37 protein-coding genes, 5 tRNA genes and 4 pseudogenes (2 of these 46 cut by a window edge) are annotated in these 57,671 nt (G+C 42.2%); 37 read left to right on the top strand and 9 right to left on the bottom strand.

What is annotated here, in order from left to right; translation table 11 throughout:
* From IPJ86_00810 to IPJ86_00795, 4 genes and pseudogenes are all read right to left on the bottom strand, one after another.
* A pseudogene (locus tag IPJ86_00810) lies at positions 1–45 on the bottom strand (acetyl-CoA C-acyltransferase); it reaches 1,135 nt to the left of the window's first position.
* 133 nt (positions 46–178) lie between these two features.
* Entirely contained in the window at positions 179–856 is a 678-nt protein-coding gene (locus IPJ86_00805; GenBank protein MBK7885876.1) for a toxin-antitoxin system YwqK family antitoxin, read from the bottom strand.
* 36 nt (positions 857–892) lie between these two features.
* A complete protein-coding gene (locus IPJ86_00800) occupies positions 893–3,295 on the bottom strand; it encodes a 3-hydroxyacyl-CoA dehydrogenase/enoyl-CoA hydratase family protein (GenBank protein MBK7885875.1) in 2,403 nt (800 codons plus the stop codon).
* A 198-nt stretch (positions 3,296–3,493) separates the two neighbouring features.
* Positions 3,494–5,419, bottom strand: coding sequence for a S9 family peptidase (locus IPJ86_00795; protein MBK7885874.1), 1,926 nt, complete (start codon positions 5,417–5,419; stop codon positions 3,494–3,496).
* A 169-nt stretch (positions 5,420–5,588) separates the two neighbouring features.
* On the opposite strand from IPJ86_00795, the gene IPJ86_00790 reads away from it, so the two are divergent.
* From IPJ86_00790 to IPJ86_00650, 29 genes and pseudogenes are all read left to right on the top strand, one after another.
* Positions 5,589–6,170, top strand: coding sequence for a DUF5606 domain-containing protein (locus IPJ86_00790; GenBank protein MBK7885873.1), 582 nt, complete (start codon positions 5,589–5,591; stop codon positions 6,168–6,170).
* A 365-nt stretch (positions 6,171–6,535) separates the two neighbouring features.
* Positions 6,536–8,247 (top strand): annotated as a pseudogene (locus IPJ86_00785) (M3 family oligoendopeptidase).
* 155 nt (positions 8,248–8,402) lie between these two features.
* Positions 8,403–11,339 (top strand): PAS domain S-box protein, encoded by a 2,937-nt coding sequence (locus tag IPJ86_00780; protein MBK7885872.1) that lies wholly within the window; start codon positions 8,403–8,405, stop codon positions 11,337–11,339.
* Positions 11,340–11,475: 136 nt separating this feature from the next.
* Positions 11,476–11,670 carry a 30S ribosomal protein S21 gene (locus IPJ86_00775; GenBank protein MBK7885871.1) on the top strand — a complete coding sequence of 65 codons (195 nt, stop codon included), beginning with the start codon at positions 11,476–11,478 and terminating at the stop codon, positions 11,668–11,670.
* A gap of 157 nt (positions 11,671–11,827) precedes the next feature.
* Positions 11,828–12,724, top strand: a complete 897-nt coding sequence (locus IPJ86_00770; GenBank protein ID MBK7885870.1) for a tyrosine-type recombinase/integrase — start codon at positions 11,828–11,830, stop codon at positions 12,722–12,724.
* A gap of 20 nt (positions 12,725–12,744) precedes the next feature.
* Positions 12,745–13,044: a ribosome-associated translation inhibitor RaiA gene (gene raiA / locus IPJ86_00765; GenBank protein ID MBK7885869.1), complete on the top strand. Its 300-nt coding sequence runs from the start codon at positions 12,745–12,747 to the stop codon at positions 13,042–13,044.
* A gap of 251 nt (positions 13,045–13,295) precedes the next feature.
* Positions 13,296–13,369 (top strand) — tRNA-Thr (locus IPJ86_00760).
* A gap of 83 nt (positions 13,370–13,452) precedes the next feature.
* Positions 13,453–13,535: transfer RNA gene (locus IPJ86_00755), tRNA-Tyr, on the top strand.
* Between the two features lie 104 nt (positions 13,536–13,639).
* Positions 13,640–13,712: transfer RNA gene (locus IPJ86_00750), tRNA-Gly, on the top strand.
* A 241-nt stretch (positions 13,713–13,953) separates the two neighbouring features.
* A tRNA-Thr gene (locus IPJ86_00745) sits at positions 13,954–14,026 on the top strand.
* Between the two features lie 43 nt (positions 14,027–14,069).
* Positions 14,070–15,258 (top strand): annotated as a pseudogene (gene tuf, locus IPJ86_00740) (elongation factor Tu).
* A 471-nt stretch (positions 15,259–15,729) separates the two neighbouring features.
* Positions 15,730–15,802, top strand: a tRNA-Trp gene (locus tag IPJ86_00735).
* Positions 15,803–15,841: 39 nt separating this feature from the next.
* Positions 15,842–16,036 (top strand): annotated as a pseudogene (secE, locus tag IPJ86_00730) (preprotein translocase subunit SecE).
* A gap of 11 nt (positions 16,037–16,047) precedes the next feature.
* Positions 16,048–16,605: a transcription termination/antitermination factor NusG gene (gene nusG / locus IPJ86_00725; protein MBK7885868.1), complete on the top strand. Its 558-nt coding sequence runs from the start codon at positions 16,048–16,050 to the stop codon at positions 16,603–16,605.
* Between the two features lie 96 nt (positions 16,606–16,701).
* Positions 16,702–17,142 carry a 50S ribosomal protein L11 gene (gene rplK, locus IPJ86_00720; protein MBK7885867.1) on the top strand — a complete coding sequence of 147 codons (441 nt, stop codon included), beginning with the start codon at positions 16,702–16,704 and terminating at the stop codon, positions 17,140–17,142.
* Positions 17,143–17,224: 82 nt separating this feature from the next.
* Entirely contained in the window at positions 17,225–17,920 is a 696-nt protein-coding gene (locus IPJ86_00715) for a 50S ribosomal protein L1 (protein MBK7885866.1), read from the top strand.
* 23 nt (positions 17,921–17,943) lie between these two features.
* Positions 17,944–18,477: a 50S ribosomal protein L10 gene (locus IPJ86_00710; protein MBK7885865.1), complete on the top strand. Its 534-nt coding sequence runs from the start codon at positions 17,944–17,946 to the stop codon at positions 18,475–18,477.
* Between the two features lie 87 nt (positions 18,478–18,564).
* Entirely contained in the window at positions 18,565–18,942 is a 378-nt protein-coding gene (rplL, locus tag IPJ86_00705; GenBank protein ID MBK7885864.1) for a 50S ribosomal protein L7/L12, read from the top strand.
* 123 nt (positions 18,943–19,065) lie between these two features.
* The gene (gene rpoB / locus IPJ86_00700) at positions 19,066–22,899 is read left to right on the top strand and encodes a DNA-directed RNA polymerase subunit beta (protein MBK7885863.1); all 3,834 of its coding nucleotides are present in this window, start codon (positions 19,066–19,068) and stop codon (positions 22,897–22,899) included.
* A 66-nt stretch (positions 22,900–22,965) separates the two neighbouring features.
* Complete coding sequence (gene rpoC, locus IPJ86_00695) at positions 22,966–27,249, top strand: DNA-directed RNA polymerase subunit beta' (protein ID MBK7885862.1); 4,284 nt, start codon at positions 22,966–22,968, stop codon at positions 27,247–27,249.
* 283 nt (positions 27,250–27,532) lie between these two features.
* Positions 27,533–27,847, top strand: coding sequence for a DUF3467 domain-containing protein (locus tag IPJ86_00690; GenBank protein ID MBK7885861.1), 315 nt, complete (start codon positions 27,533–27,535; stop codon positions 27,845–27,847).
* 207 nt (positions 27,848–28,054) lie between these two features.
* The gene (locus IPJ86_00685) at positions 28,055–29,035 is read left to right on the top strand and encodes a flippase-like domain-containing protein (GenBank protein MBK7885860.1); all 981 of its coding nucleotides are present in this window, start codon (positions 28,055–28,057) and stop codon (positions 29,033–29,035) included.
* 10 nt (positions 29,036–29,045) lie between these two features.
* Positions 29,046–30,023 (top strand): glycosyltransferase, encoded by a 978-nt coding sequence (locus tag IPJ86_00680; protein ID MBK7885859.1) that lies wholly within the window; start codon positions 29,046–29,048, stop codon positions 30,021–30,023.
* 201 nt (positions 30,024–30,224) lie between these two features.
* On the top strand, positions 30,225–31,808 hold the full coding sequence (locus tag IPJ86_00675; GenBank protein ID MBK7885858.1) for a tetratricopeptide repeat protein: 1,584 nt from the start codon (positions 30,225–30,227) through the stop codon (positions 31,806–31,808).
* Between the two features lie 24 nt (positions 31,809–31,832).
* Entirely contained in the window at positions 31,833–32,600 is a 768-nt protein-coding gene (locus IPJ86_00670; protein ID MBK7885857.1) for a 3'-5' exonuclease, read from the top strand.
* Positions 32,601–32,824: 224 nt separating this feature from the next.
* A complete protein-coding gene (locus IPJ86_00665; protein MBK7885856.1) occupies positions 32,825–33,949 on the top strand; it encodes an ATP-binding protein in 1,125 nt (374 codons plus the stop codon).
* Between the two features lie 246 nt (positions 33,950–34,195).
* On the top strand, positions 34,196–35,782 hold the full coding sequence (locus IPJ86_00660) for a hypothetical protein (GenBank protein MBK7885855.1): 1,587 nt from the start codon (positions 34,196–34,198) through the stop codon (positions 35,780–35,782).
* Entirely contained in the window at positions 35,743–36,750 is a 1,008-nt protein-coding gene (locus IPJ86_00655; protein MBK7885854.1) for a T9SS type A sorting domain-containing protein, read from the top strand. Before IPJ86_00660 ends, IPJ86_00655 begins: the two co-directional genes overlap by 40 nt.
* Before the next feature lie 130 nt (positions 36,751–36,880).
* Positions 36,881–39,445, top strand: coding sequence for a T9SS type A sorting domain-containing protein (locus tag IPJ86_00650; protein ID MBK7885853.1), 2,565 nt, complete (start codon positions 36,881–36,883; stop codon positions 39,443–39,445).
* A 96-nt stretch (positions 39,446–39,541) separates the two neighbouring features.
* Here the strand turns inward: IPJ86_00650 and IPJ86_00645 are convergent, their stop codons facing one another.
* Both IPJ86_00645 and recR read right to left on the bottom strand, forming a co-directional pair.
* On the bottom strand, positions 39,542–41,506 hold the full coding sequence (locus tag IPJ86_00645; protein MBK7885852.1) for a glycosyltransferase: 1,965 nt from the start codon (positions 41,504–41,506) through the stop codon (positions 39,542–39,544).
* Positions 41,507–41,530: 24 nt separating this feature from the next.
* The gene (gene recR, locus IPJ86_00640) at positions 41,531–42,148 is read right to left on the bottom strand and encodes a recombination protein RecR (GenBank protein ID MBK7885851.1); all 618 of its coding nucleotides are present in this window, start codon (positions 42,146–42,148) and stop codon (positions 41,531–41,533) included.
* Between the two features lie 108 nt (positions 42,149–42,256).
* Here recR and IPJ86_00635 point away from each other — a divergent pair, with 108 nt between their 5' ends.
* Both IPJ86_00635 and IPJ86_00630 read left to right on the top strand, forming a co-directional pair.
* Entirely contained in the window at positions 42,257–43,708 is a 1,452-nt protein-coding gene (locus IPJ86_00635) for a sodium:solute symporter (protein MBK7885850.1), read from the top strand.
* A gap of 193 nt (positions 43,709–43,901) precedes the next feature.
* Positions 43,902–44,165: a helix-turn-helix transcriptional regulator gene (locus IPJ86_00630; protein MBK7885849.1), complete on the top strand. Its 264-nt coding sequence runs from the start codon at positions 43,902–43,904 to the stop codon at positions 44,163–44,165.
* Here the strand turns inward: IPJ86_00630 and IPJ86_00625 are convergent.
* Positions 44,066–45,418 (bottom strand): nodulation protein NfeD, encoded by a 1,353-nt coding sequence (locus tag IPJ86_00625; GenBank protein ID MBK7885848.1) that lies wholly within the window; start codon positions 45,416–45,418, stop codon positions 44,066–44,068. The genes IPJ86_00630 and IPJ86_00625 overlap by 100 nt on opposite strands.
* 80 nt (positions 45,419–45,498) lie before the next feature.
* On the opposite strand from IPJ86_00625, the gene IPJ86_00620 reads away from it, so the two are divergent.
* From IPJ86_00620 to IPJ86_00595, 6 genes are all read left to right on the top strand, one after another.
* Complete coding sequence (locus tag IPJ86_00620) at positions 45,499–46,653, top strand: LysM peptidoglycan-binding domain-containing protein (GenBank protein MBK7885847.1); 1,155 nt, start codon at positions 45,499–45,501, stop codon at positions 46,651–46,653.
* A 198-nt stretch (positions 46,654–46,851) separates the two neighbouring features.
* Entirely contained in the window at positions 46,852–47,484 is a 633-nt protein-coding gene (locus IPJ86_00615) for a hypothetical protein (GenBank protein ID MBK7885846.1), read from the top strand.
* A 336-nt stretch (positions 47,485–47,820) separates the two neighbouring features.
* Complete coding sequence (locus IPJ86_00610) at positions 47,821–49,308, top strand: MHS family MFS transporter (GenBank protein MBK7885845.1); 1,488 nt, start codon at positions 47,821–47,823, stop codon at positions 49,306–49,308.
* 376 nt (positions 49,309–49,684) lie between these two features.
* On the top strand, positions 49,685–50,401 hold the full coding sequence (locus tag IPJ86_00605; GenBank protein ID MBK7885844.1) for an acetolactate decarboxylase: 717 nt from the start codon (positions 49,685–49,687) through the stop codon (positions 50,399–50,401).
* A 46-nt stretch (positions 50,402–50,447) separates the two neighbouring features.
* Positions 50,448–50,918, top strand: a complete 471-nt coding sequence (locus IPJ86_00600; protein MBK7885843.1) for a cobalamin-dependent protein — start codon at positions 50,448–50,450, stop codon at positions 50,916–50,918.
* On the top strand, positions 50,915–52,135 hold the full coding sequence (locus IPJ86_00595; GenBank protein MBK7885842.1) for a DUF4080 domain-containing protein: 1,221 nt from the start codon (positions 50,915–50,917) through the stop codon (positions 52,133–52,135). The genes IPJ86_00600 and IPJ86_00595 overlap by 4 nt, the downstream gene beginning before the upstream one ends.
* A gap of 875 nt (positions 52,136–53,010) precedes the next feature.
* On the opposite strand, the gene IPJ86_00590 is transcribed toward IPJ86_00595, so the two are convergent.
* Positions 53,011–56,529, bottom strand: coding sequence for a T9SS type A sorting domain-containing protein (locus IPJ86_00590; protein ID MBK7885841.1), 3,519 nt, complete (start codon positions 56,527–56,529; stop codon positions 53,011–53,013).
* A 450-nt stretch (positions 56,530–56,979) separates the two neighbouring features.
* Positions 56,980–57,671, bottom strand: the 3' portion of a protein-coding gene (locus IPJ86_00585) for a proline dehydrogenase family protein (GenBank protein ID MBK7885840.1). 487 nt of this gene lie beyond the right edge of the window; 692 of the gene's 1,179 nt are visible here — the last part of the coding sequence; the start codon falls outside the window, past its right edge — the gene reads right to left on this strand; its stop codon occupies positions 56,980–56,982.

The raw sequence follows: 57,671 nt of genomic DNA, 5'->3' as shown, positions 1-57,671 counted from the left end.
GCCCACTGCAGTTCGAAATCCGGTGATGATATAAGCCTCAGACATACTTGATGATTTTAAAGCGAAATTATGGAAAGAATTTCATCAAATTATCCTCTGGTTTTTTTCGGAAAAGGAATTTATAAACAGGGCAAAAAAAAATCCCGTAGAGACGGGATTTTTTTTCAAGTAGTAGTATTTATTTTTTGGTCGTATCCACCGGAGTAGGTGGAGGGGTTGGTGTCGGAACCGGTGCATTTGCTTTCATGGTGGAATCTCCCGGAGCAACACCCGGCTTACCTCCCTTTTCAGCAGCTTTTTTTGCTTCCAACGCCTTCTTCGCGGCTTCTGCTTTTTTGGCTTCTTCCGCCGCTGCTTTCAAGTCAACACCATCTTTATAGGAAGAGGCGTTGATCAGTTGACCTTTGCGGTTGAAAGTTCTCCAATCGCCATCGCGTTTGTTGTTTTTATAACGTCCCTCGGAGGCTACTTCACCATCTTCATAGTACTTCGTCCATTTTCCATCCTTCTTATTGGCGATGTATTCTCCTTCCTGTTTAATCTGACCGGAATAGAAGTATCTCTTGTAAACACCTTCTTTAATACCATTTTGATATTCGATTTCTTCCATTATCTTTCCGTAAGGATAAAAGCGGCGACTAATGCCATGTCTTCTGTCATTGACATATTCCACTTCATTGATCAAATCTCCTAAAGAATTATAAGTACGCCATAGCCCCTGCTTTTGACCAAGCTCATCAGTCTTATTACGATGCTTTTCCCGTCCGGGAGCATATTTGGGCTTATCTTCTGTTTGCGCTGAAAGAAGTACAGGCATTGCAAACAGAAACATCAACAGGATACACCAACGTTTCATACGTGTCAGGATTACTTGGCTAAAGTAATAACTAATTTAATTCCTCAAAGGTTTTCCTGTGGTCAAAATAGATTGAATTCTTTCAAGTGTCTTCTTTTCCCCACATAATGAGAGAAATGCTTCCCTTTCCAGATCCAGTAAATACTGTTCAGAGACTAAAGTAGGGCTGCTTAAATCCCCTCCACAAAGTATAAATCCGAGTTTTTGACTGATTTTCTGGTCGTGTTCACTGATATAATGACCTGAATACATGGTATCTGCACCTACCCAAACAATACCTAAGCCACTCTTTCCTAATACTTTAATATCTTTTCTGGGTGACTTTTGGGTGTAGCCGGCTGACGCTAATTCAATAACAGCACTCTTGGCATCAGAAAGGAGCCTGCTTTTATTCATGCTAACTTCATCTAATCCGGGCCTCAGAATCCCCAAATCGAAGGCTTCGGCGGCGGAAGTAGAAACTTTTGCCTGTCCAATGGTCAGAAAACGGTCGCGCAAAGCATTAATTTCAATATCGCCTTCCTTGAAGCTATCAGATAATCTTAATGCGAATTCTTTAGAACCACCGCCTCCGGGAATTAAACCCACCCCAAATTCAACCATACCTGTATAGAGTTCTGCATGTGCTTGAACTTTGTCGGCATGTAAAGTCATCTCGCATCCGCCACCCAGACTTAAACCAAAAGGTGCAACCACTACCGGAATTGAAGAATACCGTACCCGCATGTTCATTTTTTGAAACATCCGAATGGCCATATCGATTTCATCCCATTCCTGTTCAATGGCCATCATGAAAACCATCGCCAGATTTGCACCGGCACTGAAATTGGGTCCTTCATTTCCAATCACTAATCCCTGAAAATTTTCTTCTGCCAGTTCTATCGCTTTATTTACACCTTGTACTACTTCACCGCCAATTGTATTCATTTTAGTACGGAACTCACAGCAAAGCACATCATCACCGATGTCGATAACGCTGCAACCGCTATTGCTCCAAACAGTTTTAGTTCCACGTAAGGGTTGTAAGTAGAGATAGGCTTCCTGGCCGGGGATAATTTTGTAGCCTTTCGATGGAATATCGTAATACCATTTCTTTCCATCTTGCACTTTATAAAATGTAGCACAGCCGGCGGCGATCATATCATATACCCAGGGAGCGCCTTTCATATCAGCTTTTTCCATGGCTTTAAGTGTGCCTTCCACTCCGAGGACATCCCAACTCTCAAAAGGACCAATCTCCCAGCCGAATCCTGATTCCATCGCGGCATCAATACGAAACACTTCATCGGCAATTTCAGGGATTCTCTCAGAGACATATCTGAATAAACCATAGAAGGATGCTCTGTAAAATTCACCGGCCTGATCTTTACCGGCTACAAGAATTTTCATTCTTTCGCGTAAATCATCTACCGTCTTTGTCAACTCCAGTGTTGCAAATTTCGTTTTCTTTTGCGCCCTGTAATCAAGACTGCTGAGATCCAGCGCTAAAATTTCTGACTTGCCATCAGCGCCTTTTACTTTTTTATAAAATCCCTGCTTTGTTTTATCGCCCAGCCATTTATTCTCTGTCATTTTAGAGATGTAACCGGGAAGTTTGAAATATTCTTTCAGACTATCGTCTTTCAACCCTGCGCTTAAACCATTCGCAACATGTACCAGTGTGTCAAGCCCAACCACGTCACAGGTTCTGAAGGTGGCTGACTTTGGTCTTCCCAGAACCGGCCCGGTAAGTTTATCAACATCTTCAATGGCCAATTGCATTTTTTCGACGAGATGGAAGAGATACATGATGCCAAACACACCGATGCGGTTAGCGATAAAAGCAGGAGTGTCCTTACAGAGTACAGTGGTTTTACCGAGATAAAGGTCACCGTATTCCATGAGGAAGGAAATAATTTCCTTGTCGGTATTGGTTCCCGGAATAATTTCAAGGAGGCGTAAATAGCGGGGCGGATTAAAGAAATGCGTTCCGCAGAAATGTTTTTTAAAATCATCACTTCTTCCGTCCTCCATCAACGCTATCGGAATGCCGGAAGTGTTGGTAGTAATTAAGGTGCCGGGTTTACGGTATTTTTCGACACTTGTAAAAATGCTTTTCTTGATTTCTAATTTTTCTACAACAGCCTCAATGATCCAATCGCAGCTTTCTATTTCCGGAAGATTATCCTCAAAGTTTCCTGTTTTTATCCGACTAGCGTATGATTTTTTATATAGGGAAGCCGGATTGGATTTCAATGTGGCATCAAGGGCTGCATTCACGATTCGGTTTCGTACCGCCGGATGTTGAAGTGTTAAACCTTTGGCTTCCTCTTCTTTTAAAAGTTCATTGGGGACGATATCCAGCAGGAGTACACTCAGTCCAATATTTGCAAAATGACAAGCAATTCTTGAGCCCATGATTCCGGATCCCAATACAGCCACTTTTTTTATCTTACGCATAGTTCTATGATTCGCAATTTACAAAGCCAAACTTAGCAGTAAATCCGTTGGGCTTTGACGATGGTTTCATCCTTTTATTAACAGAAAAAACATGTCGGTTGATGACATGCTTTTTCTATAATAGAGATGTGGTTATGAATGTGATTATTCTACCTGATGCATTCAGTCAATTGTATTTGCAGAACCTGAAACCCTTAACTATTTGCCATAGGGTGTGCTTTTGAAGAGCGGTTCATCGCTTTTTTTTGCCAGATGTTTCCCTAAAAAGGTCTCCATTGCACCATAAAATTCAAATTTATTTTCTTCGTTTCTGAATCCATGGCCTTCATTGTCTTTAACCAGGTATTGCACTTCAATATTGTTTTTCTTCAATGCTTCAACCACCTGATCACTCTCATCTTTATTTACACGTGGATCTTTAGCTCCTTGCGCAATAAAGAGCGGACATTTTATTTTGTCCACATGAAAAACCGGGGAGTATTGATGCATCATCACTGAATCTTCCGGATTTTGTGGATTGCCGACCATGGTATACATCATCTCCAAATAGGGTTTCCAGTAGGGAGGAATGGTTTTCATGAAGGTGAAGAGATTGGATACCCCTACATAGTCCACCGCACAAGCATATAGGTCAGGTGTAGTGGTGATGCCTGCCAGCGTTGCATATCCCCCGTAGGAAGCACCGTAAATTGCCACTCTTTTCGGGTCAGCAATGCCATTAGCCACCAGCCATTTTACGCCATCTGATATATCATTCTGCATAGCTTGTCCCCATTGTTTGAATGAGGATTCCCAAAACTTACGGCCATATCCTGTACTTCCTCTGAAGTTCATCTGAAAAACGGCATAGCCACGGTTGGCCAGAAACTGAACCTCCGGATTGTAACCCCAGCTATCACGCGCCCATGGTCCACCATGAGGATTGATCACTACAGGAAGTTTCGTTTGATCTTTTACGGTTTTAGGGATAGTCAGATAGCCATGGATAATTTTTCCATCACGGGCTTCATAACTTACCGGACGCATTTCGCACATGTCATCCTCATTGATCCACGGACTTACTTCATGCAATTTCGTGAGTTTGTCGGTCGCCTTATCATACATATAATAGGCGCCGAGGCTTCGATCACTGTATGTTCGAACCAGAAATTTATCTTCGTTTTTGTTCTTTGATGTCACTGCAATATGGTAACCTTTCAATTCTTCCTGAAATTTGGTGTACATAGTTTCAGTTTCAACATCCAGAAATTTATATTCGTATTTATCAGTCTCAAATCCTATGCTTGTAAGTACTTTTCTTTTTCTCGAAAAACTGAGTTCTGAAACATCCACTTCGGGGTGCTCAAAAAGTAATTCTTCTTCTTTACCGGTACTGGTGTTTATTCGAACTATTGCTTGCTTATCCCTTCCTACATTACTGGCGGCATAGAGTTGCTTATTATCAAATGTATAAAAAAGAGGGGAAACAGATTCCCGGAAATCAGTTGTCATTAATACCTTGAATTCATCCGTTTCTTTTTCACGTACCAATAAACTGGACTCAACACCATCAGTCGTTACAGCCGCACGAATGGCACCGGTATGATCTGTTACCCATCCTGAAATATTTCCCGGATTTTTTGCTACTTGTTTCATATCACCCGTGGTAATGTTGAGACGATACACATCAAAAACTTCGGGATTATCCTTGTTCATTTGGATGAGTACTTCATTCGGGAAATCTTCGAGATCATCAACAATTGATACCCGCACCTCTTTAAATGGAGTAAGATCTTTTTCTGTTTTTCCATCTGTAGACGCCACAAATAAGTGGAAGTTTTCATCTCCCCCAAAGTCACGTACATAGATCAGGCTACTGTTGTTTTTCCAGAAATATCCGCTGATATCACGATCGGTAAGGCTGGTAATACGGGTGGCAGTCTTTTCTCCTGGTTTTTGAATGTGAATATTCATTCTGTTGTTCCATGGTGCCAAATAAGACAAAAGGTCTCCTTCCGGTGAAATCTGGAATCGGGTTTTTTCAGCGTTTTTAAAGAAGTCCCGAAGTTCATAGGTCTTTACCTGTGCTGAAAGCGAATGCGATACAACAAGAGCAAACGCGAGCATTAGAAGTTTTTTTGTCATAGTTTTTAGTTCAATAGAGAGGGCTAATTTAATAGAATCAATACTATAAAACCTTCTTTTTAGACAAACTGTATTTTTCTACTGTTAAAACGTACTAATTCACTTACAAAATAAAATATAATGACGAAAATCAATTAAACATGTTATTTTTGCAGTTGAATATAAAGATATGAGTTTCGATAAAATAATCTCAGTTCCCGGATTAAGCGGGTTGTTTAAGATGGTCGCTCAAATGCGGAATAGCGGCTTTGTAGTAGAGTCATTGGCCGATGGTCGCCGTATTCCCGTTTCTTCTATGCAGCGGATAATCATGTTAAAGGATATTGCTGTTTATACCATGGAAGATGATATTCCGCTGTATGACGTTTTTAAGAAAATGAAGGAGCAGGATGCGCTGGCGCTTTCTATTTCACCTAAAGCCGAACCGGCTGATTTAAAAGCAACTCTGAAGAAAATTCTTCCTGAGTTTGACGACGAACGGGTGCACGCTTCTGATATTCGCAAAATGTTTATCTGGTATAAACTGGTTAAAGATATCGTTGGTTCTCCGGAAGCGGAAGAAGCAATGAAACTGGAAGCCGGTGAAATGCCGGTGAAAGAAGCTGATGCTGAAGTGCCTGCCGCAGAGGTGGTTGCCGAGAAAGTGGTGAAGAAGAAGGCCGTCAAGAAGAAGGAAGAGGTGGTTGCAGAGGCCGCTACAGAAGAAGCTCCAAAGAAGAAAGCCAGAAAATCTTCTAAAACGGCAGAGTGATTTTTGCTTAAAAGATACCTCTCCGATTTGGCAGTGAAAAGGTGATATCGGATCTGTTTCATTTTTGCATCGTACATCTCTTGGCTTTGATGCAATCATATGTTGAATTTGGCGGACTGCTTCAACCATCATTTGGTAAGGGGAAAGAGTGGATGTTAAGCAATGGTAAGTACGGGAATTAAGACAGGAGTTCACCTTAGGAGGAGTTATCTTTTTCATTAAACCCATATTCTTATTTATCTTTTGTTTGCTCTAAAGCTTATAGAGCTGAGAGTATAAATGCCCATAAGGTATTTCATTGATGTTTTCTAAGGAATACAATTATCTTCGCATTGATTTATAAAACAGCCACAATGAATTCCACTATGAATACTATGTCCGTTGAACGAAGTTTTCTTCCCGCTAAAATAGAGGTGAGCAATTGGGATCAGATTCAGTCTTATTTTGATCAACTTTTACAGAGGAATATTGATCAGCCGGATGATTTGAGAACCTGGTTGCAGAACCGCAGTGAATTGGAAGCATTTCTGCAGGAAGATATGGGATGGAGATATATCCGGATGAGTTGTGATACAGTCAATGAAGAATATGCCAGGGCTTTTAATTTTTTTGTCGGGGAGATACAACCCCGTATTGCTCCTCTGAGCCAGCAACTGACCTGAAATTACTTCAAAGTCCGGCTTTGCCACTGTTGAAAGGAAGGTCTTATGAGATCATGCTGCGTCAAATTAGAAAAAGAGTAGAGATTTTTAGAGAAGAGAATGTGCCCTTGCTGGCAGATTTGCAACAACAGGAGCAGGAATTTTCTGCCATCACCGGAGCAATGACCATCATGGTGGATGATAAGGAAATTACCCTTCAGCAAGCAGCTAATTTTCTTGAAAGAGATGATCGCGTAAAGCGGGAGGAAATTTATAAGAAAATTTATACACGCCGGCTTCAGGATAAAGATAAACTGGACGGGTTGATGAATGATTTGATTGCTAAGAGAAATGCGATTGCTAAGAATGCAGGCTTCTCTGATTACCGCGATTATATGTTTGCCAACCTGGGTCGTTTTGACTACACCAGCGATGACTGTTTGAAGTTTCATCAGGCAGTAGCCACTTGCCTCGTGCCGTTGAATGAAGCAATAGAAGACCTGCACAGAAAGGACTTAAAACTGGAGGTATTGAAACCCTGGGATACTGCCGCCGCACCTCCCGGACAATCTCCCCTTGTGCCTTCTTCTTCTGCAGCGGAACTAATGGATAAAGCGATTGCCTGCTTCGAGGAAATTGATCCGTATCTCGGTCAGTGTATGAGAGAAATGAAGGAGGCAAAACGTCTCGATCTCGATTCAAGGAAAGGGAAGGCTCCGGGTGGTTATAATTATCCGCTTTATGAAACCGGACTGCCTTTTATCTTCATGAATTCAACCAATACGCTTCGTGATCTGGTGACTATTGTTCATGAAGGTGGTCATGCCGTGCAATCCATTCTCGATAAACCCCTCGAACTGGTCGATTTTAAAAATATTCCCAGTGAAGTGGCTGAGCTGGCGTCGATGTCGATGGAGTTAATTTCAATGGAACACTGGCATCACTTTTTTGAAAATCCGGAAGACCTCAAAAAAGCAAAAAGAAAACACCTCGAAGATGTACTGAAAGGTTTACCCTGGATCGCTTGTGTGGATGCCTTTCAGCATTGGATATACACACATCAGCAACATAACGCTGAGCAGAGAAGTGAAGCATGGGTAAATACTTTCCGTCGATTTTCAGGAGAGGTGGTCGATTGGAAAGGCCAGGAGCATATCCGTGCAATTTTATGGCAGAAACAATTGCATATTTTCGAAGTACCCTTCTATTATATTGAGTATGGATTTGCACAATTAGGTGCAATCGCCATGTGGAGAAATTATCGGGCAAACCCATCAGAAACGATAAAGAATTATCTGGAAGCTTTGAAGATGGGTTATACCTCTTCGATTGGTGAAATTTATGACCGGGCAGGAGTGAAGTTCGATTTTTCAGAGACGTATATTCATGAACTGAGTGAATTCGTCAAAGAAGAATGGAGAAAATTGGCAGATTGAACGAAAGAGGATTTAGATCTTTATAATGTGACTAAATAGTGATTAATGTTTTAGTGTTTAAATTAGGAGATTGATATTCAAAGAATTATACTTTTCCAAAAGTGAAACTTTTTTGAATGATTTTCGAATAAGAAATGATATAGAAGTGTGAATACATGAGCCCCGATTATTTTTTAGCCATAGTTTTGATTGCCGGTAGCACTTTGTTGCTGTTAGTGATCGTGCTCTGGTTTAAATTGGGCAGATCCAACAAAAAGGAAAAGGAAGAAATTTCATTCAATACACTTTTTGATCAGCAACCTGAAGCCTGGTTAATTATTGATGGGATAACGCTTCGAACGATCAAGGCCAATCAAAAGGCGATGAATCTTTTTGGCATTTTCCGGGAGCAGTTTCTGAATAAGCTCAGTTTCGATAAGCTTTTTGAAGAAGAGCTTTCAGAGGATGAGGTTTCATTGCTACTGAATGCAATTGACAATAATACTTTCGTGAATAAAACCCTTGTTTGCAGAAGTCTGAGTGGTAGAAATTTCAAAATGTCTGTCAGTATCAACAGGGTGAGCGAAGGGAATTTATTTTGCAGATTTATGGAACCGCTGGTGATGGCCATACCCATGCAACATCAGGTGGAAACAGCTGCGATTGAAACTACCCAAAAGTTGCAGATGAATGTTCCGGAAATCATTACAGCACCGGAGTCTGCTTCGTTGACAGAGAATAATAAACGTGAGTTTTCGGATTTGCCGGAGATGGGCTTATCTGTTCAACATCTTTCTTCTGCTACTGAGGCGATTGCTTTTGTTCATGCTGATCAAAGCATAATGGAATCGAATGAGGCGTTTTCCCTTCTTACCGGTTACAGCATTGAGGAATTAAAAACGCTGGGTTTCGATCAGCTTATCCATCCATCTCAGTCGATGTTGCATGAAGATTGGTTTGCAGGCCTTGCCGATGGAAGGAATAATGTTTCACGTACGGAGAGGATTATCATTCGCAAGGATGGTAAGCCTGCATCACTGGAATTATTGGCTGCAGGAATGCCTTCTCGTCAGTCAGTGATTATTACGGCTATTGATAACAGCAGCGCACGTGAAGCCCAACAGGTATTGATGCGAAACCGCGAAAACCTGCGGGCATTGGTAGAAAATACCGGAGAGACTGTTTTTTCACTCGATGCATTGGGCAAGATAACGGTGCTGAATAGCCGCTATAAGGATTTGTTTTTCCTGAACCGGGCTGTTCATCTCACAGAGGGTATGCTGTTTGAGGAACAACTTCCACAGGAAGAAAGAAAGGTTTTCCGGGAGCGGTTCAGGTCTGTTTTACAAGGGAAAACCTTAAATTACAGAGAAGATTTTAAGAATGAATCCGGACTCACTCAGGTGTATGAAGCCTTGCTCTATCCGGTGCGGGATGAGGAAGGGTTGATAACGGGTATCACCTATGCCGGAAGGGATATCACCGAACGGCTGAAGCAGGAAGAAGCTTTGCGGGAGGCGAGGGATAATGCCGAACAGGCTACGCTGGCGAAGTCGGAGTTTTTAGCTGTGATGAGCCATGAAATCCGGACACCATTGAATGGTCTGATCGGTATTTCTGAGTTGCTTAACAATACGCATCTGGATCATCAGCAAAAGGAGTTTGTGGATATTATTCGGCTCAGTGGTGAAGCATTGTTGCAGGTGATTTCTGATATTCTTGATTTTTCAAAGATCGAAGCCAATAAGATGCAGTTGGAAATCGCTCCTTTTCATGTGGAGGATGTGGCAAAAGAAACGATGACGATTTTATCCGGTAAGGCGAAGGAGAAGGGGATAGACTTGAAGATAGAATTGGCGGAAGGTTTGCCTGCCGTCATTTATGGGGATAAAGCCCGACTCCGGCAGGTCTTGATGAATCTTGTCGGGAATTCTTTAAAATTTACAGAGAAGGGTAGTGTAAGCATTTTGATTAAGAAATCAGAGGAAACAGAAGACCGGCAAGTGATTGAATTTGCAGTGAAAGATACCGGTGTGGGCATTGAAGCAGATCAGGCGGAGAATCTTTTCACTGCATTTACGCAGGCCGATCCATCTACTTATAGAAAGTATGGGGGTACAGGTCTTGGCTTAACCATATGTAAAACCCTTGTTAATTTAATGGGTGGTGAAATATGGGTGGAGAGCCGTCCGGGAGAAGGAAGCACGTTTTATTTTAATATCAGTTCAGCGATCGCCACAAAGCCTGTTGAAATTGAAACGGCGAAAGCGCAGGCATTACCAATGCCGAAATCGGCTTTCAGTGAATCAACTGCAGATTTCGCTTTGAAATACCCTGCCCGAATTCTATTGGTAGATGATAACGATATCAACCGGCTTCTTGCCCGAAAATTATTTGAGCGATTGGGATATTCCATAGAGTCAGTAGCAGATGGAAAGAAGGCTTATGATTTGATTAAGGAGAAAGATTTTGATCTGGTATTTATGGATGTACAAATGCCAGAATGGGATGGCCTCTACGCCACCCGGATGATCAGAGCGGATATTTCTCCTGTACGTCAACCCGTCATCATTGCCATGACCGCTTTTGCGGGTAAGGATGATAAGGATGCCTGTAAAGAAGCAGGGATGGATGATTATGTATCCAAACCAATCATTTTGGACGATATGGAACAAATGTTATTAAAGTGGACCCCGGATAAAATTCAGGAAATGAAACAGAAAACAGAACAAGTTAAAACATCAGTAAAAAGTACTGAAAAGGAATTGCTGGATACAACATCCATTCAACGTCTTTTAAAAATCGGTGAACAAACAGATCCCGGCTTTCTGCAGCAAGTACTGGAGATGTTTATGAAGCAGGCACCCGAGAATATTGGTGAGATTTGTAATTTCCTTGACAGAGGGGATTTTACCGGAATGTGGAAAACTGCACATAAACTGAAAGGAACGAGTTTGAATATCGGTGCCGCACGTATGGCCGAAGTGTGTAAAGAGATCGAGAAAAAGGGGAGAAATCTTGAAACGAATGGTTTACAAGGGCTATGCATGCAACTGGAAAGTGATTATGAGTTAACTTTAGTTGAACTGAAAAAGATGTTTCAATATAATTAGTTTATAAATCTATTTGTCTTATAATCAAATCATTAATTCCGTTATTGTCTTTTTTTGAAAAGAGACGAAAAATTCGAAAAATCTATTGTTTTAACCAAAACCATATGTATCTTTGCAACCCACTTATAAAATTATCATGATCATCGTTCCAATCAAAGAAAACGAAACAATCGACAAGGCGCTTAAAAAGTACAAGAAGAAGTTTGAGAAAACCGGTACTGTAAAGCAATTGCGTGCACGTCAGGCATTTGAGAAGCCTTCTATTACACGTCGTACGGAAATTAAAAAGGCGATTTACAAGAATCATCTGCAAGCTGCGGTAGAGGTTTAATACCCCTTCTTACCATCCTTATATTAGTTGATCCGGGTTTCAAACGAGCCCGGATTTTTATTTTTTCAATTTTCAGATTTTTGAATCCGTTTAGATGTATCTTTAGCATACAATAAATTTGATTTTTCGAGTTTAAATAGAAAGTAACCTCGTTAATGTGACCGACCACGAACGTTTTATTAATTATTTGCGCTTTGAAAAGCGTTCTTCAGAGCATACTGTCATTGCTTATGAAAACGATTTAAAGCAATATGCTGATTATCTCGGTATCCAATATCAGCTCATCGACCTCACTCAATCCAGTCATTTTATTATTCGATCCTGGATCGTTTCACTCATGGAAGCTGGTCTGGATCCGCGGTCTGTGAATAGAAAAATTACCACTCTGCGGACATTCTATCGGTTTATGGTGAAGACCGGTCGTCTGGAGCGAAGTCCGATGATTAAAGTAATGGCTCCTAAAACAAAGAAGAAATTACCGGAATATGTAGATGAGCCACGCATGGCAAAGCTTTTCGACTTAGATGCTCAACTGGAAGCTGGTTTCGAGAATCTGCGAAATCTGCTCATCATGGATTTTTTTTACAGAACCGGCGTGCGTCTCTCTGAATTGATCGGGTTAAAAGTAAGTGATGTGAATCTCTATAATTTGACTATAACGGTGCTGGGTAAGAGAAATAAGATCCGACAAATTCCCATCACAAATAATTTCAGGCAAATCCTTACTGAATATCTGGAAGAGCGACAGAAATTTATGCTCGAACACCATACAGATCACCCTTATTTCTTCGTCGAAAATAAAGGTAACCAAATGTATCCCGGATTCGTTTACCGACTGGTGAAAAGCAGCATCAGCCGAGTTTCTACAGGTGAAAAAAGAAGTCCGCATGTTTTAAGGCATAGTTTTGCTACAGCCATGCTCAATCACGGTGCCGATATCAATGCCATTAAAGAACTTCTTGGTCATAGTAGTCTCGCCGCCACACAGGTGTACACCCATAATTCCATAGAAAAACTGAAGGAAATTTATAAACAAGCCTTCCCCAAAGCATAACTCATTAAAAACTAAAAATTATGAAAGTGAAAGTTCAATCCATCCATTTTACTGCCGATCGGAAACTCCTGCAATTCGTAGAAGAAAAAGTGGACAAGCTGACGCAGTTTTATGAAGCGATTATTGAAAGCGAAGTCTACTTGCGACTGGATAAATCGGACGATAAAGGCAATAAGATTGCAGAAATTAAAATATCAGCCCCGGGAAAAACGATGTTTGCCCGTGAACAATGTAAAACATTTGAAGAAGCTACGGATAATGCTGTGGAAGCACTTCGAAAGCAAATTACAAAGCATAAAGAAAAGCAAAGAGGAAGTTGATTCCTTTTCCATATAGAAACGAAAAGCCTGCTTATTTAAGCGGGCTTTTAAATTTTCATTAAGAGGTCTGAAATAGGGCATGTTTAACTTTTATCCCCGCTATCTTTTACCGGAAAGGCAGGGGAAGAGTAAAAAAGCATTTTTTTTCAATTCTTTTCAATAATTTAAGTGCTTCCGCTTGTTTGAAATAAAGAATTTACTAAATTTGCAGTCCCATTTTGGGGATTGTCTTGTAGTGAATTGATATTCAAGCCGATGTAGCTCAGCTGGTCAGAGCTACTGATTTGTAATCAGTAGGTCGGGGGTTCGAATCCCTCCATCGGCTCAAGTTTGAATCGTCTGGGTGGAGTTGAAAAATCTCCTTCCGGTGAAAAGGACACCTCAGGGTCCGGGGTGTTTGTGATGATCGGGGAGATAGCCAAGTGGCCAACGGCAACAGACTGTAAATCTGTCCTCTTCGGAGTTCGAAGGTTCGAATCCTTCTCTCCCCACAAGGTTCTTTGAAGTAGAAAATTCGTCTTCCGTCCCCACATCTGCGGAAGAGACACTCCCTGAAAAGCCGGATTATTGGCTTTGAAAAGAGGATCAGAAATAAGCGGAAGTAGCTCATTTGGTAGAGCATCAGCCTTCCAAGCTGAGGGTAGCGAGTTCGAGCCTCGTCTTCCGCTCAATTAAGAGAAAAAGTGCAGCGAAAGCTAAACGAGTAGGGATAAAAGCTGAAATAACCGGTTTGCCGGAGAAAATCAGCAGAAGTTAAAAGAATTTAAATGTGATGCCTGAGGCATTGTATTAATTTGTAACTTCACGCCCCGTAAAAATCAGATTGCCGGCGGGTCGGAAAGGCGGATAAAACCCTGAACAGAGGAAATTAACCCCGAGGAAAGGAATCAACAACGTTCTTTAATACCCGCCAATGTAGCTCAGTCGGTAGAGCACATCCATGGTAAGGATGAGGTCACCAGTTCGATTCTGGTCATTGGCTCAATTAAAATTAACATTAACACAATAAATAACACCTTCATAAAATGGCTAAAGAGAAATTTGATCGTTCCAAGCCACACGTAAACATTGGAACCATTGGTCACGTTGACCACGGTAAGACCACTCTTACTGCTGCAATTACAAACGTGCTGTCACAGCAAGGTTTGGCCGAGAAGAGGGATTTCTCCTCTATCGATAACGCTCCAGAAGAAAAAGAGCGTGGTATCACCATTAATACTGCACACGTCGAATATCAGACCATGAACCGTCACTATGCGCACGTCGACTGTCCAGGTCACGCCGACTACGTGAAGAACATGGTTACAGGTGCTGCCCAGATGGATGGAGCCATTCTTGTGGTTGCTGCAACTGACGGTCCTATGCCTCAGACTCGCGAGCATATCCTGCTGGCGCGCCAGGTAGGTGTTCCTAAAATTGTGGTGTTCATGAACAAAGTAGATGCGGTTGACGATCCTGAATTGTTAGACCTCGTTGAAATGGAAATCCGTGAACTGCTTTCGTTCTATGATTATGATGGTGATAATACACCTATCATTCGTGGTTCGGCTTTGGGTGGATTGAATCTGGATGCGAATTGGGTACCAAAAATTATGGAACTCATGGAAGCAGTAGATACTTTCATTCCGCTGCCTCCGCGTGAAGTTGACAAACCATTCCTGATGCCGATCGAGGACGTGTTCTCTATCACAGGTCGTGGTACTGTTGCTACAGGTCGTATCGAGCGTGGTGTTATCAACTCTAATGATTCCGTTGAAATCATCGGTATGCAATCTGGAGAAATTGACTTCTACTGTTACAGGTGTGGAGATGTTCCGTAAGATTCTTGACCGTGGTGAAGCCGGTGATAACGTGGGTTTGCTCCTGCGTGGTATCGAGAAAACCGATATCCGTCGCGGAATGGTAATCGCTAAACCCGGTTCTATTAAGCCTCATGCTAAATTCAAAGCGGAAATCTATGTATTGAAGAAGGAAGAAGGTGGTCGTCACACTCCTTTCCACAATAAATACCGCCCTCAATTCTACTTCCGTACAACTGACGTAACCGGTGAAATCACACTTCCTGAAGGACGTGAGATGGTAATGCCGGGCGATAACGTAACGATCACTGTTGAATTGATTCAACCGATCGCTATGGATAAAGGTCTCCGTTTCGCTATCCGCGAAGGTGGACGTACCGTTGGTGCCGGTCAGGTAACTGAAATTCTCGAATAGTAGAGTATAAAATTGACAGGTGTTCGTCCCGGCCATACGGTTGGGACGCACCTGTTTATAAAGTTTAAGGTTTAAAGTTCAAGGTTCAAGGTTTAAAGTTCAAGGTTCAAGGTTTAAAGTTCAAGGTTTAAGGTTTAAAGTTTGAGGTTTAAGGTTTAAAGTTTGAGGTTTAAAGTTCGAGGTTTGAGGTTTAAAGTTCAGGGTTTAAAGTCCAAGGTTTAAGGTTTAAGGTTCTAAGTTTATAGGAATAGTTGAATGAATGAATTTTGGTGTAAAACCCAATGCATAAACTTCGAAAGCCAATTCTCAAAACCGGAATCCTAAAAGCCGAAAACCAATTGCCAAAGCAAACTGCCGGTAGCCGGTAGCTGGAAGCTGGTAGCCCCAAAGCAAGCAGCGAGAAGCAAGAAGCAAGTAGCCAGCAGCAAGCAGCCGGAAGGCGGATAAAAATAAATAAACACCATATCAATTACGGGTGTAGCTCAATTGGTAGAGTAGTGGTCTCCAAAACCATTGGCTGGGAGTTCGAGTCTCTCCACCCGTGCACATTAAAACAGTAAAGATTACTTATCACATTGTCATCATGGAAAAGATCAAATTATATATTCAGGATTCTTACAACGAACTGATGAATAAGGTTTCATGGCCTACCTAGAATGAATTGCAGAGTAGTGCCATAGTGGTGCTTGTCGCCACGCTGATATTTGGCTTTGTGATTTTCTTTATTGATTTTCTGTTCCAGGGAGCATTGAATGTTGTTTATAATCTCTTCGCTTAACTCATTAAGTCATGACAGAGACGACAACCGGCAATAAGAAATGGTATGTCATCCGTGCCATCAGCGGAAAGGAGAAAAAGGTAAAACAATATATCGAAAGTGAAATTGTTCGTACCGGCCTTCAGGACTATGTATCACAGGTGCTCATACCCATGGAGAAGTTTTACCAGATAAAAGATGGTAAAAAAGTAAGTAAGGAAAGAGCCCATCTTCCGGGTTATGTATTGATAGAAGCAGATCTGATAGGTGAAATTCCACATATCATTCAAAATACTACCGGTGTAATCGGATTCCTTGGCCCAAAAGGCGAAGCTCCAACACCACTCCGGCAAACGGAAGTGAACAGAATTCTCGGAAAAGTGGATGAACTCCACGATAGTGAAGAGGTAATCAACATACCTTTTGTAGTGGGTGAAACGGTGAAAGTGACCGACGGACCCTTTAACAGTTTCTCAGGAGTGATTGAAGAAGTGAACGAAGAGAAAAAGAAACTGAAAGTGATGGTGAAAATCTTCGGGCGTAAAACACCGCTTGAATTAAGTTACATGCAAGTAGAAAAAGAATCGTAAACTGATTGTCTGAAGTCATTGCCGGTTAGCTTCCACTCCGGCGCTGATGAATCTTCTCCTCTAAGACATAGGTACCGAGTAATAAAAACAGAACTAATGGCAAAAGAAATAGGCGCACTGATCAAATTACAGGTGAAAGGCGGCGCTGCAAATCCTGCACCACCAATCGGACCGGCTCTCGGTGCGAAAGGGGTTAATATCATGGAGTTCTGCAAGCAGTTCAACGGACGCACGCAGGACAAAGCAGGGCAGATACTGCCGGTAATTATCACTGTATACACGGATAAGTCATTTGACTTTATCATCAAAACCCCTCCAGCATTCATACAGCTGATGGAGGTGGCTAAAATTCAAAAAGGTTCAGCTGAATCTAACCGTAAAAAAGTTGGAACTGTAACCTGGGATCAGGTCCGTACCATTGCCGAAGGGAAAATGGTTGACATGAACTGCTTCACTATCGAATCTGCTATGAAAATGATTGCAGGATCGGCACGTAGTGCAGGTATTAATGTAGAAGGAACCGCTCCCTGGGAGTAGTAAGTCTGATCGCGGTACCGGGAATCGCTAGCTGCTTCCCGTGATCCGGTACCAAAACAATTAATAAACTCAGAATCACCAAATGGCTAAGTTAACGAAGAACCAAAAGGTAGCTTATGCGAAAGTAGACGCTGACAAAGCCTACAACCTGCAAGATGCCACCAAACTTGTGAAGCAAGTATCCTTCACCAAGTTTGATGAATCAGTTGACCTGAGTGTACGACTGGGAGTAGATCCGCGTAAAGCCAATCAAATGGTACGTGGTATCGTTACCCTGCCACACGGAACCGGTAAAACCGTTCGCGTGTTGGTATTGTGCACTCCTGACAAAGAGCAGGAAGCTCGTGATGCCGGCGCTGACCATGTGGGTCTTGATGATTACATCCAGAAAATCGAAGGCGGTTGGACAGATGTGGATATCGTGATCACCATGCCAGGCGTAATGGCAAAAGTGGGTAAACTGGGTAAAATCCTGGGCCCCCGAAATCTCATGCCTAACCCTAAAACCGGTACCGTTACAAACGATGTCGGCAAAGCGGTTAAGGAAGTGAAAGCGGGTAAAATCGACTTCAAAGTAGATAAAACCGGAATCATCCATGCCTCTATCGGCAAGGTGTCTTTCGATGCTGCTAAGTTGTACGATAACGCTCATGAATTGCTTCAGACCATCGTAAAGCTCAAACCATCTGCCGCAAAAGGAACTTACCTCAGAAGTATTTCCTTAAGCAGTACGATGAGCCCGGGCATTCGCATTGATGCGAAAAATGTTGCCGGGTAAAACATCTAACACGAATTCGTCACATGACAAGAGAAGAAAAAAACAAGATCATCGATGAATTGGTGGGAACACTGAGTCAATACAGTAATTTTTATATCACCGATATAGAAACCCTGAACTCAGAAAAAACCTCCAAGCTGCGTCGTCATTGCTTTAATAAGCAAGTGCAGCTGAAGGTGGCAAAAAATTCTCTGATTAAAAAAGCATTGGAAAAGATCGAAGGCGATTTCAGCCAGTTGATCCCTACACTGAAAGGTTCATCCGCTATCATGGCATCTGAATCAGCCAGTCTTCCTGCTAAAATGATCAAGGATTTCCGCAAAGAAAGCGGTAAAGATGCCACTAAACCTGCATTGAAGAGCGCTTATATCGACGGTGGAATTTACGTTGGCGACAATCAGCTCGATGCACTCGCATCACTGAAGTCCAAAAACGAACTCATCGGCGATGTTATCGGACTCCTTCAGTCACCTGCAAAATCTGTTATCTCCGGCCTCAAAGGTCAGGGTGCAAAGATTGCCGGTATCCTCAAAACCCTGGAAGAGCGTGCCGCTTAAGCCGAAGGGCATAACAGCTACGTGGGAAAAATTCCAAAAGTATTCATCAAAAAAAATCATCAAGTAACTCCTTAAAAAATCAATAAAATGGCAGATTTGAAAGCATTCGCTGAACAACTCGTAAATCTTACAGTGAAAGAAGTTCAGGAACTTGCAACTATCCTGAAAGACGAATATGGTATTGAACCCGCTGCTGCAGCTGTTGCAGTTGCTGCTCCCGGAGCAGGTGGTGGTGCCGAAGTCGCTGAAGAAAAAACATCTTTTGATGTGATTCTGAAAGCTGCAGGTGCAAATAAACTTGCAATCGTGAAATTGGTAAAAGACCTTACCGGTCTTGGACTGAAAGAAGCAAAAGACCTCGTTGATGGCGCACCAAAACCAGTAAAAGAAGGTGTATCTAAAGACGAAGCCAATGCATTGAAGCAACAGCTTTCAGATGCAGGAGCGGAAGTTGAAGTCAAATAATTGACTCTCAGTCTTCTAATAGACCTGTTCCACCCGTTCGGTGGAACAGGTCTTTCCCATTTTCTAAACACCTCGCAAGAGGGTTCCGAACGGTTGTTAATTAACAATTAAAACTCCTTCGCCTTGACTACGAAAACAAGTCTCTCTTCAGAGAAGTCAGTAACCAACCGAGTTAATTTCAGTAAAAACAAACACAGGATTGAATACCCTGATTTTCTTGAAATCCAATTGAAATCATTCAAGGATTTCTTCCAGCTGGAAACAACAGCTGATAACCGCACCGAAGAAGGGCTTTATAAGGTGTTCAGCGAGAATTTCCCGATCACCGACTCCCGAAATAATTTCGTGCTGGAGTTCCTCGATTATTTCGTGGATCCTCCCCGTTATGCCCTCGATGAATGTATCGAACGTGGCTTGACTTACAGCGTTCCGCTGAAAGCGAAACTGAAACTCTATTGTACAGATCCTGAACATGAGGATTTTGAAACAATTGTGCAGGACGTTTACCTCGGTACTATTCCCTACATGACACCGAAAGGTACATTCGTGATCAATGGTGCAGAGCGTGTAGTGGTTTCCCAGCTTCACCGTTCACCCGGTGTGTTCTTCGGACAAAGCCGTCATGCCAATGGTACTAAATTGTACTCCGCACGTGTGATTCCTTTCAAAGGTTCATGGATCGAATTTGCGACAGACATCAACAATGTGATGTATGCGTATATCGACAGAAAAAAGAAATTCCCCGTTACCACCTTGCTGCGTGCAATCGGTTATCAAACGGATAAAGATATCCTCGAGCTTTTTGGTCTCGCGGATGAAGTGAAAGTAAGTAAGGCCGGTCTCAAAAAAGTAGTGGGTCGTAAACTGGCCGCTCGTGTTTTGAAGAGCTGGCTGGAAGACTTCGTAGATGAAGATACCGGTGAAGTAGTTTCCATCGAAAGGAATGAAGTGATCCTCGAAAGAGAAACCATTCTGGAAGATGATCATATCGATATGATCGTTGATGCGAGTGTAAAATCGGTTATCCTGCACAAGGAAGATGCGAACACCAACGATTATGCGATCATCTACAACACCCTTCAGAAAGATACTTCAAACTCTGAGAAGGAAGCCGTAGAACATATCTATCGTCAGCTGAGAAATGCCGAGCCACCCGATGAAGAAACAGCGCGTGGTATCATCGACAAGCTCTTTTTCTCCGATAAGCGGTATGACCTCGGACAAGTAGGTCGTTTCCGACTGAACCGTAAATTGAATTTAAATACAGCGATTGATACGAAGGTGTTGACGAAAGAAGACATCATCGCGATCATTAAATATCTCATTGAACTGATCAATGCGAAAACAATTGTAGATGATATCGATCACTTGAGTAATCGTCGTGTTCGTACTGTCGGTGAGCAATTGTATTCTCAGTTTGGTGTTGGTCTTGCCCGTATGGCACGTACCATTCGTGAGCGGATGAACGTTCGTGACAATGAAGTGTTCACGCCTGCTGATCTGATCAATGCGAAAACATTAAGTAGTGTTATTAACTCCTTCTTCGGTACGAATCAGCTGAGCCAGTTCATGGATCAGACGAATCCGCTCGCAGAAATCACCCACAAGCGCCGTCTTTCGGCCCTGGGACCCGGTGGTCTTTCCCGTGAGCGTGCAGGTTTTGAAGTACGTGACGTTCACTATACCCACTACGGCAGATTGTGTACCATCGAAACACCGGAAGGACCGAATATCGGTTTGATTTCTTCCCTCTGTGTGTATGCGAAAATTAATAACCTCGGATTTATCTCCACACCGTATCGCCCTGTGAACACAGGTAAAGTGGATACAAGTGGTGACAATATCATTTACCTGACTGCTGAAGAAGAAGATTCGAAAGTAATTGCTCAGGCGAATGCTCCTGTTGATGAAGCCGGAAACTTTACCGGAGGGCGTATCAAAGCGCGTTTCGAAGGAGATTTCCCGATCGTTGAACCGGAAGAATTACACCTGATTGACGTTGCTCCAAATCAGATTGCCTCTATCGCCGCTTCACTCATTCCGTTCCTTGAACATGATGATGCGAACCGTGCCCTGATGGGATCAAACATGCAACGCCAGGCAGTTCCATTGCTTCGTCCACAAGCTCCGATTGTAGGAACCGGTCTGGAAGGACATGTGGTACGCGATAGCCGTGTATTGATCAACTCTGATTACGCCGGAGTAGTGGAGTATGTGGATGCGAATGAAATTCATGTGCGTAATTTCAGAAACGAAGACGAGAAACTCATCAGTTTTGATGACGATGTACGTATTTATAAACTCACCAAGTTTCAGAAAACCAATCAGAATACCTGTATCAACTTAAAGCCGATTGTAAGGAAAGGCGATAAGGTGAAACAACATCAGGTACTCTGTGAAGGATATGCAACACAAGGCGGAGAACTGGCGCTCGGACGTAACCTCAAGGTGGCATTCATGCCGTGGAAAGGGTACAACTTCGAGGATGCTATCGTGATTTCTGAGCGTGTGGTGCGTGAAGATATCTTCACCTCCATTCACGTGGATGAATACAGTCTGGAAGTACGTGATACCAAACGCGGACTGGAAGAGTTAACTGCGGATATCCCTAACGTGAGTGAAGAAGCGACACGTGAACTCGATGAACATGGACTTATCCGTGTAGGTGCTGAAGTAGGTGAAGGAGATATCCTCATCGGAAAAATCACTCCGAAAGGCGAAACAGATCCTTCTCCTGAAGAGAAACTGCTTCGTGCCATCTTCGGTGATAAAGCCGGTGATGTGAAGGATGCTTCGCTGAAAGTACCACCATCAGTAAAAGGTGTCGTTATTGATAAAAAATTATTCTCACGTGCGATTAAAGATAAGCGCAGCCGTGATGAAGAGAAAAATATCGTTGCCCGTTTTGATGCAGAACAGGACAAAGACCTGGCTGAATTGAAAGTGCAGTTGGTAGATAAGTTGTTTGTTCTTGTTAGCGGAAAAACATCGCAAGGTGTCATCAACGCCTACAAAGAAGTGGTGATTCCAAAAGGATCGAAGTTTACGCAGAAGATGTTGGTGGATATTGATTACAATAACATCAATCCGACCAAGTGGACAACGGATAAAGAGAAGAATGAGCAAATCACTCGTCTGCTGACGAACTATAACGTGAAGGCGAATGAAGTCATTGCTTCGTACAAGCGGAAGAAATTCCAGGTACAGATTGGTGATGAATTACCAACCGGTATCATGCAACTTGCAAAAGTTTACATCGCTAAAAAGCGTAAGCTGAAAGTAGGTGATAAGATGGCAGGACGTCACGGAAATAAAGGGATTGTTGCACGTATTGTTCGTGATGAAGATATGCCTTATCTCGATGACGGTACTCCTGTTGATATCGTGTTGAATCCATTGGGTGTACCATCAAGGATGAACCTCGGACAGATTTATGAAACTGTATTGGCCTGGGCAGGTGAAAAGCTGGGTGTGAAGTTCGCTACTCCGATTTTTGACGGAGCAACCCTCGCTGAAATCGATCATTATGTGACGAAGGCGGGCTTGCCGAAATTCGGATCATCGTATTTATGGGATGGTGGAACAGGAGATCGCTTCCATCAGCCGGCAACCGTAGGTATCATCTATATGCTGAAACTCGGACATATGGTGGATGATAAGATGCATGCCCGTTCTATAGGACCTTATTCATTAATTACGCAACAACCGCTCGGTGGTAAAGCACAGTTCGGAGGTCAGCGTTTTGGTGAGATGGAGGTTTGGGCCATTGAAGCCTTTGGTGCAGCCAATATCCTGCAGGAATTACTGACAGTGAAATCGGATGATGTAATGGGTCGTGCGAAAGCATACGAAGCGATTGTTAAAGGTGACAATATGCCGACTCCCGGAATTCCGGAATCCTTCAATGTATTACTGCACGAATTACAAGGTCTCTGTCTCAAAGTTACCTTAGACTAACAGCAGGGAATTATTCACTTATTAATTATCACCGACTAACGTTTACGTTATACCGATAAAAAAAACATGGCGGCTAAAAAAGATCAAAAGCTGAAAAGCAATTTCACAAAAATAACCATCAGCCTTGCGAGTCCTGAGAATATCCTGGAACATAGCAGTGGCGAGGTGCTCAAGCCGGAAACCATCAACTACCGTACTTATAAGCCGGAACGCGATGGTCTCTTCTGCGAGCGCATTTTCGGTCCTGTGAAGGATTGGGAGTGTCATTGTGGTAAGTATAAAAGAATTCGTTACAAAGGCATCGTATGTGACCGTTGTGGCGTGGAAGTTACCGAGAAGAAAGTGCGTCGCGAGCGTATGGGTCATATTACCCTTACTGTTCCTGTAGCACATATCTGGTACTTCCGTTCATTGCCAAATAAGATCGGTTACCTGTTGGGATTACCCACCAAGAAACTTGATCTGATTATTTACTACGAGCGTTACGTAGTTATTCAGGCCGGTATCAAATCAGAAGATGGTGTGAACTATCTCGACTTCCTCACCGAAGAAGAGTACCTCGCCATCATGGAGACGCTGCCGAAGGAAAATCATCACCTTGATGATAAAGACCCGAATAAGTTTATCGCGAAGATGGGTGCCGATGCGCTCTTCGATTTATTGTCGAGACTGGAACTGGATCTGTTGAGTTTCAAACTTCGTCACCAGGCGAATACAGAGACCAGTCAGCAACGTAAAAATGAAGCGTTGAAGCGTCTGCAAGTAGTGGAGGCTTTCCGTCAGGCAAATACACATATTGAAAACCGTCCAGAGTGGATGATCGTGAAAGTTGTTCCGGTTATTCCACCTGAATTGCGTCCGTTGGTGCCACTAGATGGTGGACGTTTCGCAACGTCGGATTTAAATGATTTATACCGTCGTGTGATCATCCGTAACAACCGTTTGAAGCGCCTTATCGAGATCAAAGCTCCTGAGGTAATTCTACGGAATGAAAAGCGAATGCTGCAGGAAGCGGTAGATTCCCTTTTTGACAATAGCCGTAAAGTAAATGCGGTGAAGACAGAAAGTAACCGTGCCTTGAAATCACTTTCGGATTCATTGAAAGGAAAGCAAGGTCGTTTCCGTCAGAACCTGCTCGGTAAACGTGTGGATTACTCTGCCCGTTCTGTCATCGTCGTAGGTCCTGAAATGAAATTGCACGAATGCGGTCTGCCGAAAGATATGGCTGCCGAACTTTTCAAACCATTCATCATTCGTAAAATGATTGAAAGGGGAGTCGTGAAGACAGTGAAGAGCGCGAAGAAAATTGTTGATAGAAAGGATGCTATCGTTTGGGATATTCTGGAGAATGTTCTGAAAGGACATCCTGTGATGCTCAACCGTGCTCCAACACTGCATAGATTAGGTATCCAGGCTTTTCAGCCGAAGCTGATCGAAGGAAAAGCAATTCAGTTGCATCCGCTCGTGTGTACAGCCTTCAACGCTGACTTTGACGGTGACCAGATGGCGGTGCATCTTCCATTGGGAAATGCCGCGATCCTGGAAGCCCAGATGTTGATGCTGGCTTCTCATAATATCCTGAACCCTGCCAATGGTGCTCCTATTACCGTTCCTTCTCAGGACATGGTACTGGGTCTTTACTACATCACTAAAGGACGTAAGTCTACGGATGAGGTGAAGGTAAAAGGAGAAGGACTTTCCTTCTATTCTTCGGAAGAAGTGGTGATCGCTTACAATGAAGATCGCATTGATCTGCATGCATGGATTAAAGTGAAAGCCAACGTTAAAGAGGACGGTGAGCTAAAAAACAGATTGATTGAAACAACGGTAGGTCGTGTACTCTTCAATGAAGTGGTACCACCACGTGCCGGATATATCAATGAATTACTGACGAAGAAATCTCTTCGTGAAATCATCGGAAATGTACTCAAGGAAACAGGTATTGCAATAGCAGCACGATTCCTTGATGATATTAAAGATCTTGGTTTCCGCATGGCTTTCAGAGGAGGACTTTCTTTCAACCTGAATGATGTAATTATTCCGGTGGAGAAAGTGAAACTGGTAGAAAAAGCCAATCAGGAAGTAGAAGAGGTGATGAGTAACTACAATATGGGTTTCATCACCAACAACGAACGATACAATCAGGTGATTGATATCTGGAGCCGTACCAACTCACGTCTTACAGATACTTTGATGAATCAGATGAAGAATGATAAGCAGGGCTTCAACTCTGTTTACATGATGCTTGATTCCGGTGCCCGTGGATCCAAAGAGCAGATTCGTCAGTTAGGTGGAATGAGGGGACTGATGGCGAAACCGCAAAAATCAGGATCAACAGGAGGGGAGATCATCGAGAATCCGATTCTTTCTAATTTTAAAGAAGGTCTTTCTATCCTTGAGTATTTCATCTCCACCCACGGAGCGCGTAAAGGTCTTGCCGATACCGCTCTTAAGACGGCAGATGCGGGTTACCTGACACGTCGTCTTGTTGACGTTGCACAGGATGTAATTATCACTGATCCGGATTGCGGAACATTGCGCGGATTAGCGATGACAGCATTGAAGAATCAGGAAGATGTGGTAGAATCATTGTATGACCGGATTCTTGGTCGTGTATCTGTTCACCATGTTTATCATCCGCAAACCGGTGAGCTGCTGGTTAAATCAGGAGAAGAAATCAATGAAGATGTTGCATCTAAAATTGAGAATTCACCGATCATGATTGTGGAGATTCGTTCTGTACTTACCTGTGAATCCAAGAAGGGTGTTTGCGGACGTTGTTATGGACGAAACCTCGCTTCCGGACGCATGGTGCAGAAGGGAGAGGCTGTAGGAGTTATTGCAGCGCAGTCCATCGGTGAGCCCGGTACACAGCTTACACTCCGTACGTTCCACGTCGGTGGTGTGGCCGTGAAAGGTGCAACAGAAACTTCGTTTGTTGCCAGGTTTAACGGTATCATAGAATTTGAAGAAGTACGTACAATCAAGAGTGGTAAAAAGGGTGAAGAGACAGATATCGTTATCGGTCGTTCAGGTGAGGTTCGGATTATTGATTCGAATACACGTGCTGTGCTTTATTCCGGTATCGTTCCTTATGGTTCGCATATTTTTGTGAAAGAAGGACAAACCGTAAAGACCGGAGATATGATCTGCGAATGGGATCCATTTAATGCAGTGATCATTTCTGAGTTTGGAGGTAAAGTGGCTTTTGAACATATTGAAGAAGGCATTACTTTCAAAGAAGAGTCCGATGAACAAACCGGCTTTAAGGAGAAAGTAGTAATTGATAGCAGAGATAAAACGAAGATTCCGGTTATTAAAATTGTAAGCGGTAAGGAAACGATCAAAGCATACAATATTCCGGTAGGTGCGCATATCACAGTTAGTGAAGGAGATAAAATCGAGCCGGGAGAAATCCTTGTTAAGATTCCTCGTCAGATGGGTCGTACTGGTGATATCACCGGTGGTCTGCCACGTGTTACGGAATTGTTCGAAGCACGTAACCCAAGTAATCCTGCTGTCGTTTCTGAAATTGACGGTGTGGTGAGCTACGGTGGTGTGAAGCGCGGTAATCGTGAAACCATTATCACTGCGCGTGATGGTGAAGTGAAAAAATATCTTGTACCATTGAGTAAGCATATTCTTGTTCAGGATGGAGACTTTATCCGTGCAGGACAAGCGCTTTCTGATGGAGCAATTACACCGAGCGATATCCTTGCGATCAAAGGACCAACAGCAGTTCAGGAATACCTGGTGAATGAAATTCAGGAGGTATATCGTCTGCAGGGTGTGAAGATCAATGATAAGCATTTTGAAACCATCGTGCGTCAGATGATGCGTAAAGTCATCATCGAAGATCCGGGTGATACCCGCTTCCTCGAAAGAGAGTCAGTGAATAAAATCGATTTCAGTACGGAGAATGATTCGATCATTGATAAGAAGGTTGTTGTAGAGCCGGGAGATTCACCAAGGTTCAAAGCCGGACAGATTGTTACACTTCGTCAGTTGCGTGATGAAAACTCGCATCTCAAGCGTAAAGATCTTCGCATCGTGGAAGCCCGCGACGCTACTCCTGCCACTTCGTCACCGTTATTACAAGGAATTACACAGGCATCGTTGCATACCAAGAGCTGGATCTCTGCAGCGTCCTTCCAGGAAACCACCAAAGTACTCAATGAAGCTGCCATTCGCGGAAGCATTGATTACCTCAACGGACTCAAGGAAAACGTTATCGTGGGACATCTTATCCCCGCAGGTACCGGATTACGCGAGTACGAAAAACTCATCGTTGGATCTCAGGAAGAATATGACTTACTTATGGCTTCCAAAAAAGAAGCAGAAGAAGTTTAAAATTATCAAAATTGTACTCAGAAACGCCCCAATATGGGGCGTTTCTGCTTTAACAACTATTACGAAACCTGCCTGCAGGCAGGCAGGTTTCGTACATTCGTAAATTAGCGGATTCGCCCATTCGTACATTCGTAAATTAGCGGATTCGTCCATTCGTATTTCGTAATTTCGTATCCCGGAAGCAGAGAAAAGAAGGATGAAGGCGTTCATCCTTATTTTCACGCTTCCGGGAATATTCGTAATTTCGTAACCCCAATAAGTTTCATTCTAACCCAAAATCAATATGGAAAACCAGAATAATAACCCCAACCAACTCAATATAGAACTCTCCGAAGAAATCGCTGAAGGAATATATTCCAATCTCGCCATCATTACACACTCCAATGCAGAGTTCGTGGTTGATTTTGTGAAAGTGATGCCCGGTGTACCGAAAGCCAGAGTGAAGTCAAGAATTGTATTGACACCTCAACATGCAAAGCGTTTATTAAGTGCGTTAGCAGACAATGTACAGAAGTATGAAGCGGTACACGGTACGATTAAGCAAACGGATAGTGTGGGCTTGCCAATGAATTTTGGGGGTCCTACCGCCCAGGCCTGATCTTGCCCTGTAGCATTTTTTGTTGCTGTGTGTTAGCGAATCGATTCTATTCCGTCAATTGCTATTGAGCTGCTAGAAGTGTGTATGAGCCTCAGCATTAGAATTGAACAAAATACCCTGTTGGAGGTGGAAATGCTTGCTTGTTAACCTGCTGTTTACTTCACACGGAAAATAAACTATTGCAGGATTTTCACGTAAAACTACTGAATGATTCAAGGACCATGGTATGTTAAGTTCTGGTGGCTGATAAAAGTTCTGGCTTTTTTAGTGTCCTGCTGGTTTATTTATTTTCATTTCAACCGGCAATGGGTCGGGCTCGGTGATACATGGACAAGTCTCGAATTATTTTTTAAACCGGAGCATAGCATCTGGTTGATCACGGTCTTTATGCTGGCTGTTTTGAACTGGAGCACGGAAGCAATAAAATGGAAATATCTGATCAAGAAAATAGAGGTGGTTTCTTTTTTCAGAGCTATGCGTGCAGTCTTTAACGGAATCACGGTGAGTTTTTTTACACCGAATCGCTCCGGTGAGTTTGCCGGAAGGATTATCTATCTCCACCCTGATAACAGAGTGAAAGGGGCATTGCTTTCATTGCTGGGAAGTACATCACAGTTGTTGTTAACCTTTCAGGCGGGTTTGGTGGCTTTGCTGTTTTATCTGCCTTTATTTTTGGAGATGGAATCACAGGTCTTGTTTTTCTGGCGTGTACTGATTGTATTGATAATCGTATTACTTAGTATAGGATGGTGGAAGTTGCCGCGTCTCGTAAAGTGGATTGATGCCATGAACATCAGAAGTGCATGGAAAGAAAAAGTGCATGTATGGGATCTCTGTTCTAATGGTGATTTGTTGTTTGTATGGTCTATGTCCTTTTTTCGTTATGTTGTTTTTACAATGCAACAATTATTACTCTATAAAATGCTGGACTTTCATCCACCGGTTCTTGAGATGGCCGGTTTGTCTGCTTTATCATTCATGCTTATTACTGCAATTCCAAGTATTGCTCTGGGAGAATTGGGGATTCGAGGCAGTGTGAATCTTGCTATATTTGGCTTTGCAGGGGCTTTATCATCTTCCATTCTGCTGGTAACGTTTAGTATCTGGTGTATAAATTTGGCCTTCCCTGCAATAATGGGAGCGACATCAGTGTTGTTTCTTAAAGTCAGGAATAAAGTAATTTTATAAAGTCATGGCAATGGTCTTCCTCCTTTTGAATTTAGGTTATGCCCTGTTGCTTATTTATTATTCCCGGGGATGGAAGATGGCAATCAGAAACGTGCCGGGAAACTTGTCTGATAACGAACTTCCACATGTTTCGGTACTGCTACCCGTTAGGAATGAATCAGAGAATATTTCTTCTTTTATCCAATCCTTGCAAAGTCAGAATTTCCCTGCTGAAAAAGTAGAATGGATCGTCGTCGATGATCATAGTGAGGATGATACGTGGAAGAAATTATCCATCCTCAATGACCCCCGACTAAAAATAGTTCGCTTACAGGATGCTGCCCGTCAGGGAAAGAAAGCTGCGCTAACAGCAGGCGTGCATGCAGCAACAAGTGAATGGATCATTACCGGGGATGCTGATTGTAAGATGACAGAGAACTGGATACGTGCATTGGTAACGAAGGGTGTTGCTGCTGATGCGATGATGGTATGTGGTTTGGTGAAAGTGGAGGACGAAGGAAGGGCGATTACTGCATTTCAGGCGATGGAGACTGCTGTACTGCAATCCTGCGGTGCAGGGTCGCTTCAAAATGGATTTCCTCTGTTGAACACAGGGGCGAGTCTGGCTTTTCGTAAAAGTGCATGGCTGAAAGCAGATGGTTACCGGCAGCAGCAGCATATCGCTTCCGGTGATGATACGTTTCTCATGCTGAGCTTCAATAGTTTTTTTCCGGGAAAAGTGGTTCCGCTTGTTGCTCCTTATGCAGTAGTTTCAACACGGCCGATGCAATCGGTAATGAATGTCATTCAGCAACGCTTACGCTGGAATGGTAAAGTAAAACATTATCCGGTAGGATATATTCATTTCGTCGGACTTTTGGTGATGGGAGCAGCGATAGCTTTCGTTTGCGCATTTTTTCAATTCATCATAGATAAGAGCACCATCGCTACTTTTGGTTTAGTATTCCTGCTTCGGTTTATTGCCGAGTGGATTCTCCTGAGGAATTAGGGGAAGTTGACGAACCAGTTTTTTTCACTTTATGAGATCGTGTTAATGTCGTTTTTCTATCCCTTATTTACCTTGTTTTCGCTTATAATCAGGCCGTTTGTGAACAATTCATGGAAGGGTCGTAAACTGTGAATAAAAGAGCATCATTGTTAACAGGAAGGATTTGATTTTTTAGTACTTTGCACCTGTAATAACACGTGTATGAAAAAGATAATTTATATCCTTTTATTGCTCTTAGTGCATGGTTCCCTCATCGCTCAGAAAAAGCAACCTGCTATCAAACCATTTACAAATGATGAGCTGAAAGATGCTTCCAAAGAAGCAGAAGCCTATTTTAAAGCATTGAATTATCCGATGGCGTTGAAATTGTATGAGCGTCTCGTGATCACCGAAGCGGGCAATGCGGAGTACAATCATAAATTAGGGATGTGTTATCTGTTGACCAATATTGCAAAACATAAGGCTGTACCGTATCTGGAGTTCGCAGCAAATGCAAATACTAAAGATAAGCCGAAGGATGTACTGTTTGATTTGGGCAAGGCGTATCATTATGCCGGACTCTACGACAAAGCGATCGAAACCTATGAAGCGTTTCGTGTACAAAAGGGGGGGACTGTAGATGCAAAACTGAAGTTCAACCGATGGGTGGAGTGGAGCTACAATGCCAAGAAAATTGTGGAGAATCCGGTGGCGTGTACTTTTCAAAATTTAAGTAAAACAATTAATTCAACACAAGCGGACTATCGCCCGATCATGGGTGCTGCCGATACGATCATCTATTTTAGTTCGAAAAGAAAAGGTTCAACAGGTGGACTGACGGATGATTTCGGTGATTCGCCTTCCGATGTTTATTTTTTTACGCAGAATGATACGTCCCGGTCTAAAGTGAAGAATGCGGGCATCGCTGTGAATACAGAATTTTATGAGGAGACGATGTTTTTAAATATGAATGGTGATCGCATGTTGATTTACAGAGAAGGTCCGGAAGCGAATGGTGATATTTATCTGGCGGATTTGCAGGGGAAATCATGGGCAAAGCCGGTCTTGCTGGGAAAAGATTTTCAGACGAAAGTTCTTGAAACCGGTGCTACGATGTCACCCGACGGACTCACACTTTATTTTTCTGCTGAGGCGATGGATGGCAAAACAGGGAAAGATATTTACAAGTGTACACGAACAGAATCCACAGGTTTCGGGAAGCCGGAAAAGTTGACCGGCCCTCTGAATACGGATGGAGATGAGGATAATCCTGTTTTATGGCTGGATGGAAAAACGCTCTTCTTTAGCTCTACCAATCATCAAAGCATGGGTGGATTAGATATTTTCATGAGCTATATGAGTAGTCCGAGTGAAGGCTTTGGCGCTCCAATGAATTTAGGCTATCCGATTAATTCGGTGTATGATGATTACAACATCGCTGTCACTGCCGATGGGAAGACTGCTTATTTATCGGCTGTTCGCGATAGCGGTATTGGTGATTATGATTTATACAAAGTGACCCTGGAAAAATCGCTCGTTCAAAATCCCTTGTGCTGGGTGGCGGGAAAAGGGGTGACTAATGTAGGAACTCCTGCCAAAGGCGCTTTCGCTGTGATCACCACGCCATCGAGTGGAGATGCAGTAGCCACCATGGAAACGAATGAAGCGAACGGGAGATTTGATGTCGCATTGCCTCCGGGTACATACAAGGTAGTATTGAAACATGCCAAGGCCGGAAAAGCAGAAGCGGATTTAGTCATTGAGCCGGGCACTTCACGCATGTCGGTAGAACTGAAATTTCCATAACGGTTACGTATTAACGAATTTGACATGATAAAATTAAATAAGCCACTGGCTTTTTTCGATCTCGAAACGACCGGTATTACCGTAGGTGCTGACCGCATCGTTGAAATCAGTATTTTGAAATTAATGCCGGATGGTTCAAAACCGGTGCTCACCAAGAGAGTGAATCCCGAGATACCTATTCCCGCAGGAGCATCCAAAGTGCATGGGATCTACGATCAGGATGTCGCACACGAACCTACGTTTAAGCAATTGGCTCCGGAGATTTCTGCGTTCATAGGCAATGCTGATCTGGCAGGCTATAATTCCAATAAGTTTGATATTCCGATGCTGGTGGATGAATTCCTCCGGGTGGATATTCATTTTGATATGAAGGGCCGCCGCATGGTAGATGTGCAAAATATTTTTCACAAGATGGAGCAACGCACACTTGCTGCTGCCTATAAATTTTATTGCCAGAAGGAAATAGAGAATGCCCACAGTGCAGAGGCGGATATTATCGCTACCTACGAAGTGTTTGTAGCGCAATTAGAGCGTTATCCTGACCTTGCAAAGGATGTGGAGGGGTTGCACCAGTTCACAGCGATGACACAAAACGTAGACCTCGCGGGACGCATTGTTTTTAATGAGAAGAAAGAAGAAGTGTTTAATTTTGGAAAACACAAAGGCCGTACAGTTGCCGACGTCTTCGAAAAGGAGCCGTCCTATTTCGATTGGATGTTAAAAGGTGATTTCCCGGCGGAGACAAAGCAGGTACTCACCGCCCTGCGCCTTCGGGGGATGAATTCGAAATAGCAGTTGTTGCCTGGCCAGGTTTTGAAAGACCGGTCTCTGAATTTTAATCCTAACAGTCGGAGCATTGTCGAAAACTGATTTTCAGGAAGTAATCGAAAAAAATATATAAATTTTACGGATATAGCCATAATAAATTAGAATAAATTGACTTTTTTGTCATATTTTGTTTAAATTTCGATCAAATTCGAAAAAAAAGTATTAAATTTACGGATAAATTCATAATTATGATAGATCGACATTTAGCAAAGCAAATTGCCAAACGTCTGGATGATAAAAAGGCAATCCTATTACTAGGTCCCCGGCAGGTAGGAAAGAGTACATTGTTGCAATTATTGTCATCGAAATTCAATAAGCCGGTAGTTTGGTGGGATGGAGATGAATCAGATATTCGGGCAATGTTACAGCAACCTACTTCGTCAAAGATAAAGGCGTATATAGGCAGTAATAAAACGGTTGTTATTGATGAGGCACAACGGATCGAGAATATTGGTGTCTGTTTGAAATTAATTACAGATAAATTGAAAGAGGTGAAAGTGATCGCGACAGGCTCTTCATCTTTTGAGCTTGCCAATAAAATTAATGAACCTTTAACCGGTCGTAAATGGCAGTTTAATCTGTTTCCACTTTCGTTCGGAGAAATGGTACAACACACTTCTTTGCTAGAGGAGCAGCGATTGCTTGAACATAGATTGATTTTTGGATATTATCCTGAAATAGTTTCATCAGCGGGAGACGAAGCAAAGCGATTAAAGGAATTGGCAGAAAGTTATCTGTATAAAGATATATTGATTTGGGGACGAATTCAAAAGCCGGATAAGCTGGAGAAACTGGTGCAAGCCTTGTCGTTCCAGGTGGCTCAGCTTTATAGTAATTATGAATTAGGACAACTCTGTGGTTTGAATTCTGAAACAGTGGAGTCGTACATTCAGTTACTCGAAAAGGCTTTTGTTATTTTTAGGTTGCCGGCTTATAACCGTAACCAGAGAAATGAACTGAAGAAGAGTTATAAAATCTTTTTTTATGATAACGGATTGCGAAATGCGGTCATTAACCAGTTTTCATCTGTGGCATTACGAAATGATGTTGGTCAGCTGTGGGAGAATTGGTTCGTTAGTGAGCGCATAAAATACTTGAATAATTCTCAAAAAAATGCATCTTCTTTCTTTTGGCGGACCACTGCACAGCAGGAGGTAGACTATATTGAATCTGAAAATGGTATTCTGAGTGCCTTTGAATGTAAATGGAGCGTCAAGTCGAATGGGAAAATCACCAGAGCTTTTATCAATGCCTATCCGGAAGCAGCAACCCAAGTGGTCACCCCTGAAAATGCATTTAAATTTCTGTTATAATAGGGAGGAGGATGAAGCCGGAGAGTTAAGTTGATTGTGTTGAATTTCGCTGATTAAATCTTCGTAAATCCTGTTTTCCGACTTTACTTGTCTCGGCGCAGCATATGACGAGATCACTGAGCCTTGGGTGTACGTTAGTTTATAAATTTTAATTGGGATATTGATTTGACCGTTCTTTAAAAATATTCATTATAAAATTAGATGCTTTTCAAAAAAAATCATACATTCGTCATATACTTTCATATCATGAAAAAGCATCTGCTTCTGAACTTTTTAGCATTATTATGTTTTTTTCAAACGTCCAAAGCTCAATGGGTAACGATACCGGATATAAATTTTTCAAATTGGTTAAATTCGAATGCTTTGTCAGTTTGCATGAATGGGAATCAATTGGATACCACATGTAGTGCTTTGTTAATTTCTAAGGGTGTATCCCTTGATAACCTTAATATTTCTGACTTGACCGGTATTTCTTATTTCGATAGTCTGGAAAGGATTGATTGTGACTTTAACAATTTAACTACTTTTCCAAGATTGCCGGAATTTTTATTGGAATTGAATTGTCAGGACAATAATTTAACTTCTTTACCTGACTTGCCTCCGAATTTGTTTAATTTAAAAGTGATGAATAACAATTTAACTTCTCTGCCTGCAAATTTGCCACTTACTTTAACTACATTAAATTGCGGCAATAATTTGATATCAGCATTGCCTCCCTTACCAAATGGATTGAAAAGGCTTGCTTATTTTGTCAATTCTATTTCTTCCATTTCTGTTTTACCTGATTCATTATACTCATTAGATTGTTCTCTTAATAACATTACTTCTTTACCATCGTTTCCGAATACATTAACGTATATCAATTGTTTGAATAACTTATTATCATCACTTCCTGCATTGCCCGAATCTTTGATATCACTCGATTGCCGATACAATCTTTTGGATTCGTTACCTATTTTACCTAACGGAATAGAAAGATTATATTGTAGTGATAATTTATTGACAAATTTGCCGATACTACCCTCTTCATTAAGTACACTGCATTGTAGAAATAACCAGCTTTCAGTTTTACCGGACTTGCCAAAGGTTTTAAATACTTTATATTGTTCTAACAATCTTCTAACTTCCCTTCCCAAATTGCCATGGAAGTTAAGAAGACTGGATGCGCAAAATAATTTACTAACTTATATTCAAAAATTTCCGGCTAAATTTGATAACTTAAATATTTCAAATAACCCTCAGCTTTATTGTCTTCCTCCGGTAAATACAATTGATAATTTCACATGGAATAATACAGGAATTATTTGTTTGCCTAATAAAGTTCAAATTTCTATTTCAAATCCGAGTGCGTTAAATCTCCCGGTTTGTGATTTTATCAATTACTACAATTGTCCTGTCAATTGGAACATTAAGGGAATTGTTTATTCAGATGCAGATTCTAATTGCGTTTATTCCCCTAATGAAATTTTATTGGAGAAAATAAAAGTAAATATTTTCAGAAATGGTAGTTTAGTGAAGCAAACACTAACCAACTCGATGGGTGAATATTTTTTTAAGGTGGATACCGGGACTTATACTTATTCTGTGGATACACTCGCCATTCCATTTACTGTTAATTGTCCGGATACTTTTATTCATTCTTCCACTCTTAATTCTAATCTTCTATTTCATGAGAACAAAGATTTCTCACTACAGTGTAAACAAAATATTGACCTGGGTGTATCTGAAGTCAGAATGATAAGTGGTGTGCCCCGTCCGGGGGCATTGTTCCCATTGCCATTTCTGCCGGAGATATGGCTAGTGCTTATAATTTGCAATGTGCTACCGGAATAAGCGGTACGGTGAAAGTGATAATACAAGGTCCTGCTATCTTTTCTTCAGTGCTCTCCGGTGCATTAGTTCCTAATGTTTCGGGCGATACCTTAACGTATTCAATTTCTGATTTTGGAAATGTGAATTTCACCAGTGATTTTATGTTTACAGTTTCTATTGACACTTTGTCATTATTAGGAGATCAGATATGTTTCCATGTTGAAGTAAGTCCTGTTATAGGAGATATTCAGCCTTTAAACAATAGCCTGATTCATTGTTACGAGGTGGTGAATAGTTTTGACCCCAATGACAAGGCTGTCCATCCGATAGGGGATATTGATACGTCCCAACTGGACTTAACCTATACGATTCGCTTCCAAAACACATGGAATGCACCTGCACTGCATGTAAGAATTGTGGATACTTTATCTCAGCACATTAATGAAAGAACATTCCAACTCTTATCTTGTAGCCACGATCCGCAAATTCAGATTAATGGTAAAAATGTAGTTTTCAATTTTCATAATATCAATTTACCCGATAGCGTCAACAACGAACCGGATAGTCATGGTTATATTCAATACAGAGTGAAAAGAAAAAGCAATCTCCCCATCGGCACACAAATTCACAACACCGCTTATATCTATTTTGATTTTAATCCGCCTGTGCAAACCAATACTACCATTAATACCATTGCAGTGTCCGGCACAGTTGGAATGCAGGAGTCTTTGAGTGCAATGGAAATGACATTGTATCCTAATCCACTTACTTACGGAGAGATTCTTTACCTTAACCTGAAGAATGTTTCTACTACACAAGGTAGTATCAATCTCTTCGAAATGGGTGGCCGGAAAGTGTTTTCACAAGCTATAAATACATCTTCAAAAACGCAACAACTGGCTCTCCCAAATCTTGCACCGGGAATCTATCTAGCCGTGTTCGATAGCAGTACATCTCGTGTTCAAAGAAAGTTGGTTGTAGTGAAATGATTATAGAAGGAACCTGCCGGCCTGATGGCAGTCAGGTTCCCGATAAAACACCGTTTATTATGATTATTTTATTTGATAATAATTGTTTTTAAGTAAGTTTATTATCTTTATGTACTAATCCTTAACCAAAATGAGAACTTTTATAAAAGCAATGCTTATTCTAATTTTATCATGTTGTGGCTTTTCAAAAATGAATGCGCAGTATGTTACTATTCCGGATCCGAATTTTGCAGCATGGTTGAATACTCATGGTTTTTCTTCTTGTATGAACGGTAATCAATTGGATACTACCTGCAACGCTTTGTTGTCTGCAGACTCTTTATACATGTATAATGCAGGTATCTCTGATTTAACAGGGGTTGCATATTTCGATAGTTTGAGATCTTTAACGTGTAAGGCGGATTCGCTGAATGCATTACCAATATTACCTCCACTATTAAAATATTTAGATGTAAATAACAATTATATTTCAACAATTCCATTTCTTCCTGATAATTTAGAAACCTTTATTTGTTCTAATAATGATTTATTATCACTGCCCAATTTACCAAACACTTTGACCTATTTGCATTGCTCTGGGAATAGGATTTCAATTTTGCCTGTTTTGTCAGATTCACTACGATTTTTATCTTGCCAAGGAAATCTTTTAACATCCTTGCCAAATTTACCGCCTAAGCTAAAATATTTGGAATGTCAGACAAATCAACTACCAGCCTTACCTGTTTTGAATGACTCTTTGGATTATTTAAATTGTAGTGCAAATTTGTTAAGTGCAATTCCTTTATTGCCAAATCGTTTGATTTATCTTAATTGTGCGATGAATAGTTTAAGTGTTTTGCCTGCATTGCCTGTAGGTCTAATAAATTTAAATTGTTCTCAAAATCAAATTTTCAGTTTACCATTGCTTCCGGATTCTTTGCAAAATTTACATTGTCACCATAATCTACTTACTTTATTACCAACTTTACCTGACAATTTGATGCATTTATATTGTTCTTTTAACCTAATTACTAGTATTCCTTTGTTGCCAAATGGTGTTCAGACTTTGAGTTGCGAATTTAATCAATTAGTCAATATAACGAATTTCCCTGACTCAATAAAATGGTTGGATATCAGAAATAATATCAATTTATCTTGTCTGCCAGTACTAAGGGAATATAATTGGATTACCTTTATTTGGAATAGTACAGGAGTAAGTTGTCTTCCGAATGAGTTAATCATGGTCAACGCAACTCCTTCTGTTGCTTTTTTTCCGATTTGTGACCCATTTAATATTAATAATTGCCCTGTGAATTGGAATATTAGAGGTTCGATATTTTCTGATAGTATTTCAAATTGTATTTTAGATAGTGTTGAGCCATTGCACCCAATGGTAAAAGTAAAATTGTATAAGAATGGCGCCTTGGAGCAACAAACCTATTCAAACCAAAGTGGATTATTTAGTTTTGATACGGATACAGGAAATTATATTGTTGAGGTGGACACGATTCTAAATCCTTATACCGTAGATTGTCCTCCTTTAGCGTTTTACCAAAATCAAGTGGGGTTGACTAATTTATTCTACGATAGTAATAATTTTTCTTTGTCATGCGGTGCTGGCTTCGATGTTGGTGTGAACTCAGTCTTCATTGACTCTGGAATAATAAGACCTGGTAACTTGGCCAGAATAAATTTGGTGGCAGGAAATTTATCTAAACTTAGTAATTTGAATTGTGCTACTGGGATTAATGGAGATATTAAAGTTACCATTAATGGTCCGGCCACTTTCTATAGTGTTATTCCCGGAACAGTAACACCAACTTTTTATTTAGATTCTTTAGTGTATTCCATTTCAGACTGGGGATTAGTTAATGTCTTTGATGATTTTAGAGCTGTTATTGAAATTGACACTGCTGCTCAGTTGGGTCAACAGGTTTGTATAAGTGTTTTAATAAATCCGTTGGTGGGTGATGTGAATTATTATAATAATTACTACACGCATTGCTTTACGGTTGTGAATAGTTACGATCCCAACGATAAACAAGTAAGTCCTTCAGGATGGACGGATACATCTCAATACGATTTAATTTATACTATTCGTTTCCAGAACACAGGTAATGCCTCTGCGCAGCATATTTATTTATTAGATACACTTGATCAAAACATCGATGAAAGTTCGTTCCAACTCTTGACTTATAGCCACGAGCCACAAATGCAAATTGTAGGAAAGAGTGTTCGATTTAATTTTCCGAATATCAATTTACCCGATAGTGTCAACAATGAACCGGATAGTCATGGTTATGTGCAGTATAAAGTGAGGCGCAATGACAATCTCCCCATCGGCACTCAAATTCACAACACCGCTTATATCTATTTTGATTTTAATCCGCCTGTGCAAACCAATACTACCATTAATACCATTGCAGTGCCAGGCACAGTTGGAATGCAAGAGTCTTTGAATGCAATGGAAATGACCTTGTATCCTAATCCACTTGCTTCCGGAGAGATCCTTTACCTTAACCTGAAGAATGTTTCCACAATACAAAGTTTTATAAGTCTCTTCGAAATAGGTGGAAGGAAAGTGTTTTCACAAGCTATAAATACATCTTCAAAAACGCAACAACTGGCTCTCCCAAATCTTGCACCGGGAATCTATCTCGCCGTATTCGACAACGGTACAGCACGTATTCAAAGAAAGTTGGTCGTGGTGAAATGATTCTAAAAGGAACACCGATTAAACGGATTTTGCGGATTTTCACGGATTAAATCTGCGTAAATCATGTTTTCCGTTTAAATCTGCGATCCCGATAGTCTATACCTTTCCGAGATGCCTGATATTCCCAAGTACCAGTTTTAAATCATTGGAGACTCTGAAATCTTTGGTGTAGAGAATGTTTAATCGCTCCCTTGTAGCTGCATCATCTTTGTTGGTACCGCCCGACATGGATGGAGATAAAATACCAATCTTAAGGCCACTGAAGTTTTTGTCTTTATGAATATCACGACCCACCCAACTGCATTGGCCAACAAGTACGCTGAAGAGATTTTTGAAAAAGCCAACCTTGTGGTCGATCAATAAAATCAGGAGAGGGGAAAGTAGCAGCAAGCCCATACTCATACTTAAATCAAAGATGCGCTTGTTCCTGCGATTGACCGGATTGTTGATGGAAGGAACATCTACAAAATACAAATCGCCCTTTTCGTGTATGCTGTTACTGCCAATGATGAATAAACTTTCGGGAGGAGCAATCTTTATTTCTACCTCCGGCCGGCCTATTTTCAGCATATGAGCGATGATGTCACCCGAACTATGGTTTTTTCCGCAAAAGATAACTTCGTTGATTTCATACATCGAGATCATATCGGCGATACCATCCGGCGTGCCCAGATAATGTGTTAAGAGCGGATGTTCTTTACCGTTAGTATGCGCCTGCTCTGCTGTATATCCGACAAAATTGGAATTATTCCCACTGACCATCATTAAGGAAAGGATGCGTTGCGTTTCTTCTGCATCACCTGCAATGAGCAGTCTCTTCTTGATACTGTCGGCAAACCGATATGCCCTCAGCCCGCTGAAGTGCAATGCCAGTCGGGTTAGGGTGACCGATAAACTGGCCCAGGCCGTTCCGAAGAGGATAAGCGCTCTGGAGAAGCGTAATGTTTCAGGTAATAAGGCATAGCCTACCAGAATGATGACCGTTCCCGTTAATAATCCTCGCACCATTCTGGAGATGCGGATGGGTTTATCATATCCACCACTGAGAAAAGCAGCAACGATCCAGACAAGTATATATATGGGAACCACCACCTGCATAAAGAAGGGCGGGTACTGTGCCACCTGCGCATTGATGGACCAATAGTTCTTGATGGCGACCATGCCCAGATAGATGAGCAATCCATCGGCAACAGGAAGCCATAGTTTATCCAGGAAGCGCTTAATGATAGAAAGCCCCGCCCTGAGCCAGATAGCAATGTTGATGAGGAAAGCAAAGATCGCGGCTCCTCCGGGTGCAAAGTGCTTGCGTGCGAAAATGACCATGGCCTTGTAAAAAACGAAGACATAGTTGACACTGCTCTTCTTGGTGCTTTCTCCCTTATAATGAATGATGCGTGTGTCGTGGTAATAATAGTTTTTATAGCCCGCCTTGGTGATGCAATAGCTCAGGTCAATGTCTTCTCCATACATGAAATAATCTTCATCCAGGAGCCCGGTTTTATCCAATGTGGTTTTTCGCAAGAGCATGAAAGCACCACTGAGCACATCCACCTCATGCGTTTGATCTTTTGAGAGATAGCCAAGATGGTATTTGCCGAAGGTCTTTGATTTTGGAAAGAGGGCAGAAAGGCCGGATATTTTATAAAAGGCCACAGCAGGAGTAGGGAGTCCGCGTTTTGATTCCGGAAGAAAATTTCCCTTTCCATCGATCATCTGTACGCCGAGTCCGCCTGCTTCCGGATGCGCATCCATAAATGCACATACTTTACGGAAAGTTTCTTCTTCCACAACGGTATCGGGATTGAGAAGAAGAATATATTCTCCCTTCGCTTTTCGTATGGCCTGGTTGTTCGCTTTTGAGAAGCCGGCATTTTCAGTGTTGGCGATGATATGTATCTCCGGAAAAAGTTTCTGCACCATCTCCACACTGCCATCAGATGAATTATTATCTACCACAAAAACTTCGACTTCCATACCCGCCATTGCCGCGCGCACAGATTGAAGACATTGCTGCAGGAAATACCTGACATTGTAGTTGACAATAATGATACTGAGTTTCATCGCTGATTTTTACCCCGGAAAATGCTATTTCACCAGATGGTTGTCGTACGGAACACGGTTGATGATGGATCTTCCCAATGTGACTTCATCTGCATATTCGAGTGCACCACCGATGGCTACTCCTCGGGCGAGTGTGCTCATCTTCACGTCGAAGGGTTTTAGTTTCTTGTAGAGATAAAACAATGTAGTATCACCTTCCATCGTAGTGCTCAACGCAGCAATCACTTCTGCCACTTCTCCGCGCCCTGTTTTTTCGCAGAGGCTATCGATGTTTAACTGAGAAGGTCCGATACCATCCATAGGGGAGATGAGTCCGCCGAGCACATGATAATGTCCCTTATACTGAAGTGTATTTTCAATGGCCATCACATCCCGGATATCTTCCACCACACAAACCAGCGAGGCATCCCGCCTCTGATCGCTGCAAATGCTGCAAAGGACTTCGCCGGAAATGTTATGACAGTTTTGGCAATAGCGTAACTCCTTTCGTAAACGGATCAGGACATCACCAAATTGCTCTACCCGTTCGGGTGAAGTTTTCAGCAGATGTAAAACCATACGCAGCGCGCTTTTACGACCGATGCCGGGGAGTTGTGCAAAAGCTTCAATGGCTTCGTCTAGGACTTTGGATGGGAGTTGCAAGAGAGATGGATTTCTACAAAATTACGAATCCCCGATTGTTCAAAAAAATTGAGGAGGCATTAAGATTTGATTTCCCGCTATTTTTTCTTTGCAGATATACGAATGGCTATGTCTCCGATCCTGATTATCACTCTTATTGCGCTCTATTTCCTTGTTTTACTATGGATTTCCTGGTATACAGCCCGCGGTGCAGGAAACCAGGCTTTTTTTCAGGGAAATAAGTCCTCGCCCTGGTATATTGTGGCTTTTGGGATGATCGGCACCTCGCTTTCGGGTGTGACCTTCGTTTCGGTGCCGGGAACAGTAGCAGGTTCAGGGATGTCGTACCTGATGGTGGTGTTCGGTTATTTTATCGGCTATATGGGTGTGGCGTATATTCTTCTTCCCTTGTACTATCGCCTGCAACTGACTTCTATCTACCATTATCTGCAGGAACGCTTTGGAAGAAGTTCTTATAAAACCGGGGCGCTCTTCTTCATCGTTTCACGAACGCTGGGAGCAACTGCTCGGCTGTATCTGGTGATTCGCGTGTTGCAGGACCTGGTGTTGAATCAGATGGGTGTTCCCTTCATCGTTACTGCCATCTTCATCTTATTGCTCATTCTCGCCTATACCTTTAAAGGCGGGGTTAAAACCATCGTCTGGACCGACACCCTGCAAACTACATTCATGCTGGGCGGATTGATTGCCTGTGTCATTTATGTCTTGCAAAATCTCGATCTCTCCTTTGGTGAAGCATGGATAAGAATGACGGATCTCGGTTATAGCAAGTTGATGATTACGGATATCAATAGTCCTGGACATTATATGAAGCATCTTCTCGGCGGAGCCTTCATCGCATTAACCATGACCGGTCTGGATCAGGAGATGATGCAGAAAAATATTTCGGTGCGCACACTGAAGGATTCACAGAAAAATGTGGTCACGCTCAGTGTCATCCTCATTTTCGTCAACTTCCTCTTCCTCTTTCTCGGTGGTGTATTGTATCTCTATAGCAACGATCATCAACTGGCACTCAAGGGAGATGATTTATTTCCCACACTCGCCATGCAACATTTTCCGCCTGTCATGGGACTCATCTTTATCATCGCGCTCATTTCCGCTTTATTTCCCTCTGCAGATGGGGCGATCACGGCACTTACAGCTTCCTTCTCTCTCGACATCCTCGGCATTCAGCGCAATCCGAAACTCAACGAAGCACAACAAACAAGTATTCGCAGAAAGGTACATCTGGTATTCGCCGGAGTATTTCTGATTTGCGTGATGGTCTTTCACTGGATAGATAACCGATCCATCATCGACCTCATCCTCAAACTCGCCGGCTATACGTACGGTCCTCTCCTCGGACTATTTGCCTATGGTGTCCTTATGAAATCAAAATTAAAGGAGTCGCTCGTGCCTGTTGTATGCCTTATCGCTCCTGCATTCACCTGGGTGTTGGCCGACATGATGCCGGTCTGGTGCAATGGCTTTAAGTTCGGATATGAGCTACTGTTAGTGAATGGAATCCTCACTTTTATCGGACTATTTCTGATTCGGAAAAAGTCAGAGATCAATTAAACATTCTGTTAAACCGTGCTTAAAAAAACACCCTGTGTTGAACAAAAGAAAACGCAGAAACTTTAAAGAATCAAAAACATAAGCGGATTATTTCGCAGTAAAAACAGAAAAGAAAATAGTGACTTATAAAGTCGAAACCGAACACAAAGCTGATAAATTCGAAGAGAAGGCACAATATTTTGTGATCAGTGAGATGCTTAAAGAGGCAAGAAAAGAAGCTAACATGACACAAGAAGAGTTGGCCGACAAAGTTGGAACGAAGAAAAGTTATATTTCCAGATTAGAAAACGGGAAATGCGACATTCAACTCTCCACGCTCGAATTTGAATTCCTTGCGACCAAACACGAATTGATTAATTATTGCTTCACGATAATGTTTCCACCGATAATTGCTACAATTTCTACCGTGGTATTCGCCTCTATAAATCCACTTTCACTGCTCGCTGTATACACCTGATCTCCCACGCGAATTTTTCCTGAAGGACGTAACAGCGTCACCGTTATACCCTGTGTCCCGATTTCCGGATGATCAATCGCGGAAGTATAGCCCGCAGCAGCCGTCATTTCTGTGGATAACACCAGCTTCTTAAACATAGGACTCTCGGATAACACCTTGCTGGCGAAAATGAACAAGCCTAAAGCACCCGACATTCCCACTACAACCACAGCCAACGACTCCGTCAGCGCGTATCCGCTCACACCACTAAAGTCAAAGCCATCATTGCGTAGCAGGCTGGTCGTTAGTCCGAAGAGGAGGAGAACAATTCCACTAATCCCCGCCACTCCGAATCCGGGTATGACAAAGAGTTCCAGAATAATGAGGACTAATCCGGCCAGAGAAATCAGGATTTCCCAATTCGCGGCAAGGCCATCGAGATAGAGTGGAGCAAAGTAGAGAACAGCCGCGGCTATCGCTAAAATAATCGGAAAGCCTAATCCGGGTTGTTGCAGTTCGTAATACAGTCCGCCCAGCATCACCAAAATGAGGACTCCGCTGATAGCAGGATGAATCAACCATCCGATCAAACGATCTATTAAACTGGGTTCATATTTAGTTATTTTGAAAGATGCGTATCCCGCCAGCTCCAAGGTTTCATTAATGCTCTCCGCAATGCCATTGCAATAGTTCAGCTTCAAGGCTTCGGTACTGGTAAGCGTTAGTACTTTTCCCGAATCATTCACATTCGGAATGGCGATGCGAGGATCCACCATGGCTTCGGCGATGCGGGCATCTCTTCCTCTTGCTTCTGCAGTTGAACGCATCATACTGCGCATATAACTTTGATATTTATCGGGGAGCGCCTCTGCATTTTGTGTCACTACTGTCGCCGCGCCGATACTGGCCCCTTTGCGCATGTAAATTTTTTCGCAGGCAATGGCGATGAGTGCACCGGCCGATGCCGCATTATTGTCGATAAAAACAATCACCGGTATTTTGCTGTTCAACACCAGGGTGCGGATACTGTCGGCTGCATCCAGTAATCCGCCATAAGTATTCATGTTGATGAGGATCAAATCCGCCTTCATGGATTGGGCTTCAGCGAGTCCTTTGGAGAACATTCTCGCAATTCCGGGGCTAATCTCCTCTCTTACATCTATTTGAAATACAAATGTTTGAGATTTTTCAGGATTTCCTGCAGATGGGCTGAATACAAGAAAGCAGAGAAATGCCGTTAGGAGAAATAAAGTCGGAGAAGGTATGTTTTTCATTGCTGTTAATTAATATGTTGAAAACAGTAGGACCCTCAACGTCATTGCCGGTGGACATACCGCTATACTTGTGTAAAGATATGAATCAAAAAATGATAGATTTTGTGAAGTGGAAGACAGGGTTATTCCTCCTGTTCTTCATTGTGTTAGGAACTTTTACGCAGGCTGCAGATCCCGATTCGCTGCGCACCCGCTGGATCAACGGGAAGAAATTCACCTTGCACAAAGTGGCGCCGAAGGAAACCTGGTCCAGTGTCTCCCGACGCTATACGGTTACCATCGATGATCTTCAAAAGGCTAATCCGGGAGTCGACGGACTGAAAATAGGGCAGATCATTAATATTCCCGCTGGTCTGACCACCGATTCAAAGGAAGTGAAAGCGGCTCCGGAAAAGCCACCCGCACCGGTGACCAAGGTGGTTGAAAGTACGCCGAAGAAAGCAATAGTTCAGCAGCAAACCGGTCCTACAGGGAAAACGCATACGGTACAAAAAGGCGAGACGTTATATCGTATTTCGAAGATGTACGATATGTCCATTGAAGAAATTAAATCACTCAATGGTCTGGGGTCTAATGCCATCTCGCCCGGGCAACAGCTCAGGATCAAAGCAAAAGTGGGTGATATGCAAGTCACCAGAGAAAGCGTAGCGACACCTGTTACACCTCAAACAGTTGCTGTGGAATCCACTCCTGCAAAGGCAACAACGCCCGTGGAGAAGCAAGCGCAGGTAGAGACTAAGAAAGAGGTGGTGAAACCGGAGCCGGTTGAGTCGAAGCCCGAGCCGGTCAAAGAAACTATCAAAGAGGAACCCGTACCTGTGAAGGCAGATAGTCACCAGACTTCGATGGTCATTTCACGCAACGACGATCGCACTGAAGTTCCACCGGTATATTCAAATCCCGGTACTTCCAGAACTTCTGTCATTGAGAAAGATCCGAAGAGTGGGGCAGAGGTGGAGAAAATTACGGAAATAGGAGTAGCAGCATGGCTCACGGAAGCCGATTTAAACCAAAGTAAATTTTATGCCTTGCATCGTACTGCACCGGTGGGCACCATCATCAAGCTCACCAACCGCATGAATAACAACAGTGTCTTCGTGAAAGTAGTGGGTCCGCTTCCCGATACCGGAGATAATAACAGCATCATCATCAAAATTACTCAAGCTGCCGCTCAGCGCATTGGTGCTCTCGACCAAAAATTCACTGCCGAGCTCAGCTATGGCGTCACACGATAGTAAACCCTAGCAGGTTCTGCCGGCGCTCCTCTGAAAAGAGGGGCGTATTTTTTTTAGGGATCTTTGGTACTATACTTGTGAGAGATCCATTAAAGATGCGTGAATATTTCTTCCTAACTTTGATTTTATATGAAGTCCGCCGAATTTTAATTTGCGATGTCTTTATTCAATGCAGTTAGAAATACAAAAAAATGTATCATGATGAAATGGACCTATAGTATCAAAAATAAAATAACCGCTGCCGGATTGCTTTTTCTTGTGTTGGGGTTAGTCATCTTCAGTAATTTTAACGAGCGGAATAAATCAGCAGAGATCAATAGTACGATCTCTTCGATGTATAAAGACCGACTCATTGTGGAGAGTTATATTTTCATGTATTCTCAAAAATTTCAACAGATCATTGAGTTGATCGACAATGAAGACGTGGAATTATCACGGCAACAAAATGGAATCAATCAATTGCTGACCGAAGCAAAAGCGTTGAATCTTTCTTATGAACAAACAAAGCTCACCGATCAGGAGGCCTTGAATTTTTACGAGTTTGTAGCGTTGTGTGAAGATATTCAGTTGCAAACTAACTCTGGAAATTTACTACTGGCAAAACAAAGTGCGAAGGAAGCCTCAGGTATATTGCAGGTGCTTTCCTCCATTCAGGTCACGGAAGCCAGGATGCAAATGAGCAGTATTGATAAACTTTTTAACATGACGTCTATTTATTCGCAATTTGAATTGGTTATTCTGGTTATCATCGGCCTCATCATCCAGGGACTCATTTTCGCCTCCGGAACACTTCGGGTAAAACCGATGAATACACAGCCAAATTTGAATTAAAGAACTCCTTTACATATATTAATTATATTCTCACGATCATCTTTTAACCATTCCTTATCTTATTGGGTTCATTCGTAGATCAAAAATTCATATTTCATTTTTAACATTCATTAAATCATCAATTCAACAATTCATTAATTTGTAAAAAGTCTTCAGGTAAACTTAAAATCTGTTTTTACCGCAAAGACGCTGGGGATGCGCAAGGGGCGCCAGGTTTTACTTCATTAACATTTATCAATTCATCTATCAACCTTCCTTCATTTAAAACATTCATCAATTCATCAACTCAACAATTCATCAATTGTATTTTCTATCTTTAGGATCTCTATAGAACCTATGCATCCAAAAGGTATTACCAAAGTTATAACAGCCTCTTCCGTTGGTACCATGATCGAGTGGTATGATTTTTATATTTTCGGGAGTCTGGCCAATATTATCTCGACGCAGTTTTTTCCGAAAGAGAATCCCACAGCAGCCTTTCTGGCGACATTGGCGGCCTTTGGTGTTGGCTTTGTTATTCGTCCCTTTGGTGCTCTGGTGTTCGGGCGTTTGGGAGATGTGATTGGAAGGAAGTATACGTTCATGATTACCTTGTTGTTGATGGGTGGTTCTACCTTTGCCATTGGTCTGATTCCGGGTTATAGTCATATAGGAATTGTTGCACCCATTCTGGTTTTTGTATTGCGTGCCTTGCAGGGGCTGGCGTTGGGAGGAGAGTATGGTGGGGCCGCTACTTATGTGGCAGAACATGCGCCACCGGGCAAGAAAGGTTTTTACACGAGTTTTATTCAGACCACTGCAACGTTCGGACTCATCGTTTCGCTGCTGGTGATTCTCGGTTGTAAGTCAATGATGAGTGCGGAGACCTTTGCGGAATGGGGATGGCGTTTGCCATTTTTGTTTTCCATATTCCTGGTGGCGGTTTCTTTCTTCATTCGTAAGCGCATGGATGAGTCGCCGGAGTTTAAAGAACTGCAGGCAGAAGGGAATGTTTCGAAGAATCCATTGAAGGAAAGTTTCGGGAAATGGAAAAATTTAAAATGGGTATTGCTGGCTTTGTTTGGTGCTACTGCAGGACAGGGAGTGATCTGGTATACCGGACAATTTTACGCGATGAATTTTTGCACCAACACGCTGCATATTGATTCGTCGCAGATTCAAAAGATGCTCATCATTGTCTTGCTGTTGGGTACACCGCTATTTATTTTCTTCGCCTGGCTCTCTGATAAATGGAACCGCAAATGGATCATGCTCACAGGCATCTTACTCGGAGGAATATTTTACCTGCCGATTTACGAAGAGATGGCAAAGCAAGCGGACTGGAAAGCCTGGCAGGAGCAAGAGCAACCTGTTCCGCAAACTGAGTTCAACATTCATGAGGCAAGTGGTGATTCCATCGTCATGAATAAATATGTATATGCCAATCAGGTCATCCGCACCGAGAAAATCGAATTTTCGAAAACAGAGAATTTCACCACTTCTAAAGTGACACAGCTCATCGAATTATCTTCCCCTAATTTATGGATGATGGGAATCTTGATATTTATACAATTGGTTTTCGTTACTATGGCCTACGGACCCATCGCCGCATTCCTGGTAGAGCTTTTTCCGGTACAAATACGTTACACCTCCATGTCGCTGCCCTACCATATCGGCAACGGCGTTTTCGGCGGACTAACGCCCCTCATCGCCGAATCCCTCGTCCTCAAATCAGGAAATATTTTCGCCGGACTTTATTACCCCATCACCGTCGCTTTCATCACTTTCATCATCGGTGCCATCTTCATCAAAAAGAGCAATGACTTCACGGTTCACCAATCCTGATGAAACTTCCTGCCCAATAAATTTTACGTAAGCAAAATGAATTTTATAATCCAACAAGACCTCAATTGGAATTGATGAATGTGTTCGAATGCAGCAAAACTTTCTTTTAACCACTAAGCCACTAAGGTCACTTAGGCCACTAAGAAGAAGAAAAAATCCTTAGTGTTTCTTGTGTTCTTAGTGTCTAAGTGGTTATATTGGAAAACTCCTTTGAAGTCGATTATTTCCATTCACTTATATTGCGATTAATGTTTTACAGTAACCTGATTATTTTCATGCGAAAGTCATCTCGAGGATTAATGATTAAAAGTTCAAATTTCACTTTTTTGCAATTTATTCGCTCCCGATCTGTACATTTGTACTAAATACTAACAGAATGAGATTTATAAAGGTGATTTTAGTTTTTATACTAGCAATGATGGCTATCAGTACTTCTCAGGCGCAACGCAAGAATGGAGAAGTGATCATAGTGGGGGAGATGAAGAATGTGATGTGGAAAGGGCAGTTGCATGGATCAATTTTCCTCGATACGATTGCGAATAAGGAGCATTTATATGGATTTGGTCCGGTAGAGTATCTGGCCGGTGAAATTCTAATTGTGGATGGTATCGCTTATAAATCGACCGTATTCGACGATACCTCCATGATGGTAGAGCCAACTTATGATGTGGAAGCGCCTTTCTTTGCTTATGCCAATATCTACCAATGGAAGGAAATTCCCCTGCCGAAGGAAGTGAAGTCGTTGCCGCAGTTGGAAGCATTTCTTCACGCGCAGACCTTGTCGGTCGGGAAACCGTATTTGTTTAAACTCTCGGGAAAAGCTGAAAAAGCAAAAATTCATGTGGTGAATCTACCGAAGGGTGCACGCGTAAATACTCCGGACGATGCGCATCTCGGAAGGAAATTTTATGAGTTGGTGAACAGGGAAGTGGATATTGTAGGATTCTTCTCAACGGCTCACCAAACTGTTTTTACGCATAAAGATTCCTATCTGCATATGCACCTGCTTACAAAGGATAAATATGCTATGGGGCATTTGGATGAATTGCAATTCGAGCAGGGTGCGATGAAGTTGTATTTGTCGCTTGATTAGACTTTTTCATTGACATTCGTTTCTTAACTACTCTTTTAATTAGCTGATGAAAGTTCTCCTCACCACTCTTAATTCAAAATACATTCACCTGAATCTGGCAATCAGGTTGCTGTATGCCTTGAATAAACATAGAGGTAACGTCGACTGGCAGGAGTTTACCATTAAAGAGAAGGCGGAAGATATTGCGACCCGCTGCATGGGATATGAAGTCATCGCCTTTAGTTGCTATATCTGGAATATCACGCAAACATTGGCAGTGGCAAGAAGGATCAAAGCGGTGAATCCGGCAATTAAAATTTTACTGGGTGGTCCCGAAGTCAGCTATGAATACGATGATTTTATCGCGCTGCCGGAAGTGGATTTTATTATAGTGGGTGAAGGAGAAATTCCCTTTGGATTGTTTCTGGATCATTATCCTGATGTATCAAAGGTTCCGAATCTTGTTTATAAAGCGGAGGAGAAGGTTCATTTTTTCCGGCTCAGCTCAATTTTGATCTTGAAAATTATGCCGGTGTGAATCCTTATATTCTCGATAAGCCGGAGGAGCTCTTCAATAAAGTATGCTATATCGAAACCTCCAGAGGCTGTCCGTATAAATGTGAATTTTGTCTGGCAAGTCTGGATAATAAAGTGCGGTTCCTGCCGATTGAAGATATTAAGTCCAATCTCCTCTACCTGATGGAACATGGACGAGTGATTAAATTTCTCGATCGCACCTTCAACGTGAAAAAGGATTTTACGATTGATATTTTTCAGTTTATTCTAAAGCATCATCGTCCTGGAAATATTTTTCAGTTTGAGATTACCGCGGATATTGTCCATCCGGAAATTGTAGCGTTTATTCTGGAGCATATTCCGAAAGGATTGTTCCGGTTTGAGATTGGTATTCAAACGGTCAATCAGAAAGCGAATTTGCAGGTGAGTCGCAAGCAAAATTTTGAGAAGACCAGTGGGGTCATCAAGCAATTGGACCATATCGTAGAAATGCATCTCGATCTCATTGTGGGACTTCCCCTCGACGAATGGGAGGATGTGCGGTTCAGTATTGAAGAGACGTTTAAATTGCATCCGCCTGAACTGCAACTGGGATTTCTGAAATTTCTTCGCGGCACACCCATGCGGCATAAACACGAGCAGCATGATTATGTCTTCGATGCCAATCCGCCGTATCAGATTATTGAAAGTAAATACCTGAGTAAAGAACAGTTATTTGACCTCACCTTGCTGGAAGAAGCATTGGAAATCTACTGGAATAAAAAGCGGGCGCTGCATACGTTGAAGTATATTTCTAAACACTATAGTATTTTTGATTTTCTCCTCGGACTCGGAAGTTATTTTAACCGACATTCTGATTTTCATAAACATTCGCTTTATGAAATTTATGATATGATATCAAATTTTGCAGCTGAACATTATGAAAATGACGAAGTGTTGAAACAGCTTATTGCAATTGATTACTATAGTCAATCTAAGATTAAGCCGCAGATTCGCTATCATCAGGAGATTTCTGCTTCTGATAAACAAACAGTAATTGATCGTCATAAATTAAATCACCATAAGTTTCGATTTATAATATTGCATGTGACCTTTGATATGAAGGAATATCTGCAATCAGAGGAAATTATAAAAGGATTGTTCACGATCGTTTTACAATACGATGGCATGGAATTACCGGTGATGACCTGTTTGCCGGAAGTGCAAATCAAGACGGAAACAATTTTTCGCCAGTATTGAGAATCCTCTTTTTCCTGACTTCCACACTGTGACACCCTAAATTGAAAGCCGAGAGTTCATTAACTATTCGCTGTTCTTCAGAAAGTACCGGAGTACGGTGATCAGTTTATTGGTAGGTGTTAGAAGATTGATTTCATGGATATTTTAATTTCTATGACTCTTTCCGGGCTCATGTATGACTTCATCTCCTTTAGGTTTCATTCTGGCTATTTATAGATTTTATACTCCACAAATTTCAAGCAAATATGAGTTGATAACTGATTTGTTGAACCATCTACTTCTGAGAACTGTGAAGTGTATCCATATAACGATATCTTCAGAGTAAGTTTTATGCAGAAGACAGGAAAAGAAAGAGCGACGGAACGGAGATGGATATTTCTTCTACATAAGCCCTGTAGGGGCGGTATCTCTGTAACCGAAAAACTCCACTATCGATTCAATCGCCATCAGCCGACCTTAGGTCGGCTGATGGCATAGGTGGGAGAAGATGATATCCTTTTTTACAGAGATACCGCCCCTACAGGGCTTGTACATCGAAGAACTCAGGCAAGGTCTCAAGTAAGACATATCACCCGTGGGACATCATAAGACACGTTTAGATTTACAGCATCAGGCTTTTCTTTTATTTGTTGAATCAATCGTTTTTTTTCTATAAAAGGCAGGACAGAAAATAATTAAAGGAATTTATACAATCATTTTTCAATACGATCACATAGAGTTGCCTGTGATAACCTGTTTGCCGGATGTTTCCGTCACGACGTAAACAGTTTTTCGGCGGTAGTAAAAATTCACTTTGTTTTGTCAAGATCAAAAGCTGCATAAATAAAAAGCCGGTAGTCATCCCACCGGCTTTTAAATTATTTACTGAAGGAAAGCTAATTAATCGTAATCCGTTTCACTGTCGATTTATCGGAACTGATAATGTTCACCATATAAACCCCTTTACTTATTTTTTCAAGGTTGATGGTTCTGCGGTGTTCTCCAATAAATGCGTTGAGCGTGTATTCATGCACAACTTCACCTAATGTGTTCGTGATTTTGATGGTGTAATTATCGGCTTGGGCAGCATCGAACTTCACAGTGAATTCTCCCTGATTGGGATTCGGGAAAATTTCAAAGTTGTTCACCGCCTTCAAATCATCAAGTCCTTGTACAGCGCATGTGTCCAATGCTACGCAAGCGGTTCTTCCTGTATTGCAGGCGATCTCAGTATACGTCCAGAAATAGAAGAAATAATAATAGCCCGGTGAACCTGCATTGCTGCCTGTGATGTTTACCGCTGTACTATTGTATGGATATACAGCACCGGAGGACATTCGGTAAAGATCTACCAATCCTCTGCACTTGATGAAATAATTATTGCCGGGATATACGGTGAAATTTACATTTACTGTATAAGGTTGTGTCGGACTTGCGGGAATAAATATAGTGGTATCGGCATAGGTGTTTCCCTGCTCATCGATGATTTCAATTGTTCGGTCACCCGCAGAGTTAGAGTAGACTTCAAACGATTGAATAATCACCGGACTGGTCACATCAAAATAAAGTCCACGGATATCATTAGCAGTAAAGAAGGCTCCCGTACCTGTACTTGTTCCGGATTCACCAACATAATCGGTTTGACCCATGGGAAGTTCTTCATCTACATAGAACGTAGTTGTTGTAGTGATAGTAGGTGAATAATTATTTCCTGTTGTCAGCAAATTGCCGCCACCCGGTGCATCCCACCAACGCAATGTACCCGTTCCTGATCCTGTTGCGGATAGATTTACAGTGCCGGGTCCACAACGTACATCTCCTGTAGTTGCAGGATCTGCCTGCGAACTGGAAGCGATGATGATGAAGTTGTTGTAAGTAGTGGTATCTCCGCCAATCGCATTGTTGGTAATCAAGGTGACAGGATATGTACCCGCTGAATTATAAAACACCAATGGATTTTGCTGAGTAGAGGTAGAAGGTGAACCGCCGGGGAAACTCCAGTTCCAGGAAGTTGGCTGACCTGCTGAATAATCACTGAACTGCACTGCAGAACCCGGACAAGAAATATTTAAAGATGAACCGAAGGCAGATGCAGGAGGGTAGGAGCCGGGAACATATAATCCGGATTCCCACATTCCCCTTCCGTAAGTGGAAGCGCGAATGGTATTGGTAGCATAGTGTATCGCCAACTGACTTACGATGACGTTAGGTAATCCATTGGAGAAAGGTTGCCAGATGGCGCTGGTCGCATCTTTGTAAAATGCTCCTACATCTGTACCAATGTACAATGCATCATTGGAGTTGTTTTGATAAACGATATGATTGATCGGGATGTTAGGAATGGATGCAGATAAGTTCGTCCAGGTGACTCCCTGATCAGTTGTTTGAAATACTTTGTTGTTATTGTTAAAACCGGAGTAGGTGATCCAGGCTTTGTTGGGATCGGTATTACTGCATGCAATTGCAGTGATGGTTCCGGGAGGGACGTTCGTAATAGTGGTCCATGATGTGCCACCATTCGTTGTTCTGTAAAATCCGCCCGGTTTCGAAACCCATATGACTAAATTATCAGCTGGTGATACCGTGAACGAGGTCATGGTGGTGTTGTTCGTGAAAGCAGAAATTTTTGTCCACGAAATTCCTCCGTTGGTGCTTTTCCAGAGATTGACAAACCCTGCATAGATCGTTCCTGCATTCACAGGGTCCTGACTCCATGGCGTTACCCAGGCACCGGCTTCATTGATGTTTCCTACAGCAGATGACCATGAATTTCCGCCGTTGGTAGAGCGGTTTAAGGATCCTTCATATTGAGATCCCCACATGTTCTGATCATTGTTCCAGTCGATGAATGCCAGCATACCATCTCCGCCCATCACTTCCTGCCAGGTGCCGTTGTACCGGTTTGTTCCATTGTCCTGCCATCCTTGAATCAAAAGATTGGCATTGGTCGTAGATTGTCCGAAACCATACATCTGTCCGATTTGTAAACCATTGCTATGATCTGTCCACGATTGTCCGCCGTTAGAAGAACTGAATAATCCACCATCGTTAGCAGAGTAAAATGTGGTACTGTTTAAATAAACTAAATCATGGATGTCGGCATGTACATAAGGTGCTCCCGATCCTGTCCAATGCCCGATGAGGGAGAAATTACCTCCGCCATTCGTCGATCGCCAGTTGTTGACTCCTCCTACAATGATCTCATCTTTGTTTCCGGGAGATGCAGCGATGGCCAGATCATACCATCCTTGTCCGCCTGCATCTGCACCATTCGAGTTCCAACCTAAAACATTGGCGGGGGAAGCAGTATTCACTTTAGCAAACGATGATCCGCTATTGGTCGATTTATATATTCCTTCAAAACCATAATCAGTAGCAGCTTTAGCGGCGAGCACATAGACATAGCTGGGATCATTATCAGTGACAGCAATGGCCATCCTGCTGAGATTGGCTGCGGCCGCAAAACCGGTCGTGATTTTATTCCAGTTTTGTCCGTTGTTGGTGGAGCGGTAAAATTCTGTTCCACAGGCATACATAGTAGAAGGATCTCCCGGCTTAAATTCCATGTCTTTGAATCCGCCTGTTTGAACCAGGGTAAAAGTAGCTCCCGCGTCAGTACTTCTGAAGATACCCGCTGAAGAAGCCACCAATAGCGTGCTGGTGTTCGTTGGGTCAATCAAAATTCTGCTGATTTGTCGGGTGTTGGCCATATAATAGGAGAGACCGGTAGTGTTCCAGGTTTGTCCGCCATCTGTACTTTTTAAAATTCCGATGGTATACGTATCTCCTGCATCCCCATCTCCTGTGGCGAGATACATGGTGTTAACATTGGTGGGATCTATAGCGATGTCCGTACAGCCGATCACCTGTGCAAGTTGATCGGTATTGGTCGACCATGTTAAACCGGCATCCGTCGATTTCCAGAGTCCTCCTGCAGGAGATCCTACATAAATGGTGTTGGCATTGCCGGGCTCGAAACGCACAAAATTTAAACGGCCTGCTCCACCACCAATAGGAATAGTGGAAGTAGGACCAATCAATGTCCAGCTACCGGCAGTCTGTGTTGAAAATTGCTTGCGGTATTTTTCGTTTTCTCTCCAGGTTAAGGAAGGATCAAAACGCTCTCCGGTTGGAAAAACACGCGGCGCCATGAAGTTTTCCCAGCGTTTATACTGTGCAAAGCCCGGTACTTCGATTTCTTCCTGATGTACGCCTTCGCCCTGCCGCTTCGACATCCGTCGCTTCTGACGCTCAACCTGACGGTCTTTTTTCACATAATATTTATTGAAGGCCTTCTGTACATCATAAAAATTGACATCCGGATTTTTCATCTTCTCTACCCAATCCTGAGCATATAATCCGCCGGTTAGACTGAACGTCAGCAGCAGGGTGAAGTAGAATAACTGTTTTTTCATTGTTTGGTTTTGTGTTGATTTTGCCTATCAAAAATAGTACAATCCTGTTTCACCTCCGCCGGTTATGGAAAATTCCACTTGGATGTATTGAAGATTTAATTGAACTCCATGAAGTAAACTCGTTTTCTATCATCAAAGTCACCAATATTCTTCCATTCAGTTAGCATATCCTCGCAAATGAAATCCTCTACATGTAATATTAACAAGTGAATTAAGTGCCTATACTCCTCCAATGATTAATCGATGTTCGGTAAACACTAAGTCACTAAGTTCACTAAGAATCACTAAGGATTTTTAGTCATCTATAAAAGCTATATCTAAAGGGTTTGGTTAGTGTATTATCACAATAAGCATAAAAATTCAATACCATCATCACTCATCACGGCATCAATCATCCCAAAATCATCAAATCTTCAAATCACCGCATTTTCAAATTTTCAAATTTTCAAATCATTTTTTTCTTCTCCGCAATTCTGCTGTCAACAACGATAATTCTCTTCCCATTTGTCCGGCAATAGAAGTATTTTCCTGCGCTCTTCTGGTTAAGTAGGGGAGAACAGCGGCAACAGGTCCGTAAGGGACATATTTAGCAATACGGTAGCCCGCTTTGGCGAGGTTGAAACTGATATGATCACTCATGCCGAGGAGTTGAGAAAAATAAATACGTTCATCGTTTGGAGAAATATTATTTTCAGCCATCAATCGGGTGAGTAAAAGACTGCTGTTTTCATTGTGTGTGCCTGCACAGATGGCGATCCGGTCGATATGCTGCACGCAATACCGAAGGGCGGCATCGTAATCTTTATCACTGGCAGCTTTATCGGCATGTATCGGTGAGGGATAGCCGTTCGTCGTTGCCCGCTCCCGTTCTTTTTCCATATAGGCACCGCGTACGAGTTTAAGTCCTAAAAAATAACTTCCTTCCACCGCTCTTTGATGAGATGTTTTCACAAATTCCAGACGATCGTGGCGGTAAAGCTGTACGGTATTGTAAATAATGGCTTTTTCCTTATTGTATTTTTCCATCATCTGAGTAGTCATATCATCAATCGCGGGTTGAATCCAGGTTTCTTCGGCATCGATAAAGACACGCACATTCAATTGAAATCCTTCTTCACAAATTTTCCTTACCCGCTCTTTAA

The sequence above is a fragment of the Bacteroidota bacterium genome (assembly GCA_016713925.1).
Taxonomy (GTDB): Bacteria; Bacteroidota; Bacteroidia; order AKYH767-A; family OLB10; genus JAJTFW01.
Note: the sequence above shows the minus strand (reverse complement) of the source record. Positions and strands in the feature narration are given on the sequence as shown.

Bases quoted from the DNA above. Each gene is read 5' to 3' on its own strand.
- IPJ86_00805 (MBK7885876.1), bottom strand. From the start codon at position 856: ATGAAACGTTGGTGTATCCTGTTGATGTTTCTGTTTGCAATGCCTGTA.
- IPJ86_00665 (MBK7885856.1), top strand. From the start codon at position 32,825: ATGATAGATCGACATTTAGCAAAGCAAATTGCCAAACGTCTGGATGAT.
- IPJ86_00660 (MBK7885855.1), top strand. From the start codon at position 34,196: ATGAAAAAGCATCTGCTTCTGAACTTTTTAGCATTATTATGTTTTTTT.
- raiA (MBK7885869.1), top strand. From the start codon at position 12,745: ATGAAAGTGAAAGTTCAATCCATCCATTTTACTGCCGATCGGAAACTC.
- IPJ86_00655 (MBK7885854.1), top strand. From the start codon at position 35,743: ATGGCTAGTGCTTATAATTTGCAATGTGCTACCGGAATAAGCGGTACG.
- IPJ86_00715 (MBK7885866.1), top strand. From the start codon at position 17,225: ATGGCTAAGTTAACGAAGAACCAAAAGGTAGCTTATGCGAAAGTAGAC.
- IPJ86_00690 (MBK7885861.1), top strand. From the start codon at position 27,533: ATGGAAAACCAGAATAATAACCCCAACCAACTCAATATAGAACTCTCC.
- nusG (MBK7885868.1), top strand. From the start codon at position 16,048: ATGACAGAGACGACAACCGGCAATAAGAAATGGTATGTCATCCGTGCC.
- IPJ86_00675 (MBK7885858.1), top strand. From the start codon at position 30,225: ATGAAAAAGATAATTTATATCCTTTTATTGCTCTTAGTGCATGGTTCC.
- rpoC (MBK7885862.1), top strand. From the start codon at position 22,966: ATGGCGGCTAAAAAAGATCAAAAGCTGAAAAGCAATTTCACAAAAATA.
- IPJ86_00670 (MBK7885857.1), top strand. From the start codon at position 31,833: ATGATAAAATTAAATAAGCCACTGGCTTTTTTCGATCTCGAAACGACC.
- IPJ86_00645 (MBK7885852.1), bottom strand. From the start codon at position 41,506: ATGAAACTCAGTATCATTATTGTCAACTACAATGTCAGGTATTTCCTG.
- IPJ86_00685 (MBK7885860.1), top strand. From the start codon at position 28,055: ATGATTCAAGGACCATGGTATGTTAAGTTCTGGTGGCTGATAAAAGTT.
- IPJ86_00780 (MBK7885872.1), top strand. From the start codon at position 8,403: ATGAGCCCCGATTATTTTTTAGCCATAGTTTTGATTGCCGGTAGCACT.
- IPJ86_00620 (MBK7885847.1), top strand. From the start codon at position 45,499: ATGAATCAAAAAATGATAGATTTTGTGAAGTGGAAGACAGGGTTATTC.
- IPJ86_00680 (MBK7885859.1), top strand. From the start codon at position 29,046: ATGGTCTTCCTCCTTTTGAATTTAGGTTATGCCCTGTTGCTTATTTAT.
- IPJ86_00590 (MBK7885841.1), bottom strand. From the start codon at position 56,529: ATGAAAAAACAGTTATTCTACTTCACCCTGCTGCTGACGTTCAGTCTA.
- IPJ86_00795 (MBK7885874.1), bottom strand. From the start codon at position 5,419: ATGACAAAAAAACTTCTAATGCTCGCGTTTGCTCTTGTTGTATCGCAT.
- rplL (MBK7885864.1), top strand. From the start codon at position 18,565: ATGGCAGATTTGAAAGCATTCGCTGAACAACTCGTAAATCTTACAGTG.
- IPJ86_00600 (MBK7885843.1), top strand. From the start codon at position 50,448: ATGAAAGTTCTCCTCACCACTCTTAATTCAAAATACATTCACCTGAAT.
- IPJ86_00630 (MBK7885849.1), top strand. From the start codon at position 43,902: ATGCTTAAAGAGGCAAGAAAAGAAGCTAACATGACACAAGAAGAGTTG.
- IPJ86_00775 (MBK7885871.1), top strand. From the start codon at position 11,476: ATGATCATCGTTCCAATCAAAGAAAACGAAACAATCGACAAGGCGCTT.
- IPJ86_00610 (MBK7885845.1), top strand. From the start codon at position 47,821: ATGCATCCAAAAGGTATTACCAAAGTTATAACAGCCTCTTCCGTTGGT.
- rplK (MBK7885867.1), top strand. From the start codon at position 16,702: ATGGCAAAAGAAATAGGCGCACTGATCAAATTACAGGTGAAAGGCGGC.
- IPJ86_00605 (MBK7885844.1), top strand. From the start codon at position 49,685: ATGAGATTTATAAAGGTGATTTTAGTTTTTATACTAGCAATGATGGCT.
- IPJ86_00710 (MBK7885865.1), top strand. From the start codon at position 17,944: ATGACAAGAGAAGAAAAAAACAAGATCATCGATGAATTGGTGGGAACA.
- IPJ86_00615 (MBK7885846.1), top strand. From the start codon at position 46,852: ATGATGAAATGGACCTATAGTATCAAAAATAAAATAACCGCTGCCGGA.
- IPJ86_00650 (MBK7885853.1), top strand. From the start codon at position 36,881: ATGAGAACTTTTATAAAAGCAATGCTTATTCTAATTTTATCATGTTGT.
- IPJ86_00800 (MBK7885875.1), bottom strand. From the start codon at position 3,295: ATGCGTAAGATAAAAAAAGTGGCTGTATTGGGATCCGGAATCATGGGC.
- IPJ86_00635 (MBK7885850.1), top strand. From the start codon at position 42,257: ATGTCTCCGATCCTGATTATCACTCTTATTGCGCTCTATTTCCTTGTT.
- IPJ86_00790 (MBK7885873.1), top strand. From the start codon at position 5,589: ATGAGTTTCGATAAAATAATCTCAGTTCCCGGATTAAGCGGGTTGTTT.
- IPJ86_00625 (MBK7885848.1), bottom strand. From the start codon at position 45,418: ATGAAAAACATACCTTCTCCGACTTTATTTCTCCTAACGGCATTTCTC.